Annotated in this window: 61 protein-coding genes and 4 tRNA genes (1 of these 65 only partly in view); 57 read left to right on the top strand and 8 right to left on the bottom strand. The window is 57.2% G+C overall.

Features of this window, described 5'->3' with window-relative positions; genetic code table 11:
* The first annotated feature begins 253 nt into the window (after positions 1–253).
* The 49 genes from birA to bfr all read left to right on the top strand — a co-directional run bounded on the left by birA (position 254) and on the right by bfr (position 35662).
* Positions 254–1213 (top strand): bifunctional biotin--[acetyl-CoA-carboxylase] ligase/biotin operon repressor BirA, encoded by a 960-nt coding sequence (gene birA, locus HBR94_RS00005; RefSeq protein WP_170043975.1) that lies wholly within the window; start codon positions 254–256, stop codon positions 1211–1213.
* Positions 1203–1952, top strand: coding sequence for a pantothenate kinase (locus tag HBR94_RS00010; protein WP_170043976.1), 750 nt, complete (start codon positions 1203–1205; stop codon positions 1950–1952). The genes birA and HBR94_RS00010 overlap by 11 nt, the downstream gene beginning before the upstream one ends.
* Positions 1953–1959: 7 nt before the next feature.
* Positions 1960–2406 carry a hypothetical protein gene (locus HBR94_RS00015; protein ID WP_115129114.1) on the top strand — a complete coding sequence of 149 codons (447 nt, stop codon included), beginning with the start codon at positions 1960–1962 and terminating at the stop codon, positions 2404–2406.
* 142 nt (positions 2407–2548) lie between these two features.
* A tRNA-Tyr gene (locus HBR94_RS00020) sits at positions 2549–2633 on the top strand.
* A 24-nt stretch (positions 2634–2657) separates the two neighbouring features.
* A tRNA-Gly gene (locus HBR94_RS00025) sits at positions 2658–2731 on the top strand.
* A gap of 26 nt (positions 2732–2757) precedes the next feature.
* Positions 2758–2833, top strand: a tRNA-Thr gene (locus HBR94_RS00030).
* A gap of 158 nt (positions 2834–2991) precedes the next feature.
* Positions 2992–3067: transfer RNA gene (locus tag HBR94_RS00035), tRNA-Trp, on the top strand.
* Between the two features lie 45 nt (positions 3068–3112).
* On the top strand, positions 3113–3481 hold the full coding sequence (secE, locus tag HBR94_RS00040; protein ID WP_029299242.1) for a preprotein translocase subunit SecE: 369 nt from the start codon (positions 3113–3115) through the stop codon (positions 3479–3481).
* Positions 3482–3490: 9 nt separating this feature from the next.
* Complete coding sequence (nusG, locus tag HBR94_RS00045) at positions 3491–4024, top strand: transcription termination/antitermination protein NusG (RefSeq protein WP_003176436.1); 534 nt, start codon at positions 3491–3493, stop codon at positions 4022–4024.
* Positions 4025–4141: 117 nt separating this feature from the next.
* The gene (gene rplK, locus HBR94_RS00050; RefSeq protein WP_003210097.1) at positions 4142–4573 is read left to right on the top strand and encodes a 50S ribosomal protein L11; all 432 of its coding nucleotides are present in this window, start codon (positions 4142–4144) and stop codon (positions 4571–4573) included.
* Positions 4573–5268, top strand: a complete 696-nt coding sequence (gene rplA, locus HBR94_RS00055) for a 50S ribosomal protein L1 (RefSeq protein WP_003176434.1) — start codon at positions 4573–4575, stop codon at positions 5266–5268. The genes rplK and rplA overlap by 1 nt, the downstream gene beginning before the upstream one ends.
* Positions 5269–5467: 199 nt before the next feature.
* Entirely contained in the window at positions 5468–5968 is a 501-nt protein-coding gene (gene rplJ / locus HBR94_RS00060; protein ID WP_003176433.1) for a 50S ribosomal protein L10, read from the top strand.
* A 78-nt stretch (positions 5969–6046) separates the two neighbouring features.
* Positions 6047–6412, top strand: a complete 366-nt coding sequence (gene rplL, locus HBR94_RS00065; protein WP_003210093.1) for a 50S ribosomal protein L7/L12 — start codon at positions 6047–6049, stop codon at positions 6410–6412.
* 219 nt (positions 6413–6631) lie between these two features.
* The gene (gene rpoB, locus HBR94_RS00070; RefSeq protein WP_053138310.1) at positions 6632–10705 is read left to right on the top strand and encodes a DNA-directed RNA polymerase subunit beta; all 4074 of its coding nucleotides are present in this window, start codon (positions 6632–6634) and stop codon (positions 10703–10705) included.
* Positions 10706–10769: 64 nt separating this feature from the next.
* Positions 10770–14969: a DNA-directed RNA polymerase subunit beta' gene (rpoC, locus tag HBR94_RS00075; RefSeq protein ID WP_057960765.1), complete on the top strand. Its 4200-nt coding sequence runs from the start codon at positions 10770–10772 to the stop codon at positions 14967–14969.
* Positions 14970–15185: 216 nt separating this feature from the next.
* Positions 15186–15557 (top strand): 30S ribosomal protein S12, encoded by a 372-nt coding sequence (gene rpsL, locus HBR94_RS00080; RefSeq protein ID WP_002555494.1) that lies wholly within the window; start codon positions 15186–15188, stop codon positions 15555–15557.
* 117 nt (positions 15558–15674) lie between these two features.
* The gene (gene rpsG / locus HBR94_RS00085) at positions 15675–16145 is read left to right on the top strand and encodes a 30S ribosomal protein S7 (protein WP_002555493.1); all 471 of its coding nucleotides are present in this window, start codon (positions 15675–15677) and stop codon (positions 16143–16145) included.
* 30 nt (positions 16146–16175) lie between these two features.
* The gene (gene fusA, locus HBR94_RS00090; protein ID WP_029299268.1) at positions 16176–18281 is read left to right on the top strand and encodes an elongation factor G; all 2106 of its coding nucleotides are present in this window, start codon (positions 16176–16178) and stop codon (positions 18279–18281) included.
* Positions 18282–18311: 30 nt separating this feature from the next.
* Complete coding sequence (tuf, locus tag HBR94_RS00095) at positions 18312–19505, top strand: elongation factor Tu (RefSeq protein WP_003176426.1); 1194 nt, start codon at positions 18312–18314, stop codon at positions 19503–19505.
* A 157-nt stretch (positions 19506–19662) separates the two neighbouring features.
* Positions 19663–19974 carry a 30S ribosomal protein S10 gene (gene rpsJ / locus HBR94_RS00100; protein ID WP_003186070.1) on the top strand — a complete coding sequence of 104 codons (312 nt, stop codon included), beginning with the start codon at positions 19663–19665 and terminating at the stop codon, positions 19972–19974.
* 81 nt (positions 19975–20055) lie between these two features.
* Complete coding sequence (gene rplC / locus HBR94_RS00105; RefSeq protein WP_003194649.1) at positions 20056–20691, top strand: 50S ribosomal protein L3; 636 nt, start codon at positions 20056–20058, stop codon at positions 20689–20691.
* 12 nt (positions 20692–20703) lie between these two features.
* Positions 20704–21306: a 50S ribosomal protein L4 gene (gene rplD / locus HBR94_RS00110; protein ID WP_057438746.1), complete on the top strand. Its 603-nt coding sequence runs from the start codon at positions 20704–20706 to the stop codon at positions 21304–21306.
* Positions 21303–21602, top strand: coding sequence for a 50S ribosomal protein L23 (gene rplW, locus HBR94_RS00115; RefSeq protein ID WP_002555488.1), 300 nt, complete (start codon positions 21303–21305; stop codon positions 21600–21602). Before rplD ends, rplW begins: the two co-directional genes overlap by 4 nt.
* A gap of 14 nt (positions 21603–21616) precedes the next feature.
* Positions 21617–22441, top strand: coding sequence for a 50S ribosomal protein L2 (rplB, locus tag HBR94_RS00120; RefSeq protein WP_003176423.1), 825 nt, complete (start codon positions 21617–21619; stop codon positions 22439–22441).
* A 16-nt stretch (positions 22442–22457) separates the two neighbouring features.
* Positions 22458–22733 carry a 30S ribosomal protein S19 gene (gene rpsS / locus HBR94_RS00125; RefSeq protein WP_002555486.1) on the top strand — a complete coding sequence of 92 codons (276 nt, stop codon included), beginning with the start codon at positions 22458–22460 and terminating at the stop codon, positions 22731–22733.
* Positions 22734–22744: 11 nt separating this feature from the next.
* On the top strand, positions 22745–23077 hold the full coding sequence (rplV, locus tag HBR94_RS00130) for a 50S ribosomal protein L22 (RefSeq protein WP_003103908.1): 333 nt from the start codon (positions 22745–22747) through the stop codon (positions 23075–23077).
* 13 nt (positions 23078–23090) lie between these two features.
* Positions 23091–23777 (top strand): 30S ribosomal protein S3, encoded by a 687-nt coding sequence (gene rpsC, locus HBR94_RS00135; RefSeq protein WP_003176422.1) that lies wholly within the window; start codon positions 23091–23093, stop codon positions 23775–23777.
* A 12-nt stretch (positions 23778–23789) separates the two neighbouring features.
* On the top strand, positions 23790–24203 hold the full coding sequence (gene rplP, locus HBR94_RS00140) for a 50S ribosomal protein L16 (RefSeq protein WP_003232424.1): 414 nt from the start codon (positions 23790–23792) through the stop codon (positions 24201–24203).
* On the top strand, positions 24203–24394 hold the full coding sequence (gene rpmC, locus HBR94_RS00145; RefSeq protein WP_002555481.1) for a 50S ribosomal protein L29: 192 nt from the start codon (positions 24203–24205) through the stop codon (positions 24392–24394). Before rplP ends, rpmC begins: the two co-directional genes overlap by 1 nt.
* A 2-nt stretch (positions 24395–24396) precedes the next feature.
* Positions 24397–24663, top strand: coding sequence for a 30S ribosomal protein S17 (gene rpsQ, locus HBR94_RS00150; RefSeq protein WP_003176419.1), 267 nt, complete (start codon positions 24397–24399; stop codon positions 24661–24663).
* A gap of 23 nt (positions 24664–24686) precedes the next feature.
* Positions 24687–25055, top strand: a complete 369-nt coding sequence (rplN, locus tag HBR94_RS00155; protein ID WP_002555479.1) for a 50S ribosomal protein L14 — start codon at positions 24687–24689, stop codon at positions 25053–25055.
* A gap of 11 nt (positions 25056–25066) precedes the next feature.
* Entirely contained in the window at positions 25067–25381 is a 315-nt protein-coding gene (gene rplX / locus HBR94_RS00160) for a 50S ribosomal protein L24 (protein ID WP_029299388.1), read from the top strand.
* Between the two features lie 22 nt (positions 25382–25403).
* Positions 25404–25943, top strand: coding sequence for a 50S ribosomal protein L5 (gene rplE, locus HBR94_RS00165; protein WP_003210069.1), 540 nt, complete (start codon positions 25404–25406; stop codon positions 25941–25943).
* Between the two features lie 13 nt (positions 25944–25956).
* Positions 25957–26262, top strand: a complete 306-nt coding sequence (rpsN, locus tag HBR94_RS00170; protein ID WP_003176414.1) for a 30S ribosomal protein S14 — start codon at positions 25957–25959, stop codon at positions 26260–26262.
* 208 nt (positions 26263–26470) lie between these two features.
* Entirely contained in the window at positions 26471–26863 is a 393-nt protein-coding gene (gene rpsH / locus HBR94_RS00175; protein WP_017848802.1) for a 30S ribosomal protein S8, read from the top strand.
* A gap of 12 nt (positions 26864–26875) precedes the next feature.
* On the top strand, positions 26876–27409 hold the full coding sequence (gene rplF, locus HBR94_RS00180) for a 50S ribosomal protein L6 (RefSeq protein ID WP_003176412.1): 534 nt from the start codon (positions 26876–26878) through the stop codon (positions 27407–27409).
* 10 nt (positions 27410–27419) lie between these two features.
* A complete protein-coding gene (rplR, locus tag HBR94_RS00185; protein WP_003186037.1) occupies positions 27420–27770 on the top strand; it encodes a 50S ribosomal protein L18 in 351 nt (116 codons plus the stop codon).
* Positions 27771–27773: 3 nt separating this feature from the next.
* Positions 27774–28274: a 30S ribosomal protein S5 gene (gene rpsE / locus HBR94_RS00190; protein WP_003186035.1), complete on the top strand. Its 501-nt coding sequence runs from the start codon at positions 27774–27776 to the stop codon at positions 28272–28274.
* Positions 28275–28276: 2 nt separating this feature from the next.
* Positions 28277–28453 (top strand): 50S ribosomal protein L30, encoded by a 177-nt coding sequence (gene rpmD / locus HBR94_RS00195; protein WP_003176408.1) that lies wholly within the window; start codon positions 28277–28279, stop codon positions 28451–28453.
* Positions 28454–28456: 3 nt separating this feature from the next.
* A complete protein-coding gene (rplO, locus tag HBR94_RS00200) occupies positions 28457–28894 on the top strand; it encodes a 50S ribosomal protein L15 (protein WP_003176407.1) in 438 nt (145 codons plus the stop codon).
* A complete protein-coding gene (secY, locus tag HBR94_RS00205) occupies positions 28895–30223 on the top strand; it encodes a preprotein translocase subunit SecY (RefSeq protein ID WP_038443739.1) in 1329 nt (442 codons plus the stop codon). It abuts the gene before it with no gap.
* A 28-nt stretch (positions 30224–30251) separates the two neighbouring features.
* The gene (rpmJ, locus tag HBR94_RS00210; protein WP_002555468.1) at positions 30252–30368 is read left to right on the top strand and encodes a 50S ribosomal protein L36; all 117 of its coding nucleotides are present in this window, start codon (positions 30252–30254) and stop codon (positions 30366–30368) included.
* A 129-nt stretch (positions 30369–30497) separates the two neighbouring features.
* Entirely contained in the window at positions 30498–30854 is a 357-nt protein-coding gene (gene rpsM / locus HBR94_RS00215; RefSeq protein ID WP_024077676.1) for a 30S ribosomal protein S13, read from the top strand.
* A gap of 30 nt (positions 30855–30884) precedes the next feature.
* Positions 30885–31274 (top strand): 30S ribosomal protein S11, encoded by a 390-nt coding sequence (gene rpsK / locus HBR94_RS00220; RefSeq protein ID WP_002555466.1) that lies wholly within the window; start codon positions 30885–30887, stop codon positions 31272–31274.
* Between the two features lie 18 nt (positions 31275–31292).
* Positions 31293–31913: a 30S ribosomal protein S4 gene (gene rpsD / locus HBR94_RS00225; protein WP_003210056.1), complete on the top strand. Its 621-nt coding sequence runs from the start codon at positions 31293–31295 to the stop codon at positions 31911–31913.
* Positions 31914–31935: 22 nt separating this feature from the next.
* Entirely contained in the window at positions 31936–32937 is a 1002-nt protein-coding gene (gene rpoA, locus HBR94_RS00230; RefSeq protein WP_003176403.1) for a DNA-directed RNA polymerase subunit alpha, read from the top strand.
* A gap of 41 nt (positions 32938–32978) precedes the next feature.
* Complete coding sequence (gene rplQ / locus HBR94_RS00235; protein ID WP_007918448.1) at positions 32979–33365, top strand: 50S ribosomal protein L17; 387 nt, start codon at positions 32979–32981, stop codon at positions 33363–33365.
* A gap of 228 nt (positions 33366–33593) precedes the next feature.
* Complete coding sequence (locus HBR94_RS00240; RefSeq protein ID WP_170043977.1) at positions 33594–35042, top strand: catalase; 1449 nt, start codon at positions 33594–33596, stop codon at positions 35040–35042.
* A 155-nt stretch (positions 35043–35197) separates the two neighbouring features.
* The gene (gene bfr / locus HBR94_RS00245) at positions 35198–35662 is read left to right on the top strand and encodes a bacterioferritin (protein ID WP_029299402.1); all 465 of its coding nucleotides are present in this window, start codon (positions 35198–35200) and stop codon (positions 35660–35662) included.
* Between the two features lie 67 nt (positions 35663–35729).
* On the opposite strand, the gene uvrA is transcribed toward bfr, so the two are convergent.
* The gene (uvrA, locus tag HBR94_RS00250; RefSeq protein WP_170043978.1) at positions 35730–38564 is read right to left on the bottom strand and encodes an excinuclease ABC subunit UvrA; all 2835 of its coding nucleotides are present in this window, start codon (positions 38562–38564) and stop codon (positions 35730–35732) included.
* A 180-nt stretch (positions 38565–38744) separates the two neighbouring features.
* On the opposite strand from uvrA, the gene HBR94_RS00255 reads away from it, so the two are divergent.
* The 3 genes from HBR94_RS00255 (at position 38745) to tam (ending at position 41591) form a co-directional block, all read left to right on the top strand.
* Positions 38745–40139, top strand: a complete 1395-nt coding sequence (locus tag HBR94_RS00255) for an MFS transporter (protein WP_057960763.1) — start codon at positions 38745–38747, stop codon at positions 40137–40139.
* 9 nt (positions 40140–40148) lie between these two features.
* Positions 40149–40664, top strand: a complete 516-nt coding sequence (locus HBR94_RS00260; protein WP_017849542.1) for a single-stranded DNA-binding protein — start codon at positions 40149–40151, stop codon at positions 40662–40664.
* Positions 40665–40829: 165 nt separating this feature from the next.
* On the top strand, positions 40830–41591 hold the full coding sequence (gene tam / locus HBR94_RS00265; RefSeq protein ID WP_170043979.1) for a trans-aconitate 2-methyltransferase: 762 nt from the start codon (positions 40830–40832) through the stop codon (positions 41589–41591).
* A 10-nt stretch (positions 41592–41601) separates the two neighbouring features.
* Here the strand turns inward: tam and HBR94_RS00270 are convergent, their stop codons facing one another.
* A complete protein-coding gene (locus tag HBR94_RS00270; RefSeq protein WP_170043980.1) occupies positions 41602–42150 on the bottom strand; it encodes a cysteine hydrolase family protein in 549 nt (182 codons plus the stop codon).
* Between the two features lie 96 nt (positions 42151–42246).
* On the opposite strand from HBR94_RS00270, the gene HBR94_RS00275 reads away from it, so the two are divergent.
* The 3 genes from HBR94_RS00275 to HBR94_RS00285 all read left to right on the top strand — a co-directional run bounded on the left by HBR94_RS00275 (position 42247) and on the right by HBR94_RS00285 (position 45577).
* Positions 42247–43230, top strand: a complete 984-nt coding sequence (locus HBR94_RS00275) for a GlxA family transcriptional regulator (protein ID WP_057960760.1) — start codon at positions 42247–42249, stop codon at positions 43228–43230.
* A 495-nt stretch (positions 43231–43725) separates the two neighbouring features.
* On the top strand, positions 43726–44835 hold the full coding sequence (locus HBR94_RS00280; RefSeq protein ID WP_170043981.1) for a DUF3182 family protein: 1110 nt from the start codon (positions 43726–43728) through the stop codon (positions 44833–44835).
* Entirely contained in the window at positions 44825–45577 is a 753-nt protein-coding gene (locus HBR94_RS00285; protein WP_057960758.1) for an alpha/beta fold hydrolase, read from the top strand. Before HBR94_RS00280 ends, HBR94_RS00285 begins: the two co-directional genes overlap by 11 nt.
* 9 nt (positions 45578–45586) lie before the next feature.
* Here HBR94_RS00285 and HBR94_RS00290 read toward each other — a convergent pair whose 3' ends face one another.
* From HBR94_RS00290 to HBR94_RS00300, 3 genes are read right to left on the bottom strand one after another with little or no spacing between them, the layout of a single operon-like run.
* Positions 45587–46555 carry a lysylphosphatidylglycerol synthase domain-containing protein gene (locus HBR94_RS00290; protein ID WP_120734223.1) on the bottom strand — a complete coding sequence of 323 codons (969 nt, stop codon included), beginning with the start codon at positions 46553–46555 and terminating at the stop codon, positions 45587–45589.
* Positions 46533–47810 carry a cardiolipin synthase ClsB gene (clsB, locus tag HBR94_RS00295; RefSeq protein ID WP_170043982.1) on the bottom strand — a complete coding sequence of 426 codons (1278 nt, stop codon included), beginning with the start codon at positions 47808–47810 and terminating at the stop codon, positions 46533–46535. Before clsB ends, HBR94_RS00290 begins: the two co-directional genes overlap by 23 nt.
* Positions 47807–48586 (bottom strand): endonuclease/exonuclease/phosphatase family protein, encoded by a 780-nt coding sequence (locus HBR94_RS00300; RefSeq protein WP_170043983.1) that lies wholly within the window; start codon positions 48584–48586, stop codon positions 47807–47809. The genes clsB and HBR94_RS00300 overlap by 4 nt, the downstream gene beginning before the upstream one ends.
* Before the next feature lie 226 nt (positions 48587–48812).
* Between HBR94_RS00300 and HBR94_RS00305 the strand changes: the two genes are divergently transcribed.
* Positions 48813–50888 carry a mechanosensitive ion channel domain-containing protein gene (locus tag HBR94_RS00305; protein ID WP_170043984.1) on the top strand — a complete coding sequence of 692 codons (2076 nt, stop codon included), beginning with the start codon at positions 48813–48815 and terminating at the stop codon, positions 50886–50888.
* 119 nt (positions 50889–51007) lie between these two features.
* Positions 51008–51892 carry a sugar nucleotide-binding protein gene (locus tag HBR94_RS00310; RefSeq protein WP_081044312.1) on the top strand — a complete coding sequence of 295 codons (885 nt, stop codon included), beginning with the start codon at positions 51008–51010 and terminating at the stop codon, positions 51890–51892.
* A gap of 167 nt (positions 51893–52059) precedes the next feature.
* Here the strand turns inward: HBR94_RS00310 and HBR94_RS00315 are convergent, their stop codons facing one another.
* From HBR94_RS00315 to HBR94_RS00325, 3 genes are all read right to left on the bottom strand, one after another.
* The gene (locus HBR94_RS00315; RefSeq protein ID WP_169959831.1) at positions 52060–52758 is read right to left on the bottom strand and encodes an OmpW family outer membrane protein; all 699 of its coding nucleotides are present in this window, start codon (positions 52756–52758) and stop codon (positions 52060–52062) included.
* A gap of 144 nt (positions 52759–52902) precedes the next feature.
* Complete coding sequence (locus HBR94_RS00320; RefSeq protein ID WP_057438962.1) at positions 52903–53421, bottom strand: DUF3299 domain-containing protein; 519 nt, start codon at positions 53419–53421, stop codon at positions 52903–52905.
* An 11-nt stretch (positions 53422–53432) separates the two neighbouring features.
* Positions 53433–54333, bottom strand: the 3' portion of a protein-coding gene (locus HBR94_RS00325) for an ABC transporter permease (protein WP_057960753.1). The gene runs 365 nt beyond the window's last position; only the last 901 of its 1266 coding nucleotides appear in the window; its start codon lies beyond the right edge, outside the window; its stop codon occupies positions 53433–53435.

The following is a 54333-nucleotide window of genomic DNA, read 5'->3' on the forward strand; positions in this document are numbered from 1 at the left end:
TGAAACGATGCATCGCCGATGGTAGTGTGGGGTTTCCCCATGTGAGAGTAGGTCATCGTCAAGATTAAATTCCAGAACCCCTGTTTGCTAACGCAAACAGGGGTTTTGTTTTGGGCGGTCGAAAAGGTTCTGGCCTATCGCCATTGCATAGAAAGCAAGCTGTCCCTGCGCTCTCGCCATAAGCCAGCTTGCTTTCTATGCAATGGCTCTGCGCATGGCTATCATGCGTGCCTCATTGTGAGGCGAGACTTGCATGCTGACGTTGTTAAAACTTCTGAAAGATGGCCGATTCCACTCGGGTGAAGCGCTAGGCGCCGCCCTGGGCGTCAGTCGTAGTGCTGTGTGGAAGCAACTCCAGCATCTGGAGATCGAGCTGGATCTGACAATTCACAAGGTCAGGGGGAGGGGCTATCAATTGGCGTCCCCGCTGGTTCTATTGAGCGCTGATGAGATCGCCCTCAAGTCGCAGGTCTGCGCAGGTTCAGTTTTTATATCCGAGACCATCGGCTCCACTAATGCCGAGGCTTTGCGCCGTATTGAGGCGGGGCAGGTGGCGCCGTTCCTTGTTCTCTCAGAACAGCAGACCGCAGGAAGGGGGCGTCGAGGGCGTAAATGGGTCAGTCCATTTGCACAGAATGTTTACTACAGCCTTGTGCTTCGTATCGATGGCGGTTTACGACAGCTAGAAGGGCTGAGTCTCGTCGTGGGCTTGGCGGTGATGCAAACGTTGCGCGACTTTGGTGTCCACGGTTCGGGTTTGAAGTGGCCTAATGACGTGCTCGTTGGTTCGAAGAAGATAGCTGGCATCCTTCTTGAATTGGTAGGGGACCCTGCTGACGTATGCCATGTAGTGCTCGGTATTGGTATCAATGCGAACATGCAGAGCGCCGCGGAAGTGGATCAGCAGTGGACATCAATACAGCTCGAAACAGGTCGTGCGGTAGACCGAAATCATCTGGTCGCACACCTGAGTCAGGCGTTACAAGGTTATCTCGATCATCATAGAGATTCCGGCTTTTCAGTAATTCGCCAGGAGTGGGAGCAAAATCATCTATGGCAGGGAAAGGCGGTGTCATTGATCGCAGGTGTTAACCAGGTGGACGGGGTTGTGCTGGGTATTGATGATCAAGGCGCTCTACGTCTCGAAGTAAACGGTGTTGAGAAAATATACAGTGGTGGTGAGCTAAGCCTGAGGTTGCGTGATGATTCTTGAGCTCGACTGTGGGAATAGTTTCATCAAATGGCGAGTACTCAAGGCAAGTCACTCAGCCGTTTTTGCTGAAGGGGTTGTTGATTCCGATGTGGCGTTGCTGGGTAGCCTTCATTCGTTGACTGGACTGTCGCTGCAGCATTGCAGATTGGTCAGCGTTCGCGCGCAGGAAGAGACGAACCGCCTGGCGGGTGTGTTGGTTGCGGCCTTTGGTGTTTCTATCAGCTGTGCTGCGCCGTCGCGTGAAATGGCCGGCGTGCGCAATGGGTATGAAGACTACGCCCGTCTAGGGCTGGATCGTTGGCTGGCGATGCTTGGAGGCTTCCAGCTAGCCTCGGGAGCATGTCTGGTGCTTGATTTTGGTACGGCGGCCACTGCCGATTTCATCACGGCTGATGGCGAGCATCTTGGAGGATTTATCTGCCCGGGCATGCCCCTGATGCGCAATCAGCTGCGAACCCATACCCGTAAAATACGGTATGACGATGTTGCTGCTGAGCGTGCGTTGGAAAGCCTGGTGCCTGGCCGTACCACTGCCCAAGCCGTTGAACGAGGTTGTACGCTCATGCTCCGCGGTTTTGCTCAGTCACAGCTGGAGCTGGCTCGCAGTTATTGGGGGGAGGACTTCTCGGTGTTTCTTACGGGGGGGGATGCGGAGTTGGTCGCTGACGCCTTGCCGGGCGCTCGCTTCGTTCCGGACCTGGTATTTGTTGGCTTGGCGATGGCGTGCCCTTTGTCCTGAGGTTTTTATGCGTTGGTTGTTTCTGTTGCTGCTGGTCCTCAATGTTTTTTATTACGTCTGGCACCAGCAAGAGGCTCCGCTGCGTGCGAAGGATGTCACTCCGTTGGCGCTGTACCGGGGCTCCCAGCAGGATATTCAGCTGCTGAGCGAGTCGGCGGACTCTGTGTCGCGGCGTGACAAGGCCAGGGCTCCGGAGGCGCCTGCTGGCTGCTTGTATATCGGAGGGTTTTCGAGTCATGAGCAAGCGCAGTTCCTGGAGCAGCGGCTTATCAGTCTGGATATCAGGGTCCGGATCCAGTCGTTGGTCTCAGCGGGTGCGCCTTCTTTCTGGTTGCGTGTAGCGCCTGAAAGCCGCCGTCTGGCTGACGATCTGCCTTTTGAAAGCCTTGCTAATGAATTCAATGAGTTAAAACATAAAATAATGCCGTGCGAAGGCATTGCAACTGTCGAATAGTTTGCATAGAATGGCGCCCGCTCCACAGTGATGACCCTCTTGGGAAGTTGGTGTGAAGCGATCGTCACGCAGCTAACCTCATATTTTTAATGAGAAAATGCTTGACAGAAGGTCGGCGTAATGTAAAATGCCGGCTCGCTTAGGAGGGGTTCCCGAGCGGCCAAAGGGATCAGACTGTAAATCTGACGTCTACGACTTCGAAGGTTCGAATCCTTCCCCCTCCACCATTTTTAGCGTGAGCTGCAAGCTCCGCGGGTATAGTTTAGTGGTAGAACCTCAGCCTTCCAAGCTGATGATGCGGGTTCGATTCCCGCTACCCGCTCCAAGTTTGCAGGTTGTGCAAGGTGTTTCGCTCTTGTAGCTCAGTTGGTAGAGCACACCCTTGGTAAGGGTGAGGTCAGCGGTTCAAATCCGCTCAAGAGCTCCATATAACAAGGCAGATATGAAAATATCTGCCTTTGTTTTAACAGCTGCCTCGGCTTGATCTTGTTTTGCCTGGTGTTATCGGGTTGTTTCAAGTCTATTGGGGTTGGTTGTTGTAAAGTCTTTTTCAGGCCTGCATAATGGTCGGCCTGATTTTGTTTTAGGTCAGTAGCTCAATTGGCAGAGCGACGGTCTCCAAAACCGTAGGTTGGGGGTTCGATTCCCTCCTGACCTGCCAGATTCACGTGGTGTATCTGGCTTTCTTTTCACAGGATCTTCATAGATGACTCCTAAGGCTGAAGCTCAAAGCTCTCGTTTCGATCTGGTTAAGTGGCTCGCTGTCGTCGCTTTGGTGGTCGTAGGCGTTGTTGGCAATCAGTATTATTCTGCTTCGCCGATCCTGTACCGCGTACTCGTATTGCTTGCTCTTGCTGCTGTGGCCGTTTTCATTGGTCTGCAGACAGTAAAGGGTAAGTCTTTCGCTGTGCTGGTAAAGGAAGCTCGCACCGAAATACGTAAAGTCGTTTGGCCAACTCGCCAAGAAACCACGCAGACCACGCTGATTGTTGTGGCTGTTGTTCTGGTTATGGCGTTGCTGTTGTGGGGTCTTGATTCCCTGCTCGGCTGGCTTGTTTCCTTGATTGTTGGCTAAGGGTGTCCCGTGGCTAAGCGTTGGTACGTTGTGCATGCTTACTCGGGTTACGAGAAGCATGTTATGCGCTCTTTGCTAGAGCGCGTAAAGCTGGCAGGCATGGAAGATGGCTTCGGCGAAATTCTGGTTCCCACTGAAGAAGTGGTTGAAATGCGTAATGGCCAGAAACGCAAAAGCGAGCGCAAGTTCTTCCCTGGCTATGTGCTGGTACAGATGGACATGAATGAGGGTACTTGGCACTTGGTCAAGGACACTCCTCGCGTCATGGGCTTCATTGGCGGTACCGCTGATAAGCCTGCACCGATCACTGACAAAGAAGCAGAAGCGATTCTGCGTCGTGTTGCTGACGGTAGCGATAAGCCGAAGCCGAAGACGTTGTTCGAGCCGGGTGAGGTTGTTCGTGTCACTGATGGTCCGTTTGCTGATTTCAACGGTACTGTCGAAGAAGTTAACTACGAAAAGAGCCGGATCCAAGTGGCGGTGCTCATTTTCGGTCGCTCTACTCCGGTAGAGTTGGAGTTCAGCCAGGTCGAAAAGGTCTAGCTGACAAAGCATCCCAACCCCGCAGCCTTAGGCTGTGGGGTTTTGTCGTCACTGGGATAAACGCGCAAGTAACCGGGGAGCCTTTCGAGGCGCTTGAACCCGTAATTGGAGTGCCTCATGGCCAAGAAGATTACCGCTTACATCAAGCTGCAAGTGAAGGCCGCTCAGGCCAACCCTAGCCCACCCGTCGGTCCAGCTCTGGGTCAGCACGGCGTGAACATCATGGAATTCTGCAAGGCCTTCAACGCCCGTACCCAGGGTATTGAGCCAGGTCTGCCGACTCCAGTGATCATCACTGTATACAGCGACCGTAGCTTCACTTTCGAAACCAAGTCGACCCCGGCTTCGGTTCTGTTGAAGAAAGCTGCTGGTCTGACTAGCGGTTCCGCTCGTCCGAACACCGTTAAGGTTGGCACCGTAACTCGTGCTCAGCTGGAAGAAATCGCGAAAACCAAAAACGCGGATCTGACTGCAGCTGATATGGATGCAGCCGTGCGTACCATCGCCGGTTCTGCTCGTAGCATGGGCCTTAACGTGGAGGGTGTGTAATGGCTAAGCTGACCAAGCGCCAAAAGGCTATCGCCGGCAAAATCGAAGCGGGCAAGTCCTACAACTTTGTAGACGCTGCTGCTCTGCTGACCGAGCTGTCGACTGTCAAGTTCAGCGAGTCCGTTGACGTTGCTGTAAACCTGGGTGTTGACCCACGTAAATCCGACCAGGTCGTTCGTAGCGCTACTGTGCTGCCACACGGTACTGGCAAGACTGTACGTGTTGCTGTCTTCACCCAAGGCCCGGCAGCTGAAGCTGCTCTGGCTGCTGGCGCTGATCGCGTTGGCATGGACGACCTGGCTGCCGAAATGAAAGGCGGCGACCTGAACTACGACGTAGTTATTGCCTCCCCGGATGCAATGCGCGTTGTAGGTCAGTTGGGTCAGATCCTGGGTCCACGTGGTCTGATGCCTAACCCGAAAGTCGGTACCGTAACTCCAGACGTAGCTACCGCGGTTAAAAACGCCAAGGCTGGTCAGGTTCGTTATCGCACCGACAAAAACGGCATCATTCACACTTCCGTTGGCAAGGTCGGCTTCGACGCCGTCAAGCTGAAGGAAAACGTTGAAGCCCTGATCGCTGATCTGAAGCGTATCAAGCCAGCTTCTTCGAAAGGTATCTACGTCAAGCGCGTTACCCTGAGCACCACTATGGGCCCAGGTCTGGTCATCGACCAGGGTTCGCTGGACGTATAAGACACAGGTTGGCGCAAGTGATTGCGCCAATTGAAAAATTGGGGTCCCTGCCTGGCGGGGGCTATCCAAGACCGTAGGCGACGCAAGTCTTAAACCATCAAGCCTACGCAGATGGTGCTCCCGGTTCCTTACCGAATCAGACACCAAAACGACATCCGGCCTAGGCCAGATGAAACGGTAACAAGCAGGAGTTAAACCCGTGGCAATTAATCTCGAAGACAAGAAGGCCATCGTCGCTGAAGTCAACGAGGCTGCCAAAGCTGCTCTGTCCGCTGTCGTGGCTGATGCCCGTGGTGTGACAGTAGGCGCTATGACCGGACTCCGTAAAGAGGCTCGTGAAGCTGGCGTATACGTACGTGTTGTACGTAACACCCTGCTCAAGCGCGCTGTTGCTGACACTGAATACAGTGTCCTCAACGACGTGTTCACCGGCCCGACTCTGATCGCGTTTTCCAAGGACCATCCAGGCGCTGCTGCCCGTTTGTTCAAGGAATTCGCCAAGAGTCAGGATAAGTTCGAGATCAAGGCAGCTGCGTTCGAGGGCAAGTTCCTCGCAGCTAACCAAATCGACGTACTGGCAACACTGCCGACCCGTAACGAAGCTATTTCGCAGCTGATGAGCGTGATTCAAGGCGCTACCAGCAAGCTGGCTCGTACTCTGGCCGCAGTTCGCGAGCAAAAAGAAGCTGCAGCAGCCTAAGGCTGAGCAACGTCTCTCGCGTTTTTTTGTTTATTTCGATGGCCGCGTAGGCCGTCCCCCAATTCAGGAAATACAGCAATGTCTATCTCCCAAGACGATATCCTCAACGCCGTAGCTGAAATGTCGGTTCTGCAGGTTGTTGAGCTGATCAAAGCTTTCGAAGAAAAATTCGGCGTTTCCGCTGCCGCTGCTTCCGCTGGCCCAGCTGTTGCTGCTGTTGCTGCTGAAGAGCAAACCGAATTCAACGTCATGCTGCTGGAAGCTGGCGAGAAGAAAGTAAACGTGATCAAGGCAGTACGTGAACTGACCGGTCTGGGCCTGAAAGAAGCCAAGGCTGTAGTTGACGGCGCTCCTGCCCAGGTTCTGGAAGCTGTGTCCAAAGACGCTGCTGACAAAGCCAAAGCAGTACTGGAAGAAGCAGGCGCTAAAGTCGAGCTGAAGTAAGCATCGACCTTGCGTTTCCAGCCCAAGCGTTAAGCTGAAGGCTGATGGCTGGTGGCTCTTGCCACCGGCCTTTTTCCGTTCTTGGCTGTCGACTCGGTCGCCGCCACTAACGCGCTGTAGCCACCCGATGCGGTGGTGCAAACCAAGGGGTTTGCAAGATTTTCTGGCTGCTCCCGTCGGGGGGGCCAAACAAGCAGGTGACCAAGCTGGGGAACGCTGATGGCTTACTCATATACTGAGAAAAAACGTATCCGCAAGGACTTTAGCAAGTTGCCGGACGTCATGGATGTCCCGTACCTTCTGGCTATCCAGCTGGATTCGTATCGTGAATTCTTGCAGGCGGGAGCGACCAAAGATCAGTTCCGCGACGTGGGCCTGCATGCGGCCTTCAAATCCGTTTTCCCGATCATCAGCTACTCCGGCAATGCTGCGCTGGAGTACGTCGGTTATCGCCTGGGCGAACCGGCATTTGATGTCAAAGAATGCGTGTTGCGCGGTGTTACGTACGCCGTACCTTTGCGGGTAAAAGTTCGTCTGATCATTTTCGACAAAGAATCGTCGAACAAAGCGATCAAGGACATCAAAGAGCAAGAAGTCTACATGGGCGAAATCCCATTGATGACTGAGAACGGTACCTTCGTTATCAACGGTACCGAGCGTGTAATCGTTTCCCAGCTGCACCGTTCCCCGGGCGTGTTCTTCGACCACGACCGCGGCAAGACGCACAGCTCCGGTAAGCTCCTGTACTCCGCGCGGATCATTCCGTACCGTGGTTCGTGGTTGGACTTCGAGTTCGACCCTAAAGACTGCGTGTTCGTGCGTATCGACCGTCGTCGCAAGCTGCCGGCCTCGGTACTGCTGCGCGCGCTCGGCTATACCACTGAGCAAGTGCTGGACGCTTTCTACACCACCAACGTATTCAGCCTGAAGGATGAAACCCTCAGCCTGGAACTGATTGCTTCGCGTCTGCGTGGTGAAATTGCCGTCCTGGACATCCAGGATGAGAAGGGCAAGGTCATTGTTGAGGCTGGCCGTCGTATTACTGCGCGCCACATCAACCAGATCGAAAAAGCCGGTATCAAGTCGCTGGACGTGCCTCTGGACTACGTCCTGGGCCGCACTACCGCCAAGGTTATCGTTCACCCGGCGACAGGCGAGATCCTGGCTGAGTGCAACACCGAGCTGAACACCGAGATCCTGGCAAAAATCGCCAAGGCCCAGGTTGTTCGCATCGAGACCCTGTACACCAACGATATCGACTGCGGTCCGTTCGTCTCCGACACCCTGAAGATCGACTCCACCAGCAACCAATTGGAAGCGCTGGTCGAAATCTATCGCATGATGCGTCCAGGCGAGCCACCAACCAAAGACGCTGCCGAAACCCTGTTCAACAACCTGTTCTTCAGCCCTGAGCGCTATGACCTGTCTGCGGTCGGCCGGATGAAGTTCAACCGTCGTATCGGTCGTACCGAGATCGAAGGTTCGGGCGTGCTGTGCAAGGAAGACATCGTTGCGGTCCTGAAGACTCTGGTCGACATCCGTAATGGTAAAGGCATCGTCGATGACATCGACCACCTGGGTAACCGTCGTGTTCGCTGCGTAGGCGAAATGGCCGAGAACCAGTTCCGCGTTGGCCTGGTACGTGTTGAGCGTGCGGTCAAAGAGCGTCTGTCGATGGCCGAAAGCGAAGGCCTGATGCCGCAAGACCTGATCAACGCCAAGCCAGTGGCTGCGGCGGTGAAAGAGTTCTTCGGCTCCAGCCAGCTTTCGCAGTTCATGGACCAGAACAACCCGCTCTCCGAGATCACCCACAAGCGCCGTGTTTCTGCACTGGGCCCGGGCGGTCTGACCCGTGAGCGTGCTGGCTTTGAAGTTCGTGACGTACACCCGACGCACTACGGTCGTGTTTGCCCGATCGAAACGCCGGAAGGTCCGAACATCGGTCTGATCAACTCCCTGGCTGCCTATGCGCGCACCAACCAGTACGGCTTCCTCGAGAGCCCGTACCGCGTGGTGAAAGACGCCCTGGTCACCGACGAGATCGTCTTCCTGTCCGCCATCGAAGAAGCTGATCACGTGATCGCTCAGGCTTCGGCCACGATGAACGACAAGAAAGTCCTGATCGACGAGCTGGTAGCTGTTCGTCACTTGAACGAGTTCACCGTCAAGGCGCCGGAAGACGTCACCTTGATGGACGTATCGCCCAAGCAGGTAGTTTCGGTTGCAGCATCGCTGATCCCGTTCCTGGAACACGATGACGCCAACCGTGCGTTGATGGGTTCCAACATGCAGCGTCAAGCTGTACCGACCCTGCGCGCTGACAAGCCGCTGGTAGGTACCGGCATGGAGCGTAACGTAGCCCGTGACTCCGGCGTTTGCGTCGTGGCTCGTCGTGGCGGCGTGATCGACTCTGTTGATGCCAGCCGTATCGTGGTTCGTGTTGCCGATGACGAAGTTGAAACTGGCGAAGCCGGTGTCGACATCTACAACCTGACCAAATACACCCGCTCGAACCAGAACACCTGCATCAACCAGCGTCCGCTGGTGCGTAAGGGTGATCGCGTTCAGCGTAGCGACATCATGGCCGACGGTCCGTCCACCGATATGGGTGAGTTGGCTCTGGGTCAGAACATGCGCATCGCGTTCATGGCGTGGAACGGCTTCAACTTCGAAGACTCCATCTGCCTGTCCGAGCGTGTTGTTCAAGAAGACCGTTTCACCACGATCCACATCCAGGAACTGACCTGTGTGGCACGTGACACCAAGCTTGGGCCAGAGGAAATCACTGCAGACATCCCGAACGTGGGTGAAGCTGCGCTGAACAAGCTGGACGAAGCCGGTATCGTTTACGTAGGTGCTGAAGTTGGCGCTGGCGACATCCTGGTCGGTAAGGTCACTCCGAAAGGCGAGACCCAACTGACTCCGGAAGAGAAGCTGCTGCGTGCCATCTTCGGCGAAAAAGCCAGCGACGTTAAAGACACCTCCCTGCGCGTACCTACTGGTACCAAGGGTACTGTCATCGACGTACAGGTCTTCACCCGTGACGGCGTCGAGCGTGATGCTCGTGCACTGTCCATCGAGAAGACTCAACTCGACGAAATCCGCAAGGATTTGAACGAAGAGTTCCGTATCGTTGAAGGCGCGACCTTCGAACGTCTGCGTTCTGCCCTGGTAGGCCACAAGGCTGAAGGCGGCGCAGGTCTGAAGAAAGGTCAGGATATCACCGACGAAATCCTCGACGGTCTTGAGCACGGCCAGTGGTTCAAACTGCGCATGGCTGAAGATGCTCTGAACGAGCAGCTCGAGAAGGCCCAGGCCTACATCGTTGATCGCCGCCGTCTGCTGGACGACAAGTTCGAAGACAAGAAGCGCAAACTGCAGCAGGGCGATGACCTGGCTCCAGGCGTGCTGAAAATCGTCAAGGTTTACCTGGCAATCCGTCGTCGCATTCAGCCGGGCGACAAGATGGCCGGTCGTCACGGTAACAAAGGTGTGGTCTCCGTGATCATGCCGGTTGAAGACATGCCGCACGATGCCAATGGCACCCCGGTCGACGTCGTCCTCAACCCGTTGGGCGTACCTTCGCGTATGAACGTTGGTCAGATCCTTGAAACCCACCTGGGCCTCGCGGCTAAAGGTCTGGGCGAGAAGATCAACCGTATGATCGAAGAGCAGCGCAAGGTCGCAGACCTGCGTAAGTTCCTGCACGAGATCTACAACGAGATCGGCGGCCGCAAAGAAGAGCTGGACACTTTCTCCGACCAGGAAATCCTGGATCTGGCGAAAAACCTGCGCGGCGGCGTTCCAATGGCTACCCCGGTGTTCGACGGTGCCAAGGAAAGCGAAATCAAGGCCATGCTGAAACTGGCAGACCTGCCAGAAAGCGGCCAGATGCAGCTGTTCGACGGCCGTACCGGCAACAAGTTCGAGCGCCCGGTTACTGTTGGCTACATGTACATGCTGAAGCTGAACCACTTGGTAGACGACAAGATGCACGCTCGTTCTACCGGTTCGTACAGCCTGGTTACCCAGCAGCCGCTGGGTGGTAAGGCTCAGTTCGGTGGTCAGCGTTTCGGGGAGATGGAGGTCTGGGCACTGGAAGCATACGGTGCTGCATACACTCTGCAAGAAATGCTCACAGTGAAGTCGGACGATGTGAACGGTCGTACCAAGATGTACAAAAACATCGTGGACGGCGATCACCGTATGGAGCCGGGCATGCCCGAGTCTTTCAACGTGTTGATCAAAGAAATTCGTTCCCTCGGCATCGATATCGATCTGGAAACCGAATAACACGTGACGCGAATCGAGAGCGGGGCAGTGATGCCCGCTCTCTGCTCCGCCAGGAGGAAAGGCCTTGAAAGACCTACTGAATTTGCTGAAAAACCAGGGTCAAGTCGAAGAGTTCGACGCCATCCGTATTGGATTGGCATCGCCTGAGATGATCCGTTCGTGGTCGTTCGGTGAAGTTAAAAAGCCGGAAACCATCAACTACCGTACGTTCAAACCTGAGCGTGACGGCCTGTTCTGCGCCAAGATCTTTGGCCCGGTAAAGGATTACGAGTGCCTGTGCGGTAAGTACAAGCGCTTGAAGCACCGTGGTGTGATCTGCGAGAAGTGCGGCGTTGAAGTTGCACTGGCCAAGGTTCGTCGTGAGCGCATGGCGCACATCGAGCTGGCTTCGCCGGTTGCCCACATCTGGTTCCTGAAATCGCTGCCGTCCCGTATCGGCTTGCTGATGGACATGACCCTGCGTGATATCGAGCGCGTTCTCTACTTCGAGAGCTATGTCGTTATCGACCCAGGCATGACCACCCTTGAAAAAGGTCAGCTGCTCAACGACGAGCAGTACTTCGAAGCGCTGGAAGAGTTCGGCGACGATTTCGATGCCCGCATGGGTGCCGAAGCTGTCCGCGAACTGCTGCACGCTATCGACCTGGAGCACGAGATTGGCCGCCTGCGTGAAGAAATTCCGCAAACCAACTCCGAAACCAAGATCAAGAAGCTGTCCAAGCGTCTGAAGTTGATGGAAGCCTTCCAGGGTTCCGGCAACCTGCCAGAGTGGATGGTGCTGACTGTTCTGCCGGTTCTGCCGCCAGACCTGCGTCCGCTGGTACCGTTGGACGGTGGTCGTTTCGCGACGTCCGACCTCAACGACCTGTACCGCCGCGTGATCAACCGTAACAACCGCTTGAAGCGCCTGCTTGATCTGTCCGCTCCGGACATCATCGTGCGCAACGAAAAGCGTATGTTGCAAGAAGCGGTCGACGCCTTGCTCGACAACGGTCGTCGTGGCCGCGCTATTACCGGTTCCAACAAGCGTCCTCTGAAATCCCTGGCTGACATGATCAAGGGTAAGCAAGGTCGTTTCCGTCAGAACTTGCTCGGTAAGCGTGTTGACTACTCCGGTCGTTCGGTAATTACCGTAGGCCCGACCCTGCGTCTGCACCAGTGCGGTCTGCCTAAGAAGATGGCGCTTGAGCTGTTCAAGCCTTTCATCTTCGGCAAGCTGGAAATGCGCGGTCTCGCGACCACGATCAAAGCGGCCAAGAAAATGGTCGAGCGCGAACTGCCAGAGGTTTGGGACGTTCTCGCTGAAGTGATTCGCGAACACCCGGTCCTCCTCAACCGTGCACCGACCCTTCACCGTCTGGGTATCCAGGCGTTTGAACCGGTACTGATCGAAGGTAAGGCTATCCAGCTGCACCCTCTGGTCTGTGCTGCGTACAACGCCGACTTCGACGGCGACCAAATGGCCGTGCACGTACCGCTGACACTGGAAGCCCAGTTGGAAGCGCGTGCGTTGATGATGTCGACCAACAACATTCTGTCGCCAGCCAACGGTGAGCCAATCATCGTTCCGTCGCAGGACGTTGTATTGGGTCTGTACTACATGACCCGTGAAGCGATCAACGCCAAGGGCGAAGGTCGTGTGTTCGCTGACCTGCAAGAAGTTGACCGTGTGTTCCGTGCCGGCGAAGCCGCACTGCACGCCAAGGTCAAAGTGCGCATTCACGAAACCGTCAACGACCGTGACGGCGGCAGCGTGAGCAACACCCGTATCGTCGACACCACTGTCGGCCGTGCGCTGTTGTACCAGGTTGTGCCAAAAGGTCTGTCGTACGACGTCGTCAACCTGCCGATGAAGAAAAAGGCGATCTCCAAGCTGATCAACCAGTGCTACCGCGTGGTTGGTCTGAAAGAGACCGTGATCTTCGCTGACCAGTTGATGTACACCGGTTTTGCTTATTCGACCATTTCCGGCGTTTCCATCGGTGTTAACGACTTCGTTATCCCGGATGAAAAAGCCCGCATCATCAGTGCTGCTACTGACGAAGTGAAAGAGATCGAGAGCCAGTACGCCTCCGGCCTGGTAACCCAGGGCGAGAAGTACAACAAAGTGATCGACCTTTGGTCCAAGGCCAACGACGAAGTGTCCAAGGCAATGATGGCCAACCTCTCGAAAGAGAAGGTTATCGACCGTCATGGCGTGGAAGTCGATCAAGAGTCTTTCAACTCGATGTACATGATGGCCGACTCGGGCGCACGGGGTTCTGCTGCGCAGATCCGTCAGCTCGCCGGTATGCGTGGCCTGATGGCCAAGCCGGACGGTTCCATCATCGAAACGCCGATTACTGCGAACTTCCGTGAAGGTTTGAGCGTACTTCAGTACTTCATCTCTACTCACGGTGCTCGTAAAGGTCTGGCGGATACCGCGTTGAAAACCGCTAACTCCGGTTACCTGACTCGTCGTCTGGTAGACGTTGCACAAGATCTGGTTGTAACCGAGATCGATTGCGGCACCGAGCACGGCCTGCTGATGACTCCGCACATTGAAGGCGGTGACGTTGTAGAGCCGCTGGGTGAGCGCGTATTGGGTCGTGTTATTGCCCGTGACGTGTTCAAGCCAGGTACCGAGGAAGTTATCGTTCCTGCCGGCACCCTGGTGGATGAGAAGTGGGTCGAGTTCATCGAACTCAACAGCATCGACGAAGTGATTGTTCGCTCGCCGATCAGCTGCGAAACCCGCTACGGTATCTGCGCCAAGTGCTACGGCCGTGACTTGGCTCGTGGCCACCAGGTGAACATCGGTGAAGCGGTCGGCGTTATCGCTGCCCAGTCCATCGGTGAGCCGGGTACCCAGCTGACCATGCGTACGTTCCACATCGGTGGTGCGGCAAGCCGGACCTCCGCAGCCGACAGCGTTCAGGTGAAGAATGGCGGTACTGTCCGTCTGCACAACCTGAAACACGTTGAGCGAGTGGATGGCCACCTGGTTGCTGTGTCCCGTTCCGGTGAGCTGGCGATTGCTGATGACTTCGGTCGTGAGCGTGAGCGTTACAAGCTGCCGTACGGTGCTGTGATTTCGGTTAAAGAAGGTGACAAGGTCGACGCTGGCGCAATCGTGGCCAAGTGGGATCCGCACACTCACCCAATCGTTACCGAAATGAAAGGTACCGTGACCTACGTGGGCATGGAAGAAGGCATCACGATCAAGCGTCAGACTGACGAATTGACCGGTATGACCAACATTGAAGTACTCGACGCCAAAGATCGTCCAGCTGCCGGTAAAGACATCCGTCCTGCCGTGAAGATGGTCGATGACAACGGCAAGGATCTGTTGCTGCCAGGCACTGACGTTATCGCTCAGTACTTCCTGCCAGCCAACGCCCTGGTCGGTGTAGCGGATGGTGCGAAGATCGCGATCGGTGATGTTATCGCGCGTATCCCGCAAGAAACTTCGAAGACCCGTGACATCACTGGTGGTCTGCCGCGTGTTGCCGACTTGTTCGAAGCTCGTCGTCCGAAAGAAGCGTCGATCCTGGCTGAAGTCAGCGGCACCATCGCGTTCGGTAAAGAGACCAAGGGCAAGCGCCGTCTGGTCATTACCCCGAACGACGGTAGCGATCCGTATGAAGAGCTGATTCCGAAGTGGCGTCACCTGAACGTGTTCGAAGGCGAACAGGTAAACCGCGGCGAAGTTATCTCCGACGGTCCGAGCGATCCACACGACATCCTGCGTCTGCTGGGTGTGAGTGCGCTGGCCAAGTACATCGTTAACGAGATCCAGGACGTTTACCGTCTGCAAGGCGTGAAGATCAACGATAAGCACATCGAGACCATCCTGCGTCAGATGCTGCGTAAAGTTGAAATCGCTGAGTCCGGCGATTCGAGTTTCATCAAGGGCGACCAGATGGAACTGACTCACGTACTGGTAGAAAACGAGCGTCTGGCAACCGAAGAGAAATTTGTTTCCAAGTTCACTCGCGTGTTGCTGGGTATCACCAAGGCGTCGTTGTCCACTGAGTCGTTCATCTCGGCGGCCTCCTTCCAGGAGACCACTCGCGTACTGACCGAAGCAGCGGTAACCGGCAAGCGCGATTACCTGCGCGGCCTGAAAGAAAACGTGGTTGTGGGTCGACTGATCCCGGCCGGTACCGGCTTGGCCTACCACAGCGAGCGTAAGCGTCGCCGTGAACTCGACAAGCCGCTGCGCGTAAGCGCCAGTGAAGTGGAAGCTGCACTGACCGAAGCGCTGAACTCTAGCGGTAACTGAGTTCTGCGATAAATAAGTCCGGGCCCTGGCAGCCCCGTTCGTCGGAACAAGACAGTTTTGTCGGGTTTCGATGGAGGGGGAGGTCGGGGCCTTGCCTTGACTGGGGGCAAGATCCTCTTTAGACTCTTGTACCCCTAAATTTGGCGGGAATTCGTTCCTGCCATTTTGCTTTTCTTGCAAGACAATAGCGTCGCAAGACAACAGTGGAGCTAGTAGATGGCAACTATCAACCAGCTGGTACGTCAGCCGCGTAAGCGTATCGTCGAGAAATCCGACGTACCTGCGCTGCAGAACTGCCCGCAACGTCGTGGCGTATGCACTCGCGTGTATACCACTACGCCGAAAAAACCTAACTCGGCACTGCGTAAAGTATGCCGTGTGCGCCTGACCAACGGTTTCGAGGTTTCCTCGTACATCGGTGGTGAAGGTCACAACCTGCAAGAGCACAGCGTGGTACTGATCCGCGGCGGTCGTGTAAAAGACTTGCCAGGTGTTCGTTACCACACCGTACGCGGCTCCTTGGATACTTCCGGCGTTAAAGGTCGTAACCAGGGTCGTTCGAAGTACGGTACCAAGAAGCCTAAGTAGTAGCGGCTTTTTGTAAACTGAATCATCTTATTTTCTGAGTCGATAAGAGTAAGGTCGGAGGCGTCCCGCAAGGGCACCGATTCCGAACGAACCTGAAGACCGTTTGAGGGCTTATCCATGCCAAGAAGACGCGTAGCAGCCAAGCGCGAAGTGCTTGACGATCCAAAATACGGAAGCCAAATTCTGGCCAAGTTCATGAACCACGTGATGGAAAGCGGCAAGAAAGCCGTTGCCGAGCGTATCGTTTATGGCGCGCTGGAAAAGGTTAAAGAACGCAAGAACAGCGACCCCCTGGAAATCTTCGAGAAAGCTCTCGACGCCATCGCTCCGCTGGTCGAAGTGAAGTCGCGCCGTGTAGGCGGTGCTACTTACCAGGTTCCGGTCGAAGTTCGTCCGTCCCGTCGTAACGCCCTGGCAATGCGCTGGTTGGTAGACTTCGCCCGTAAGCGCGGCGAGAAGTCTATGGCTCTGCGTTTGGCCGGCGAGCTGTTGGACGCTGCTGAAGGTAAAGGTGCTGCTGTTAAGAAGCGTGAAGACGTGCACCGTATGGCTGAAGCTAACAAAGCTTTCTCGCACTACCGCTTCTAATCTTAGCTTCACTAATTTTGCGAGGGCTTTATGGCTCGTACTACTCCGATTAGCCGCTACCGTAACATCGGTATCGTTGCTCACGTGGATGCTGGTAAAACCACCACCACCGAGCGCGTACTGTTTTACACCGGCAAAAGTCACAAAATGGGCGAGGTGCATGATGGCGCCGCGACCACAGACTGGATGGTTCAGGAGCAGGAGCGTGGTATTACCATTACTTCTGCTGCTATTACCGCCTTCTGGAAAGGTTCTGCCAAGCAGTACAAGGACGAGCACCGCTTCAACGTAATCGATACCCCGGGCCACGTAGACTTCACCATTGAAGTTGAGCGTTCCCTGCGTGTACTCGACGGCGCGGTCGTTGTGTTCTGCGGTACTTCGGGCGTTGAGCCTCAGTCGGAAACCGTATGGCGTCAAGCCAACAAGTACGGTGTTCCGCGTCTTGTTTACGTAAACAAGATGGACCGTGCTGGTGCGAACTTCCTGCGCGTGATCGGTCAGATCAAGCAGCGTCTGGGTCACACTCCGGTGCCAATCCAATTGGCTATCGGTTCCGAAGACAACTTCCAGGGCCAGATCGATCTGATCACCATGGAAGCCGTCTACTGGAATGACGCCGACAAAGGTATGGTTCCTGTTCGTAAGCCTATCCCTGCAGAATTGCAGGAGCTGGCTGACGAGTGGCGCAATAACCTGGTTGAGGCTGCTGCCGAAGCCAGTGAAGAGCTGATGAACAAGTACCTCGAAGGTGAAGAACTCACCAACGTGGAAATCAAGGCTGCTCTGCGTCAGCGTACTATCGCTGGTGAGATCGTCTTGGCTGTTTGCGGTTCTTCCTTCAAGAACAAGGGTGTTCCCCTGGTTCTCGACGCCGTTATCGACTATCTGCCTGCTCCAACTGACATTCCTGCTATCAAGGGTACTAACCCTGATAACGAGGAAGAAGAGATGGAGCGTCACGCTGACGACAGCGAGCCGTTCTCGGCTCTGGCGTTCAAGATCGCTACCGACCCATTCGTGGGTACCCTGACTTTCGTCCGCGTTTACTCGGGCGTGTTGGCCTCCGGCGACGGCGTGATCAACTCGGTCAAGGGCAAGAAAGAGCGTGTGGGTCGTATGGTGCAAATGCACGCAAACGCCCGTGAAGAGATCAAGGAAGTACGCGCTGGTGACATCGCGGCCTTGATCGGCATGAAGGATGTCACCACTGGTGAGACCTTGTGCGACGCTGCTAAGCCAATCATCCTGGTTCGCATGGACTTCCCGGAGCCGGTTATCTCGGTTGCCGTAGAGCCTAAGACCAAGGATGACCAGGAAAAAATGGGTATTGCACTGGGCAAACTTGCTCAGGAAGATCCATCTTTCCGCGTCAAGACTGATGAAGAGACTGGTCAAACGATCATCTCCGGCATGGGCGAGTTGCACCTGGACATCCTGGTTGACCGGATGCGCCGTGAGTTCAACGTCGAAGCCAACATCGGTAAGCCTCAGGTTTCCTATCGTGAGCGCATCACGAAGAACTGTGAAATCGAAGGCAAGTTCGTTCGTCAGTCCGGCGGTCGTGGTCAGTTCGGTCACTGCTGGATCCGTTTTGCTCCTGCTGACGAAGGTCAGGAAGGTCTGCAATTCGTGAACGAAGTAGTAGGTGGTGTTGTTCCTAAGGAATACATCCCTGCTATCCAGAAGGGTATCGAAGAGCAGATGAAGAACGGTGTTGTTGCCGGCTATCCGCTGATCGGCCTGAAAGCAACCGTTTTTGACGGTTCTTACCACGACGTCGACTCCAACGAGATGGCGTTTAAGGTGGCTGCTTCCATGGCAACCAAGCAACTGGCCCAGAAGGGCGGTGGTGAGTTGCTTGAGCCAATCATGGCGGTAGAAGTTGTTACACCTGAAGACTATATGGGTGATGTCATGGGCGACCTTAACCGTCGTCGCGGCATGATCTTGGGTATGGAAGACACGGTTTCCGGCAAAGTGATTCGCGCCGAGGTTCCGTTGGGTGAGATGTTCGGTTACGCGACCGACGTTCGCTCCATGTCCCAGGGTCGCGCAAGCTACTCTATGGAATTCAAAAAATACAACACAGCTCCGGCGCACATCGCTGAAACTGTATCCAAAAAACAAGGCTGATTCAGTCCTTTAGGCAAGGAGTTAATTGTCGTGGCTAAAGAAAAATTTGATCGTTCCCTACCGCACGTCAACGTTGGCACTATCGGTCACGTTGACCATGGTAAAACCACTCTGACTGCTGCTCTGACTCGCGTTTGCTCCGAAGTATTCGGTTCCGCAATCGTTGATTTCGATAAAATCGACAGCGCGCCAGAAGAAAAAGCTCGTGGTATCACCATCAACACCGCGCACGTTGAATACAACTCGCTGATCCGTCACTACGCTCACGTTGACTGCCCAGGTCACGCTGACTATGTGAAGAACATGATCACCGGTGCTGCCCAGATGGACGGCGCAATCCTGGTTTGCTCGGCCGCTGATGGTCCGATGCCACAAACCCGTGAGCACATCCTGCTGTCCCGTCAGGTAGGCGTTCCGTACATCGTGGTTTACCTGAACAAGGCCGACCTGGTAGACGACGCTGAGCTGCTGGAACTGGTTGAGATGGAAGTGCGCGATCTGCTGAGCACTTACGACTTCCCAGGCGACGACACTCCGATCATCATCGGTTCTGCTCGTATGGCTCTGGAAGGCAAAGACGATAACGAAATGGGCACCACGTCCGTTCGTAAACTGGTTGAGACTCTGGACAGCTACATCCCAGATCCAGTTCGTGTTATCGACAAGCCGTTCCTGATGCCAATCGAAGACGTATTCTCGATCTCCGGTCGCGGTACTGTTGTAACTGGTCGTATCGAGCGCGGTATCGTCAAGGTTCAGGATCCACTGGAAATCGTTGGTCTGCGTGACACTACCGTCACCACCTGCACCGGTGTTGAAATGTTCCGTAAGCTGCTCGACGAAGGTCGTGCTGGCGAGAACTGCGGCGTTCTGCTGCGTGGTACCAAGCGTGACGACGTTGAGCGTGGCCAGGTTCTGGTTAAGCCAGGTTCGGTTAAGCCGCACACCAAGTTCGAAGCTGAAGTGTACGTGCTGAGCAAAGAAGAAGGCGGTCGTCACACTCCGTTCTTCAAAGGCTACCGTCCACAGTTCTACTTCCGTACTACTGACGTGACTGGTAACTGCGAACTGCCGGAAGGCGTTGAAATGGTAATGCCAGGCGACAACATCAAAATGGTTGTCACCCTGATCAAAACCATCGCAATGGAAGACGGTCTGCGCTTCGCAATCCGTGAAGGCGGCCGTACCGTTGGTGCTGGCGTTGTAGCTAAAATCATCGAGTAAGTATCTCTTCTGAGATAGCTTCGATGCTTTGAAAAGCCCCCGCTCAGCGGGGGCTTTTTTATTGGGTTGACACCTATCTGGGGCGTCTATAGAATTGCGCCTCCTTTTAACGGGCGCAGTGCGCTCGGTGGGAATAGCAGCCGGAGTCTGAAATCCAATGCAAAATCAGCAAATCCGTATCAGGTTGAAGGCTTTTGACCATCGCCTGATCGACCAATCCACCCAGGAAATCGTGGAAACCGCGAAACGTACTGGGGCACAAGTGCGTGGTCCTATTCCACTGCCTACCCGCAAAGAGCGGTTCACCGTTCTGGTCTCCCCGCACGTCAACAAAGACGCGCGTGACCAGTACGAGATCCGTACTCATAAGCGCGTTCTGGACATCGTCCAGCCAACGGATAAAACCGTTGATGCACTTATGAAGCTTGATCTGGCGGCCGGTGTGGAAGTACAGATCAGCCTCGGCTAAGACTCGGGTCTTAGTCGTGTAACGCTCTGAAATGGGCGGCCATAGCGGGTGAAAGCCCCGTACACTCATGAGGTTTACAACATGACTATTGGTGTAGTCGGTCGTAAATGCGGTATGACCCGTATTTTCACCGAAGAAGGTGTCTCCATTCCGGTCACGGTCATTGAGATCGAGCCGAATCGCGTCACCCAGTTCAAAACTGAAGAAACCGATGGCTATCGTGCAGTGCAAGTCACTGTCGGCGAGCGTCGTGCTTCGCGCGTGACTGCTGCTCAAGCAGGTCACTTCGCTAAAGCAAACGTTGCAGCTGGTCGTACTGTTATGGAGTTCCGTCTTGAAGATGGTGACTACCAGGCTGGCGATCTGATCAACGCTGAAATCTTCGCCGCTGGTCAACTGGTTGATGTAACCGGTCAGTCCAAGGGTAAAGGCTTCCAGGGTACGATCAAGCGTTGGAATTTCCGTGGCCAAGACAACACTCACGGTAACTCCGTTTCCCACCGCGTCCCGGGCTCTATTGGCCAGTGCCAGACTCCTGGTCGTGTATTCAAGGGCAAAAAAATGTCCGGTCATATGGGCGCTGAGCGCGTGACCGTGCAGTCCCTCGAAGTAGTGCGCGTCGACGCTGAACGCAATCTGTTGTTGGTCAAGGGTGCTGTTCCTGGCGCTACTGGCGGCAACCTGGTTGTACGTCCAGCGGCCAAGGCTCGCGGTTAAGGGGAAGCTGACATGCAATTAAATGTAAATGACGCTCAAGCGATCGAAGTTTCCGAACTGACATTTGGCGGCGAATTCAACGAGACGCTCGTTCACCAAGCAGTCGTGGCCTACATGGCCGGCGGCCGTCAAGGTAGCAAGCAGCAAAAGACCCGTTCCGACGTTCGTGGTGGCGGTAAGCGCCCTTGGCGTCAGAAAGGTACTGGCCGTGCTCGTGCCGGTACTATCCGTAGCCCAATCTGGCGTGGCGGCGGTACCACTTTCGCAGCTCGTCCACAGGATCACTCTCAGAAGCTCAACAAGAAGATGTATCGCGCAGCACTGCGCTCCATCCTTGCTGAACTCGTGCGTACTGATCGTCTGGTCGTGGTTCAGGACTTCGCTGTTGAAGCGCCGAAAACCAAAGATCTGCTGAACAAGCTGAACGGCATGGGTCTGACTGATGTCCTGATCGTGTCTGAAGCTGTTGATCAGAACCTGTACCTGGCTGCTCGCAACCTGCCACACGTTGATGTACGTGACGTGCAAGGTTCCGATCCAGTTAGTCTGATCGCATACGACAAGGTGTTGATCACCGTGTCGGCCGTGAAGAAATTCGAGGAGCTGCTGGGATGAACCAGGAACGCGTATTTAAAGTTCTGCTTGGCCCGCACGTTTCCGAAAAGGCTACGGTTCTGGCTGACAAGAAAGGCCAGTTCGTTTTCAAGGTTGCAACTGACGCAACCAAGCTGGAAATCAAGAAGGCCGTCGAAAGCCTGTTCAGCGTGAAAGTAGAGCGTGTTACTACCCTGAATGTTCTGGGTAAGAGCAAGCGCACTGCTCGCGGTCTGGGCAAGCGTAATGACTGGAAGAAGGCAGTTATCTCCCTTCAGCCAGGCCAAGATCTCGATTTCAGCAGCAGTGCTGAGTAAGGAAGGGGTGCATCATGGCAATCGTTAAATGCAAACCGACTTCCCCTGGCCGCCGTTTTGTGGTCAAGGTGGTCAACCAGGAGCTGCATAAAGGCGCTCCTCACGCACCGCTGCTCGAGAAGAAATCGAAGACTGGTGGTCGTAACAACAATGGTCGCATTACCACTCGTCACATCGGTGGTGGCCATAAGCAGCATTATCGTCTGGTCGATTTCCGTCGCAACGACAAAGATGGCATCTCTGCCACTGTCGAGCGTATCGAATACGATCCAAACCGTACTGCTCACATCGCTCTGCTGCTGTACGCAGATGGCGAGCGTCGCTACATCATCGCGCCTAAAGGCGTGAGTGCTGGCGACCAGCTGATCGCAGGTGCCCTGGCACCGATCAAGCCGGGCAACGCTCTGCAACTGCGTAACATTCCAGTTGGTAGCACCGTACACGGCATCGAATTGAAGCCAGGTAAAGGCGCACAGATCGCTCGTTCCGCTGGTGCTTCGGCTCAGCTGATCGCTCGTGAAGGTGTCTACGTGACCCTGCGTCTGCGTTCTGGTGAGATGCGTAAAGTACTGGCTGAATGCCGTGCGACCCTGGGCGAAGTCTCGAACTCCGAGCACAGCCTGCGTTCGCTGGGTAAAGCTGGTGCCAAACGCTGGCGTGGCGTTCGCCCAACCGTTCGTGGTGTTGCCATGAACCCGGTTGACCACCCACACGGTGGTGGTGAAGGTCGTACCTCTGGTGGTCGTCATCCGGTATCGCCATGGGGCTTCCCGACTAAGGGCGCGAAGACTCGTGGTAATAAGCGTACCGACAAAATGATCGTCCGTCGTCGCAAGTAAATAGAGGGATACGACAGTGCCACGTTCTCTGAAAAAAGGTCCTTTTATTGATCTTCACCTACTGAAGAAGATCGAAGTGGCGGCGGAAAAGAACGATCGCAAACCAGTTAAGACCTGGTCGCGCCGTTCTATGATCCTGCCACAAATGGTCGGTTTGACCATCGCAGTACACAACGGTCGTCAGCACGTCCCAGTTCTCGTTAACGAAGACATGGTCGGCCACAAACTGGGCGAGTTTGCCGGTACCCGCACTTATCGTGGGCACGTGGCAGACAAGAAAGCCAAGCGTTAAGGGGTTAGGAAATGGAAGTAGCCGCTAAGTTGTCGGGCGCTCGAATCTCCGCCCAGAAAGCCCGCTTGGTCGCCGACCAGATCCGCGGGAAGAAGGTGGGCGAAGCGCTCAACCTGTTGGCTTTCAGCAGTAAGAAAGCCGCCGAGATCATGAAGAAAGTGCTGGAGTCGGCCGTAGCCAACGCCGAGCATAACGAAGGCGCAGACGTTGATGACCTGAAGGTCAGCACCGTTTTCGTCAACGAAGGGCGTTCGCTGAAGCGTATCATGCCGCGTGCCAAAGGCCGTGCTGATCGCATCGTCAAGCGGTCTTGCCATATCACTGTCAAGGTTGCTGACAAGTAACGGAGTCGAAGAGATGGGTCAGAAAGTACATCCCATTGGCATTCGCCTGGGAATCGTCAAGGAGCACACCTCCGTCTGGTACGCAGACGGTCGGACTTATGCGGACTATTTGTTCGCTGATCTGAAGGTGCGTGAGTATCTCCAAGACAAACTAAAAAGCGCGTCCGTAAGCCGTATCGATATCCATCGTCCGGCGCAAACTGCACGTATCACCATCCACACCGCTCGTCCAGGTATCGTTATCGGGAAGAAAGGTGAAGATGTTGAGAAACTGCGTCAGGACCTGACCAAGCAAATGGGTGTGCCTGTGCACATCAATATCGAAGAGATCCGCAAGCCGGAGCTCGACGGTATGCTGGTTGCGCAGAGCGTAGCTCAGCAGCTGGAGCGCCGCGTAATGTTCCGTCGTGCTATGAAGCGCGCTGTACAGAACGCCATGCGCATTGGTGCCAAAGGCATCAAAATCCAAGTGAGCGGTCGTCTCGGCGGTGCTGAAATCGCACGTACTGAATGGTATCGCGAAGGTCGTGTGCCATTGCACACCCTGCGTGCCGACATCGACTATGCCAACTACGAAGCTCACACCACTTACGGTGTGATCGGTGTAAAGGTTTGGATCTTCAAGGGCGAAGTAATTGGTGGTCGCCAAGAAGAACTGAAACCACAAGCACCAGCGCCTCGTAAAAAAGCTGCTAAGTAAGGGGTACGCCAAATGTTGCAACCTAAGCGTACGAAGTTCCGCAAGCAGATGACAGGCCACAACCGTGGTCTGGCTCAGCGCGGTAGCAAAGTCAGCTTCGGCGAGTTCGCGCTGAAGTCTGTAGCTCGTGGTCGTCTCACCGCTCGTCAGATCGAGTCAGCGCGTCGTGCTCTGACCCGTCACGTTAAACGTGGCGGCAAGATCTGGATCCGTGTATTCCCGGACAAGCCGATCTCCAAAAAGCCTCTCGAGGTTCGGATGGGTAAAGGTAAGGGTAACGTGGAATACTGGGTAGCCCAGATTCAGCCAGGCAAAGTCCTGTATGAAATCGAGGGTGTAACTGAAGAGCTGGCGCGTGAGGCTTTTGCCCTGGCTGCTGCAAAGCTGCCGCTCGCCACCGCCTTTGTTAAACGGACGGTGATGTGATGAAAGCGAATGAACTTCGTGAAAAATCCGCACAGCAGCTGAACGAGCAACTGCTCGGCCTGCTGCGCGACCAGTTCAATCTGCGTATGCAGAAAGCAACTGGCCAGTTGGGGCAGTCTCATCTGCTCTCGCAAGTTAAGCGTGACATCGCTCGCGTGAAGACTGTGCTCAACCAGCAGGCAGGTAAGTGATCATGGCTGAAGCCGAAAAGACTGTCCGTACGCTGACTGGCCGTGTTGTCAGCGACAAGATGGACAAAACCATCACCGTTTTGATCGAGCGTCGCGTTAAGCACCCGATCTACGGTAAATATGTTAAGCGTTCGACTAAGCTGCACGCGCACGACGAAACCAATCAGTGCCACATCGGCGACAAAGTCACTATTCGTGAAACTCGTCCGCTGGCCAAGACCAAGTCTTGGGCACTGGTTGATGTTCTCGAACGCGCTGTGGAAGTCTAAGGACTAGGGGTCGGAGAAATTATATGATTCAGACTCAATCCATGCTCGATGTGGCCGATAACAGCGGCGCTCGCCGTGTTATGTGCATCAAGGTGCTGGGTGGCTCCCATCGTCGTTACGCTGGTATCGGTGACATCATCAAAGTTACCGTGAAGGAAGCAATTCCTCGCGGTAAAGTGAAAAAAGGCCAAGTGATGACTGCTGTTGTAGTCCGCACTCGTCACGGCGTACGTCGTGCTGATGGCTCCATTATCCGCTTTGATGGCAACGCTGCTGTTCTTCTGAACAACAAGCAAGAGCCGATCGGCACCCGTATCTTTGGGCCAGTGACCCGTGAACTTCGTACTGAGAAGTTCATGAAGATCGTCTCGCTCGCCCCAGAAGTGCTGTAAGGAGATCCGACATGCAAAAGATTCGTCGTGACGACGAGATCATCGTGATCGCCGGCAAAGACAAAGGTAAGCGCGGTAAGGTGCTGAAGGTTCTTGCTGATGACCGTCTGGTCATTGGTGGTCTGAACCTGGTCAAGCGTCATACCAAGCCTAACCCCGCGTCGGGCGTACAGGGCGGTATCGTCGAGAAAGAAGCGCCATTGCACGCTTCTAACGTCGCCATCTTCAACGGCGAAACCAACAAGGCTGACCGCGTTGGTTTCAAAGTAGAAGACGGTAAGAAAATTCGTGTCTTCAAGTCGACCCAAAAAGCGGTTGATGCTTGAACACTGCTAGGTAGATAAGACCATGGCACGACTAAAAGAGATTTACCGGAAGGAAATCGCTCCGAAGCTTAAGGAAGAACTTAAGCTTTCGAACGTGATGGAAGTTCCGCGCGTTACCAAAATCACCCTGAACATGGGTCTGGGCGAGGCGATCGGTGACAAAAAAGTCATCGAGCACGCTGTTGCTGACCTGGAAAAGATCACCGGTCAAAAAGTCGTTGTGACTTACGCTCGGAAATCCATCGCTGGCTTTAAAGTCCGTGAAGGTTGGCCGATCGGTGTCAAAGTGACTCTGCGCCGTGAGCGTATGTACGAGTTCCTGGATCGTCTGCTGTCGATCTCCCTGCCTCGGGTTCGCGACTTCCGCGGCCTGAATGCCAAGTCCTTCGATGGTCGTGGTAACTACAGCATGGGCGTGAAAGAGCAGATCATCTTCCCGGAAATCGACTACGACAAGATCGATGCTCTCCGCGGTCTGGACATCACCCTGACCACCACTGCCAAGAACGATGATGAAGGCCGCGCTCTGCTGCGTGCGTTCAAATTCCCGTTCCGCAACTGATTGGAGTAGGACCATGGCCAAGATGAGCATGAAAAACCGCGAGCTGAAGCGTCAGCTCACGGTTGCCAAGTACGCCAAGAAGCGTGCAGCACTGAAAGCTATCATCGTTGATCTGAACGCAAGTCCAGAAGCGCGTTGGGAAGCTACAGTAGCTCTGCAGAAGCAGCCACGTGACGCAAGCGCTTCGCGCATGCGTAACCGCTGCCGCCTGACCGGTCGTCCACACGGCGTTTACCGCAAGTTCGGCCTCGGCCGTAACAAACTGCGTGAAGCGGCAATGCGTGGTGACGTACCTGGTCTGGTTAAAGCCAGCTGGTAAGTACTTTCGAAGTCTCGGTGGCCAGGATCGCAAGATACTGACCGCCGGTGGCCTAGAATCTGGAACAAGCCCCTTTTGGGGCTTGTTTCATTTCCGGAGTGTGTCTAAAATACGCGGCTCGCCTGAGCCCGTGTGTTTTATGCCCGGAGATTCTCGGTGACATATGTAGCCGCAAGGCTAATTTTTTTGTATTAGGAGCGTCTAGCCCATGAGTATGCAGGACCCGTTAGCGGACATGCTAACTCGTATCCGTAATGCCCAGATGGCTGAAAAGTCCGTCGTAAGCATGCCATCTTCCACGTTGAAGGTAGCTGTTGCCAAAGTCCTGAAAGACGAAGGCTACATTGCGGGTTATCAGATCAGCAGCGAAATCAAGCCACTGCTGTCCATCGAGCTGAAGTACTTCGAAGGCCGTCCGGTCATCGAGGAAGTGAAGCGCGTTAGCCGTCCAGGCCTGCGTCAGTACAAGTCCGTTGAAGATCTGCCGAAAGTTCGTGGCGGTCTTGGCGTGTCTATCGTCTCCACCAACAAAGGTGTGATGACGGATCGTGCTGCGCGCGCTGCCGGTGTCGGCGGCGAAGTTCTTTGCACTGTGTTCTAAGGGGGGATAAGCATGTCTCGCGTCGCTAAGAACCCCGTTAAGCTGCCAGCCGGTGTCGAAGTAAAATTCGCAGGCCAACAGCTTTCGGTGAAGGGTGCCAAGGGTACTCTTGAACTGAACATCCATTCGTCCGTTGAGATCGTTGAAGAAGCTGGTGAGCTGCGTTTCGCTGCTCGCAATGGCGATCAACAAACTCGCGCAATGGCCGGTACCACGCGTGCGTTGGTAAACAACATGGTCCAAGGCGTAAGCCAAGGCTTCGAGCGTAAGCTCCAGCTGGTCGGTGTTGGTTACAAAGCGCAAGCAAAAGGCACGGTTTTGAACCTGGCCCTTGGCTTCTCGCACCCAGTGGATTACGAACTGCCGGAAGGCATCACCGCTGAAACTCCTAGCCAGACCGATATCCTGATCAAGGGCATCGACAAGCAGCTGGTAGGTCAAGTGGCTGCCGAGATCCGCGACTTCCGTCCACCAGAGCCGTACAAAGGCAAAGGTGTGCGCTACGCGGACGAAGTCGTCCGTCGTAAAGAAGCCAAGAAGAAGTAGGGCATAGCAAATGACCGACAAAAAAGTTACTCGACTGCGTCGCGCTCGCAAAGCACGCCTGAAAATGCACGAACTCGAAGTCGTGCGTCTCTGCGTGTTCCGCTCGTCGCAGCACATCTACGCCCAGGTCATCTCGGCCGACGGCAACAAAGTCCTGGCAAGCGCCTCGACTTTGGATAAAGAACTGCGTGATGGTGCCACTGGCAACATCGACGCGGCCACTAAGGTTGGCCAGCTGGTCGCTACGCGTGCTAAGGCCGCTGGCGTCTCGCAAGTGGCTTTCGACCGCTCTGGCTTCAAGTACCACGGCCGCGTTAAAGCGCTGGCTGATGCTGCTCGTGAAGCTGGGCTGGAGTTCTAAGTTATGTCAAATAACGACCAAAAGCGCGACGAAGGCTACATTGAGAAGCTGGTTCAAGTTAACCGCGTAGCCAAAACCGTTAAAGGCGGCCGTATCTTCACCTTCACCGCGTTGACCGTGGTTGGTGATGGTAAGGGCCGTGTTGGCTTCGGCCGTGGCAAGTCGCGTGAAGTGCCTGCTGCGATCCAGAAGGCAATGGAAGCTGCTCGTCGCAACATGATCCAAGTTGACCTGAACGGCACCACTCTGCAGTACGCAATGAAGTCCGCTCACGGCGCTTCGAAGGTGTACATGCAGCCTGCTTCTGAAGGTACCGGTATCATCGCTGGCGGCGCTATGCGTGCTGTCCTCGAGGTTGCTGGTGTTCAGAACGTTCTGGCCAAGTGCTACGGCTCGACTAACCCGGTAAACGTGGTTCACGCCACTTTCAAAGGTTTGAAAGCTATGCAATCTCCTGAATCCATTGCCGCCAAGCGTGGCAAAAGCGTCAAGGAGATCTTCTGATCATGGCTACCGTTAAAGTAACGCTGATCAAAAGCATGACCGGCCGCATCCCTAACCACAAATTGTGCGTTAAGGGTTTGGGTCTGCGTCGCATCGGTCACACTGTAGAAGTCCAGGATACTCCCGAGAATCGCGGGATGATCAACAAGGCTTACTACATGCTGCGTGTCGAGGGTTAATCGATGAAACTCAATGATCTGAGTCCAGCGCCGGGTTCCCGTCGCGAAAAGCATCGTCCGGGCCGTGGTATCGGTAGCGGTTTGGGTAAGACTGGTGGCCGTGGCCACAAAGGTCAAACCTCCCGCTCCGGTGGCACCATCGCTCCAGGCTTTGAAGGCGGTCAACAGCCGCTGCATCGTCGCCTGCCGAAGTTCGGTTTCGTTTCCCTGAAGGCCATGGACCGCGCAGAAGTGCGTCTGTCCGAGCTGGCTAAAGTGGAAGGCGACATCGTTACCGTGCAGACCCTGAAAGATGCCAACGTGATCAACGTCAACGTACAGCGTGTGAAAATCATGCTGTCCGGTGAAGTGACTCGCGCTGTCACTATCGGCAAGGGAATCGGCGCCACCAAAGGTGCGCGTTCGGCTATCGAAGCAGCTGGCGGCAAGTTCGAGGAATAAATGGCTAAGCAAGGTGCTCTCTCAGCGCTCGGCAAAGGCGGTATGTCTGAACTTTGGGCTCGTCTGCGTTTTCTGTTCCTGGCGATTATCGTCTACCGAATAGGCGCACACATCCCGGTTCCAGGTATCAACCCGGACCGACTCGCAGACCTGTTTCGACAGAATGAGGGGACCATTCTTAGCTTGTTCAACATGTTTTCCGGCGGCGCGCTGGAGCGGATGAGCATCTTTGCACTGGGGATCATGCCGTACATTTCGGCATCGATCATCATGCAGTTGATGAGCGCCGTCAGCCCGCAGCTGGAGCAGTTGAAGAAGGAAGGTGAAGCTGGTCGTCGCAAGATAAGCCAGTACACCCGCTACCTCACTGTCGCTCTTGCTCTTGTCCAGGCTATTGGCATGTCCATTGGTCTGGCAGGGCAGGGCGTAGCGTTCACTGGTGACTTTGGCTTCCATTTCGTCGCGGTAACCACATTTGTGGCTGGTGCGATGTTCATGATGTGGCTGGGTGAGCAGATTACTGAGCGTGGTGTTGGCAACGGTATCTCGATGTTGATTTTCGCAGGTATCGTCGCCGGTCTTCCGAGGGCAATCGGGCAGTCTTTCGAGTCTGCACGTCAGGGTGATATCAATATCTTCGCCTTGGTTGCCATCGGTTTGCTGGCAGTAGCGATTATCGGTTTTGTGGTGTTCATTGAGCGTGGCCAGCGTCGTATTGCTGTTCACTACGCCAAGCGTCAGCAGGGCCGTAAGGTCTTCGCTGCGCAGACCAGCCACTTGCCGCTGAAAGTGAATATGGCCGGTGTTATTCCTGCTATCTTCGCGAGCAGCATTTTGCTGTTCCCGGCTTCGCTGGGTGCCTGGTTCGGTCAGTCTGAAGGTATGGGCTGGTTGCAGGACATCTCGCAGTCGATCGCTCCTGGTCAGCCGTTGAATATTCTGCTGTTTAGTGCAGGGATTATTTTCTTCTGCTTCTTCTATACGGCGTTGATGTTCAATCCGAAAGACGTAGCGGAAAACCTGAAGAAGTCCGGTGCCTTTATTCCGGGTATTCGTCCAGGCGAGCAGTCGGCGCGCTACATTGATGGCGTTCTGACCCGTTTGACCCTGTTCGGTGCTCTATATATGACGGCCGTGTGCTTGTTGCCCCAGTTCCTGGTGGTTGCAGCAAACGTTCCGTTCTACCTTGGCGGGACCTCGTTGCTGATCGTGGTCGTGGTTGTGATGGACTTCATGTCCCAAGTACAATCGCACCTCGTTTCGCACCAGTACGAATCCCTGATGAAGAAAGCCAACCTGAAGGGCTACGGCAGCGGCATGTTGCGCTGAGTACCCCATAAGGTTCGAGGAGTTGGTGATGAAAGTTCGTGCATCGGTGAAAAAGCTGTGCCGTAACTGCAAGATTATTCGCCGCGAAGGTGTTGTTCGAGTAATTTGCAGCGCGGAACCGCGTCACAAACAGCGCCAAGGCTGAGTGTGATCCGCTTGAAGCCCGGCAGCTAGTGCGCTGCCGGGTTGATTATTTGTTATTACAGCGATATTATCTCGCGCCCTATTTCTTGGCTTCCGGGGCGTAGGTAGCTGTCAATTGGAGTCCCACTGAATGGCCCGTATTGCAGGCGTTAACATTCCAGATAACAAGCACACTGTTATCTCGCTGACCTACATCTATGGTGTTGGTCGCACTACTGCGCAGAAAATTTGCGCAGTTGCTGGGGTAAACCCAGCCGCTAAGATCAAGGATCTGAGCGACGAGCAGATTGAATTGCTGCGTGGCGAAGTGGCGAAGTTCACCACTGAAGGTGACCTGCGTCGCGAAATCAACATGAAAATCAAGCGTTTGATGGACCTCGGTTGCTATCGCGGTCTGCGTCATCGTCGTGGTCTTCCAGTGCGCGGTCAGCGTACCAAGACTAACGCGCGTACCCGTAAAGGTCCGCGTAAGCCGATCCGCAAGTAATCGCCCCAGCGAATCGACAGGAAAATTATCATGGCAAAACCTGCTGCTCGTCCTCGTAAAAAAGTTAAAAAGACAGTGGTTGATGGCATCGCCCACATCCATGCATCTTTTAACAACACCATCGTGACCATCACCGACCGTCAAGGTAACGCGCTTTCTTGGGCTACCTCCGGTGGTTCGGGTTTCCGCGGTTCCCGCAAGTCCACCCCGTTTGCTGCTCAAGTAGCTGCTGAACGTGCTGGTCAAGCTGCGCTGGAATATGGCCTGAAAAACCTCGACGTTAACGTCAAGGGTCCAGGTCCAGGTCGTGAGTCTGCTGTCCGTGCTTTGAACGGCTGTGGCTATAAGATCGCCAGCATCACCGACGTGACGCCAATCCCGCACAACGGGTGCCGTCCGCCGAAGAAGCGCCGCGTGTAATCCAGGAGATTGTAAAGAATGGCTCGTTACATTGGTCCAAAATGCAAACTCGCTCGTCGCGAAGGCACCGATCTCTTCCTGAAGAGCGGCGTGCGCGCGATCGAATCGAAGTGCAACATTGAAGCAGCACCTGGTATCCACGGCCAACGCCGCGGTCGCCAGTCCGATTACGGCACCCAACTGCGTGAAAAGCAGAAGGTCCGTCGTATCTACGGCGTTCTCGAGCGTCAGTTCAGCGGCTACTACAAAGAAGCTGCTGGCAAGAAAGGTGCAACCGGTGAAAACCTGCTGCAACTGCTCGAATGCCGTCTGGACAACGTTGTATACCGTATGGGCTTTGGTTCGACTCGTGCCGAATCCCGTCAGCTGGTATCGCACAAATCCGTCAGCGTAAACGGCCAAACCGTTAACGTTCCGTCCTACCAGGTTCGTGCTGGTGACGTGGTCGCGATTCGCGAGAAAGCAAAAAACCAACTTCGCATTGTCCAAGCTCTCGATCTGTGTGCCCAACGTGGCCGCGTAGAATGGGTAGAAGTAGACACTGAGAAGAAGTCGGGCGTTTTCAAGAACGTTCCTGCTCGCAGTGATCTGTCCGCCGACATCAACGAAAGCCTGATTGTCGAGCTCTACTCCAAGTAAGGGCTAGAAAATAGGTGCATCCATGCAGATTTCGGTAAATGAGTTCCTGACACCCCGCCACATTGATGTGCAGGTTGTCAGTCCAACCCGCGCCAAGATCACTCTCGAGCCTCTCGAGCGTGGTTTTGGCCACACCCTGGGCAACGCGCTGCGCCGCATCCTGTTGTCCTCAATGCCCGGCTGTGCAGTAGTCGAGGCCGAGATTGACGGTGTGCTCCACGAGTACAGCGCCATCGAAGGTGTACAGGAAGACGTAATTGAAATCCTGTTGAACCTTAAAGGTCTGGCTATCAAGCTGCACGGCCGTGACGAAGTTACGCTGACCTTGTCGAAGAAGGGTTCGGGGGTGGTTACCGCTGCCGATATTCAGCTGGATCATGATGTCGAGATCGTTAACCCCGATCACGTAATCGCTAACCTGGCGTCTAACGGCGCTTTGAACATGAAGCTCACCGTAGCTCGTGGTCGTGGTTATGAACCGGCCGACTCGCGTCAGAGCGATGAAGACGAAAGCCGCAGCATTGGTCGCTTGCAGCTTGACTCTTCGTTCAGCCCGGTTCGCCGTATCGCATACGTGGTGGAAAACGCCCGTGTCGAGCAGCGTACTAACCTGGACAAGCTGGTTATTGATCTGGAAACCAACGGTACTCTGGATCCTGAAGAGGCTATTCGCCGCGCTGCAACCATTCTGCAACAGCAGTTGGCTGCGTTCGTCGACCTCAAAGGTGACAGCGAACCAGTGGTAATCGAGCAGGAAGACGAGATCGATCCGATCCTGCTTCGCCCGGTTGACGATCTGGAACTGACTGTACGTTCGGCTAACTGCCTTAAGGCGGAAAACATTTACTACATCGGTGACCTGATTCAGCGTACCGAAGTAGAACTGTTGAAGACTCCGAACCTGGGCAAGAAATCCTTGACTGAAATCAAGGACGTTCTGGCCTCCCGCGGTCTGTCCCTCGGCATGCGCCTCGACAACTGGCCGCCTGCAAGTCTTAAGAAGGACGACAAGGCGACTGCCTGATCGTCGTAATCACCGAACGTGAGTTTGGTAAGGAATGAACCATGCGTCATCGTAAAAGTGGTCGTCACCTGAGCCGTACCAGCTCGCACCGCAAGGCCATGTTTCAAAACATGGCGGTGTCGCTGTTCGAGCACGAGCTGATTAAAACTACACTGCCGAAAGCCAAAGAACTGCGTCGCGTTGCTGAGCCGCTGATCACTTTGGCCAAGACAGACAGCCTGGCTAACCGCCGTCTGGCTTTCGACCGTACTCGTTCGAAAGCTATCGTTGGTAAGCTCTTCAACGACCTGGGCAAGCGTTATGCTACCCGTGAGGGTGGCTACCTGCGCATCCTCAAGTGCGGTTTCCGCACTGGCGACAACGCGCCTATGGCGTACGTCGAGTTGGTTGATCGTGCTACTGCTGGCGAAGCTGTATCCGCCGAGTAAGACGACAGTCTGCTACGAAAAACCGGGCCTTGTGCCCGGTTTTTTGTGGGCGATTGAAAAGCAACGTGATGTTCACTCATTGCCCTTTGGCTATGCGGGTCGATTGGTTGTTAGTAAAAATCTATTGAGTGGCATGATTTAATACATTTGAAGGTGTCATCTTCCTGGTCAATACTGCCTCCAAGCCGATTAGCCGGCAGTTCCAAGACTGACCTGAGGAGATTGAGCATGAGCCAGAATAAAACCCTTACAACCGCCAGCGGTGCTCCCGTTGCGGATAACCAGAATTCCCGTTCCGCAGGCCCGCGTGGCCCGTTGTTGCTCGACGACTTTCACCTGATCGAGAAGCTTGCCCACTTCAACCGTGAAAACATCCCAGAGCGCCGCGTACACGCCAAAGGCTCGGGAGCGTATGGCACCTTCACGGTTACCAAAGACATCACCCAATACACCAGTGCCAAACTGTTTGACGCTGTCGGTAAGCAGACTCCGACCTTTCTGCGCTTCTCTACCGTAGGCGGTGAACGCGGCTCGGCAGACACCGAGCGCGACCCACGTGGCTTCGCGCTGAAGTTCTACACCGAAGAAGGCAACTGGGACATCGTTGGTAACAACACCCCGGTGTTCTTTATCCGTGACCCGCTGAAGTTCCCCGACTTTATCCACACTCAAAAGCGCCTGCCGCAAAGCAACCTGAAAAGTGCACAGATGATGTGGGACTTCTGGTCGCACTCGCCTGAGGCGCTGCACCAGGTCACCATCCTGTTTTCGGACCGTGGCATCCCTGACGGCTACCGTCATATGCATGGCTTTGGTAGCCACACCTACAGCTTGATCAACGCCAATGGCGAGCGTCATTGGGTGAAGTGGCACTACAAGACCAAGCAAGGCATCAAGAACCTGGCGCCTGCCGATGCAGCGCGTCTGGCTGGTACCGATCCGGATTACGCCCAGCGCGATCTGTTTGGGGCCATTGAGCGTGGTGACTTCCCTAAATGGCGTGTGTGCATCCAGATCATGACTGAGGCCCAGGCCAACGCTCACTACGAGAACCCCTTCGACGTAACCAAAACCTGGTCGCAGAAAGAGTTCCCGTTGATTGAAGTGGGTGAGCTGGAGTTGAACCGCAACCCGCAGAACTACTTCGCCGAAGTGGAGCAGGCCGCGTTCGGCCCAAGCAACATGGTGCCAGGCGTCGCTTTGTCGCCGGATCGCATGCTGCAGGGCCGTGTATTCGCTTACGCCGATGCGCACCGCTACCGTATCGGCACTAACCATCAGCATCTGCCAGTGAATGCTCCACGCAGTCCGGTCAACACCTATCAGCGTGACGGGTCCATGGCGTTCGGCACCAACGGCGGTGCGGCTCCCAACTACGAGCCAAACAGTTACGCCGATGCGCCAAAACAGGCACCGCAGTACGCAGAACCAGCCTTGGCGCTCAGTGGTGCGGCCGATCGTTACGACCACCGCGAAGACACTGATTACTACAGCCATGCCGGTGCGCTGTTCCGCCTGATGAACGCTGAGCAAAAAGCGCTGTTGATTAACAACATCGCCGGCGCGATGGCCGGGGTTTCCAGTGATGTGGTTCAGCGTCAACTGCAGCACTTCTTCAAAGCTGATCCCGCTTATGGAGAAGGAATCGCAACAGCGCTGGGTGTATCGCTTAACTGACTCTAAGTGATAAGCAGAACCGCCCTCATTTGGGCGGTTTTTGCGTTATTTCAGCTACTTTTCTCTGAAAATCTTCACTTTTCTGCCGTTCGTCTCGTGACCTGCAGGTCAGCATGGTTCAAACTAGGGCCTTTCAAGCAGGGAGATGTAGGGCGATGCAAGGTCACCCCGACGTAATCGATTACCTCAACACGTTGCTGACGGGCGAACTGGCAGCTCGTGACCAATATTTCATTCACTCGCGGATGTACGAAGACTGGGGCTTTACCGAGCTCTACGAGCGTATCAATCACGAAATGGAAGAAGAGGCACAGCACGCCGACGCGCTGATGCGCCGTATCCTGATGCTCGAAGGAACGCCGCGTATGCGTCCTGACGACCTGGATACCGGTACCACCGTGCCTGAGATGCTCGCCAGCGACTTGCGCCTGGAATACAAGGTCCGCGCGGCGCTGTGCAAAGGCATCGAGCTTTGCGAGAAGCACAACGACTACGTGACCCGGGAAATCCTGCGCGTACAGTTGAACGACACTGAAGAAGATCACACCTACTGGCTGGAAAAGCAGCTGGGTCTGATCAAGTTGATCGGTCTGGAAAACTACCTGCAATCGCAGTTCTGATTTTGCCGGCATAAAAAAGCCCCTGTCACCGTAGCGGTGACAGGGGCTTTTTGTTGGGCCCGAAAACTCAGGCCCGGTCGCGCGCCAGCAACGGCTTCAGATAGTAGCCAGTGTGGGACTGCGGCATCTCGGAAACCTGCTCCGGCGTACCCACCGCAATAATCTGCCCACCCTTGGAGCCGCCTTCCGGCCCCAGGTCCACCAGCCAGTCGGCCGTCTTGATTACATCCAGGTTGTGCTCAATCACGACTACCGTGTTGCCGTGGTCGCGCAGGCGGTGCAGCACGTCGAGCAACTGCTGAATATCCGCAAAGTGCAAGCCGGTGGTCGGCTCATCGAGGATGTACAAGGTCTTGCCGGTATCGCGCTTGGACAGCTCGCGAGACAGCTTCACCCGCTGCGCCTCACCACCGGACAGCGTAGTCGCCGACTGCCCTAGCTTGATATACGACAAGCCCACGTCCATCAGGGTCTGGAGTTTGCGTGCCAGGGCCGGCACTGCGTCAAAGAACACCCGCGCCTCCTCGATGGTCATCTCGAGGGTTTCATGGATGTTCTTGCCCTTGTACTTGATCTCCAGGGTTTCGCGGTTGTAACGCTTGCTCTTGCACACATCGCACGGCACGTAGATGTCCGGGAGGAAGTGCATCTCGACCTTGATCAGGCCATCGCCCTGGCACGCCTCGCAGCGCCCGCCCTTGACGTTGAAGGAGAAGCGCCCTGGCCCATAACCCCGCGAGCGGGACTCCGGCACACCGGCGAACAGTTCGCGAATCGGCGTGAACAGCCCGGTATAGGTTGCAGGGTTGGAGCGGGGCGTGCGACCGATCGGGCTCTGGTCGATATCCACCACTTTATCCAGCAGCTCCAGGCCCTTGATGCTGTCATGGGCGGCAGCTTCCAGGGTGGTGGCACCGTTCAGTGCCGTGGCACTGAGGGGGAACAGCGTGTTGTTGATCAGCGTCGACTTGCCAGAGCCGGATACACCGGTCACGCAGGTCAGCAGGCCCAGGGGGATTTCCAGGTCGACATTGCGCAGGTTGTTGCCGCGCGCGCCCTTGAGGTGCAGCGCCTGTTTTTTGTTGCGTGGCGTACGTTTGGCCGGCACTTCGATTTTTACCCGGCCAGACAGGTATTTCCCTGTCAATGAGTCCGGATGGGCCATGACTTCCGCGGGAGTGCCCTGGGCCACAATATGGCCGCCATGCACGCCGGCACCAGGGCCGATATCGACCACATAGTCCGCCAGGCGAATGGCATCCTCATCGTGTTCGACCACGATCACCGTGTTGCCGATGTCCCGCAGGTGCTTGAGCGTGCCCAGCAGACGATCGTTGTCACGCTGGTGCAGGCCGATGGACGGCTCGTCGAGAATGTACAGCACGCCCACCAGGCCGGCGCCGATCTGGCTGGCCAGGCGTATGCGCTGTGCCTCGCCGCCAGACAGGGTGTCGGCACTGCGATCCAGGGACAGGTAATCCAACCCCACATTGACCAGGAACTGCAGACGCTCGCGGATTTCCTTGAGGATCTTGTCGGCAATTTCGCCGCGTCGCCCGGTCAACTTCAATACGCCGAAGTATTCGCAGGCATCGCCGATGGGCAGGTTGCTCACTGCCGGCAGGGTTTTCTCGCCGACCCAGACGTGGCGGGCCTCGCGACGCAAACGGGTGCCGCGGCAATCCGGGCAGGGCTGGGTGCTGAGGAACTTGGCCAGCTCCTCGCGCACACTGGCTGACTCGGTTTCCCGGTAGCGCCGTTCCAGGTTAGGCACGATGCCTTCGAACGGGTGGGAGCGCTTGACGATGTCGCCACGATCATTCAGGTACTTGAAGTCGACGTTCTGCGAGCCGCTGCCGTGCAGGATGACTTTTTGTTGCTCGGCCGGCAGCTCGTTGAAAGGCACTTCCAGGCTGAATTTATAGTGGGCAGCCAACGACCCGAGCATCTGGAAGTAGTACACATTGCGCCGGTCCCAACCACGTATCGCGCCCTCCGCCAGCGTCAGGTCGCCATTGACCAGGCGCTTGATATCGAAGAACTGCTTGACCCCCAGCCCATCACAGGTCGGGCAGGCGCCAGCCGGGTTGTTGAAGGAGAACAGCTTGGGTTCCAGCTCACTGATGGCGTGGCCGCAGATCGGGCAGGCGAAGCGCGCGGAGAAGATGATTTCTTCGCCCGGCTCGTCGTCCATCGGCGCCACCAGGGCAATACCGTCTGCCAGCTTCAGCGCGGTCTCGAACGACTCCGCCAGGCGTTGCTGCAAATCGGCACGCACCTTGAAACGGTCGACCACCACATCAATGGTGTGCTTCTTCTGTTTATCCAGCTTCGGCGCTTCATCCAGCTCATACAGCTTGCCGTTGATCCGGGCGCGGACAAAGCCCTGGGCGCGCAGCTCTTCGAAGACCGACAGGTGCTCGCCCTTGCGCTCACGAATCACCGGCGCCAGCAGCATCAGCTTGGCGCCTTCCGGCTGGGCCAGCACCAGGTCGACCATCTGGCTGACGGTCTGGGCTTCCAGCGGGATATCGTGATCCGGGCAGCGCGGAATACCGACGCGTGCATACAGCAAGCGCAGGTAATCGTAGATTTCGGTAATGGTGCCCACGGTGGAACGCGGGTTGTGGGAGGTCGACTTCTGTTCGATGGAAATGGCTGGCGACAGGCCTTCGATGGTGTCGACATCAGGCTTTTCCATCATCGACAGGAACTGCCGGGCATAGGCCGACAGCGACTCCACATAACGACGCTGGCCTTCGGCATACAGCGTGTCGAACGCCAGCGATGATTTGCCGGACCCGGACAAGCCGGTGATGACAATCAGTTTGTCCCGGGGCAGGGTCAGGTCGATGTTCTTCAGGTTGTGGGTTCTAGCCCCACGAATCAGGATCTTGTCCAAGATGGCCTCGCACGGCGGGCGTATAAATAATGCAGGAGTATACGGTTAAAGACTGGATGAATATACACTGTCAGTTTGCCCATTTCAGCCTTACATGAAAGCTGCGCGGCAAAGCGCCGCATATACCCTCTCAAACGATGGGACTGGTAGAATCGCCGCCGGTTCACACGAGGTTTTTCCATGCACGATCCCCACAGCGAACGCATGAGTAGCGGCGAGACCCGAGCAGCAAGCGGTCTGGCCCTGGTGTTCGCCTTCCGTATGCTGGGCATGTTTATGGTGTTGCCGGTACTGGCGACCTATGGCATGGACCTCGCAGGCGCGACCCCGGCCCTGATCGGCCTGGCGATTGGCGCCTATGGCCTGACCCAGGCGATTTTCCAGATCCCGTTCGGGATCATTTCCGACCGCATTGGCCGCCGACCGGTGATCTACCTGGGGCTGATCATCTTTGCCCTGGGCAGTGTGCTGGCGGCCAATGCCGATTCGATCTGGGGCGTGATCGCCGGACGTATCCTGCAGGGCGCCGGGGCGATTTCTGCGGCGGTGATGGCGCTGCTGTCGGACCTGACCCGCGAACAACATCGCACCAAGGCCATGGCCATGATCGGCATGACCATCGGCCTGTCGTTTGCCGTGGCCATGGTGGTGGGCCCCTTGCTGACCCGCGCCTTTGGCTTGCACGGCCTGTTCCTGGCCACTGGCGGCATGGCCCTGTTGGGTATCGTGATCGTGGCCTTTATGGTGCCGCGCTCCACCGGGCCGCTGCAGCACCGTGAATCGGGCGTGGCGAAGCAGGCGCTGCTACCGACCCTCAAGCACCCGGATCTGCTGCGCCTGGATTTAGGTATCTTCGTATTGCACGCGATGTTGATGTGCAGCTTCGTCGCCTTGCCCCTGGCGCTGGTGGAAAAGGCCGGGTTGCCCAAGGAGGAGCACTGGTGGGTGTACCTGACCGCATTGCTGATTTCGTTCTTTGCCATGATCCCGTTCATCATCTATGGCGAGAAGAAACGCAAAATGAAACGAGTTTTGCTCGGCGCCGTCGCGACATTGATGCTCACTGAACTATTCTTCTGGCAGTTCGGCGACAGCCTACGGGCACTGGTAATCGGCACGGTGGTGTTTTTCACCGCGTTCAACCTGCTGGAGGCGTCACTGCCTTCGCTGATCAGTAAAGTGTCACCGGCAGGCGGCAAAGGCACGGCAATGGGGGTGTATTCCACCAGCCAGTTCCTCGGTTCGGCGCTGGGCGGCATCATGGGCGGCTGGATGTTCCAGCATGGCGGTTTGTCGGTTGTGTTCCTCGGATGCGCCGGGCTGGCTGCACTTTGGCTGGTCTTTGCTGTTACCATGCGCGAACCTCCCTACGTCACAAGTCTGCGTTTGCCGCTATCGCCCGAGGCGATCCGTGAAAGCGGTCTGGTAGAACGCCTGAAGGCCGTCGTAGGGGTAACAGATGCAGTCGTGGTCGCGGAAGAAGCGGCCATTTACATCAAATTGGACACCGAACTATTGGATCGCGCGACGCTCGAGCAACTGGTCAACCCAGTGCCGACAGCGCGCCCAGCCTAGGAGAACGTTATGGCCCGTGGGGTTAACAAAGTCATATTGGTCGGTACATGCGGCCAGGATCCCGAAGTTCGCTACTTGCCTAACGGTAACGCCGTGACCAACCTGAGTCTGGCGACCAGCGAACAGTGGACCGACAAGCAGACCGGCCAGAAGGTCGAGAAAACCGAATGGCACCGTGTGTCGATGTTCGGCAAGGTTGCAGAGATCGCCGGTGAATACCTGCGCAAGGGTTCGCAGGTCTACATCGAAGGCAAACTGCAGACCCGCGAGTGGGAAAAAGACGGCATCAAGCGTTACACCACAGAAATCGTGGTCGACATGCAAGGCACCATGCAACTGCTGGGCGGCCGTCCACAGGGCGACCAACAGGGCCAGGGCGGCATGTCCAACTCGGCACCGCGTCCACAGCAGTCCCGTCCGCAGCCAAGCCAGCAGCCACAGCGTGAGTCGCGTCCAGCGCCACAGCAGGCGGCACCACAGCCAGCCGCTGACTTCGACAGTTTTGATGACGATATTCCGTTCTAAGGCCACCTTGGCCCGGACTATCCCGTAACACCAGGAACCCCCGCTGGCATTTGCCTCGGGGGTTTCTTGTTTTTAGGTAGGGAAACTCCCCGGCTCTGGCATTTGTCCCTAGGCGTCACAAGATTTAGGCTGTAGCGCACTCCCTTACCCAAGAAGGAAGCCCCGATGACCTGGTCTGCCCAGCAGTATTCGATGTTTGAACAACAGCGCACCCGTCCCGTCCGGGATCTGGTTGCCGCCATTCCCGCAGGCGACGTACGAACTGCAGTCGACCTGGGGTGTGGCCCCGGCAACTCCACCGAGGTATTGGCCCAGCGTTTCCCCCAGGCGACGATTACTGGCTTGGACAGCTCGCAGGACATGCTGGTCAGCGCCCGTGAGCGGCTGCCGGCACTCAACTTTGAATTGGCCGATATCGGCGCCTGGAAGCCTGCGCGACAGTTTGATGTGATCCTCGCCAACGCCTCGCTGCAGTGGGTACCGGACCACGCCACCCTCTATCCGCACCTGGTGGCGCACTTGACGCCGGGCGGGACGCTGGCGGTGCAAACCCCGGACAACCTCAACGAGCCCGCCCACCGCCTGGCCCGTGAAGTGGCAGCGCAAGGGCCGTGGGCGGACAAGATCGGTGCGGTCAAGCACAACGAGCGCCACGGGGCACGTGATTACTACGAGATGCTGAACAAGCATTGCAGCACCGTCGATGTATGGCACACCACCTATTACCATCCGCTGAGCGGCCATGAGGCGGTGGTGGAATGGTTCAAGGGCACGGGTTTGCGGCCATTTCTGGCGCCGCTGGATGAGGCCGAGCAAGGTGCTTTTCTCGACGTCTATCTGGCGCGTATCCGCGAGGCTTACCCGGCCCTGGCCGATGGCACGGTGTTGCTGCCATTTCCACGGCTGTTCGTCCTCGCGACACGCTGACAGTCAGCCTTCAGGCCCTCAGGAACTCGTCCGCCGACACCACGCTGGCGTAGGCAAATGCCAGTGACGCCATGTAGGCATCATGCACCTGCGCCGCCGGAACGGTCTTGCCATTGAATTCCTGATCGCGGGTAGCACAGGCGTCGTGGATCACCGTCACGTTGTAGCCATAGTCCGCCGCTGCGCGAACCACGGCGTCGATGCACATGTGGCTCATGCTGCCGACGACCACCAGGTCGGTGATGCTGTGTTGTTCGAGCAACTCGCGCAGGTTGGTTTGGCGAAAAGCGTTTACGAAGTGCTTGAGCACCACCGGCTCGTCGTTTTCGTTCTGCACCTTGGCATGTATATGGGCGCCTTCAGAGCCTGGGGTGAAGAAGGGCGCATCTGCCGAGGTGAACTCATGGCGCACATGGATCACTGCATCGCCGGCCTGACGAAATGCGTGGAGCACCTGTTGCGCCTTGTCGGCCGCCGCTTCCACACCGGCTAATGGCCACTTGCCTTGGGGGAAGTAGTCGTTCTGGATATCAATTAGGATAAGTGCTTGCTTGGCCATGTGTGTTTTCTCGTGAGGGGTTGATGCGCCCAGTATCGTAGCTGGCGCATGGCGCGGGGATTGGCTCTACCGACAATAACAGGGGGAAAACTGACAATGGCTGTGGAACGCGCGATCGTCGAGCTCGGCGTGCTGATCTACCGTGGCGCGCAGATGGCGGCAGTACACGGTTTGACCGACCTGTTCGGCGTCGCCAATCGTATCGCCGCCGAGCATCAGAGCCAGCAGCTACCCTTGCTGCGTGTCAGCCACTGGCAGGTCAATGCCGAGGGTACGCCTGTTCGGGCATTTGACAGCCAGCCGGGTCCCGATCAACCGTTGATGGCTGTGCTGGTGCCGCCGTCGATTGGCGAGTTTTGCGAAGAACAGGCGCCGCCCGCGTTGTTGCACTGGCTGCGCCAGCAACATGCGGCCGGCACCGTGCTGGGAGGCGTGTGCATCGGTTCGATCATGCTGGCGCGCAGCGGCTTGCTCGATGGGCGTAGCGCCACTGCCCACTGGTCTTCGGCCAGCGCCTTCGCCAGTCGTTTTCCTGCGGTGCGCCTGGAGGCCGATAAGCCTATCGTCGACGATGGCGACCTGATTACCACTGCCGGGCTGATGGCCTGGTCCGAGCTGGGCTTGCGCCTGGTCGACCGCCTCATGGGCCCGAGCATCGCCGCCGACACCGCGCGCTTTCTGGTGATTGAGCACAGTGACAGCGCCAGCCAGTGCGGCAGCAATTTTGCGCCGATCCTCGGCCATGGCGACGCGGCCATTCTCAAGGTCCAGCACGCGTTACAGGCCAGTGGCGCGGTGGATGTCTCCCTCGCGGCGATGGCTCAGGCCGCCGGCCTGGAAGAGCGCACTTTCCTGCGCCGGTTTCGCACTGCCACCGGCCTGAAACCCACCGAGTACTGTCAGCACCTGCGGGTGGGCAAGGCGCGACAGATGCTGGAGTTCACCACTACCACCATTGATCAGATTGCCTGGACTGTGGGCTATCAGGACCCCAGCGCCTTTCGCGGGATCTTCAAAAAAATCACCGGCCTTGCGCCCAGTGATTACCGCAACCGATTCGGCGTCAGGGCCCCGACCTGAATCCCGAACACGCCAACCCCCTATGTGTGAGTGGGCTTGCCCTAATGCCGATCAGTTAAGCGAATGCAATGCTCAAAGCAGTGAGGATCAAATGTGGGAGCGGGCTTGTCGGATCGCCGCATCGCCGCGAAGACGTCGGCCCAGCCAACATTGATGTTGACTGACCCACTGCTTTCGCGAGCAAGCCCGCTCCCACAGGGGATCTGCGTTTAACTGACTGGCATTAGGGCTAGCCCGCGATAGCGGTGGACCAGTCAGAGCGGTACTCACTGATAGACCGCTATCGCGGACAAGCCCATATTTTTAATCGCCCCGCGCCCTGGATCGTGCAGAACGCCGGACCCTCCTCGGCCCGTCGTGCAGAATGATGCAGGCCAAATGCTACTGCTTGCCCCCTAACCACTTGATCCGCCAACCCTTTGCCCCGACTGCGCCTTGGCCTGATCCCTGCAACCCTTGCACTACACACCTGCAAGCCTTGCCCAAGGGGGACGCATGACCCCGACCAACCGCAAAAAAGCCGTGGTGGCGCACTCGGTCCGGCCCGATGCACCGTTGCACGAAGTGGAAACCAACCGCGCCCTGGCCCGTTGGCTGGCGCAGATCCTCGGGCTCGACTACGGCGCCAGCTACAGCGCCGACCTGCATGCCCCCGCCGATCTTTACCTGCTGCCAACCCAGACCCTGATAGGCGCGGCCCAGGCACTGAGCCTGGGCGTGAAGGGGCCGGAGGACTTGTGGGGTGGTTATGTGGACCACGATTTTATCTGCACCAAAGCCATCACCCATGGCCTGCACGCCCCTGATGCAGTGGCCCCCGAGGGCTGGTCGCCGCTGTTTGCCGAGCGGGTACGCGGGGTAGTTCTCGATGGCTTGAGCGTGTTTGCCATGGAGGATGCCCGCATCGCCGCCACACAGTTGCTGGACAGTGGGCCGATTCGCCTGAAGCCGGTGCATGCCTGTGCCGGTCGTGGTCAGGAGGTGATCGAAAGCCTCAAGCAATTGGAGCTGATCCTCGCCCGCCCGGACATGCCAGAGCTGTTCGCTCAAGGCGTAGTACTGGAGCAGGATCTACAGGAGGTCGTCACCCACAGTGTCGGCCAGAGCTTTATTGGCGGTCGTGTATTCAGTTACTGCGGCGAGCAATACCTGACCCAAGACGGGCGGGGCGAAGCGGTCTATGGCGGCTCCAACCTGCTGGTGGTACCGGGGTATTACGACGCGTTGCTGGCCCTGGCGCTGGACGATGACGTGCGCCTGGCCATCGAGCAGGCACAAGTGTTCGATAACGCCGCCGATGAAGCCTATCCTGGGTTTTATGCCTCGCGGCGCAATTACGATATCGCCCAGGGCCTGGACAGCCAAGGCACGCGCTGCAGCGGGGTGCTGGAGCAGTCCTGGCGCATGGGCGGTGCCAGTAGCGCCGAAGTCGCGGCGCTGCAGAGTTTTATCAATGATCCCGGCCTGCGCGCGATTCGTGTGTCGTCCGTCGAAACCTATATCGACCAGCCACTGCCCGCCCATGCGATCGAGATCTATCGCGGCCCGGCAGAGCAAGGCGACTTTCTTCTCAAGTACGTAACGGTCCAACCTTATGACGGCTAGAAGCGAAACCATCACCATTGATATCGACGACGAACAGATGAGCGGGACCTTCCTCAGCCCCAAATCAAAAGTGCCAGGTGTGTTGTTTGTGCATGGCTGGGGCGGTAGCCAGGAACGGGACCTGGAACGGGCCAAAGGTATCGCCGGCCTGGGCTGCGTGTGCCTGACCTTTGATCTGCGCGGGCACGCGGGCAACGGCATCCCCTTGTCGCGGGTCACCCGCGAAGACAACCTGCGGGACTTGCTGGCGGCCTATGATCGATTGCTGGCGCACCCGGCCATCGACACCTCGGCGGTAGCGGTGGTGGGCACCAGTTATGGCGGCTACCTGGCGGCGATCCTCACGTCATTGCGCCCGGTGCGCTGGCTGGCGCTGCGGGTACCGGCGCTGTACCGCGACCAGGAATGGCACACGCCCAAGCGCGACCTGGATAAAGTCGACTTGATGGATTACCGCAGCACCCTGGTACACGCCCAGAGCAATCGCGCATTGCATGCGTGTGCGGCGTTTACCGGTGATGTGTTGATTGTCGAATCGGAAACCGATGACCACGTGCCCCACGCCACCATCATGAGCTACCGGGCTGCATGCCAGCAGACCCATTCGCTGACCCACCGGATCATCGACGGTGGCGATCACTCCTTGAGCGACCCGGTGTCCCAGCAGGCCTACACCTCGATCCTGGTGGACTGGATCACCGAGATGGTGGTGGGCGAGCGCTTGAGCATCATCCAATCCTGATGACGGGTTTCACGCGGGTGTTTTCTTCACCCGCAAGGCCTTGGCCTTCGCCTCCACCGTGAGGTACATCAGCAGCGCTACCAGCAGCGGCAAAATAAAATAGATCGCCCGGTAGGCAATCAATCCGGCGAGCAGGCTGCCCCGTGACGCTTCATGTTGCAGCAGCGCGATAAACACCGCTTCCAGCACGCCAAGGCCGGCCGGAATATGCGTCAGCACGCCGGCGATCGCGCTGATCAGCAACACCCCCAGCACCAGCGGGTAGTCCAGCTTCGCCGGCAGCAAGGTGAAAATCACGGCCGCCATCAGCGACCAGTTCAACGCGCCGAGCGCCAGTTGCAGACACGCCATGCGCAGCGACGGCAGGTTGATCTCGATCCCGCGAATCGACCAGGCGCGCTTCTTCGAGAGCTGACACGCAGCCAGATAGCCGAGGCTCGCAACGATCAGCAACACGCCAACCCCTTGCAGCGCGCCACTACTGAGCTTCCAGCCCGGCGGCATCGTCACCAGGCCGCTGCTGAACACCACGCCGGCTAGGGCCATATAGCCAAACCAATTGGTGGCCAGGCTCAAGCCGAGGATTTTTGCGATGTTGCCGTTGCTCACCCCCAGCCGCGAATACAGCCGATAGCGCATGGCAATCCCGCCGACCCAGGCGCTGAGGTTGAGGTTGAACGCATAGCTGATGATGCCCACCGGCAGGATCTGCTTCCAGCGCAAGGGCTGGCGGATGTAGGTGCGGCCGATCAGGTCAAAGCACGCATACACCAGGAAACTGCACAAGGTCAGCCCGGCGGCGATCCACAAGGTGCGCAGCTTGAAGTCGCCGAGGGTGTCGAACACCTCGCTCCAGTCGATACGCCGGGCGAGCAGGGTGAAGAGCACGATCAGCAGCAGAAAGAACGCGATGGTCAGCGGTTTCTTCCAGCGCTTGAAACCGCGGGGGCTGGCATCAGCCGTGTGGGCTTGGCTCATGGTCCTGGCTCCGGTCATGGACAAAGGGTTTCAAGCGCGGTTTATGGGCAGGCAACCAGCCGGTCCAGGCCGGGAAATGCCGCAGCACATGGAACACCACAAACCCCACGGTCACCCGCCATAACCAGCCGCGTGGGGTACGGTTTTCCGGCATGGTTTTGCAGTGGTTGCGGCTCAAGTCTTCCAGGCGCTCGAACAACTGTTGATTGAACCCCCGATCATGAATCAGCACGTTGGCTTCCAGGTTCAACGACAGGCTCAACGGGTCGAGGTTGCTCGAGCCCACGGTGCTCCAGGCTTCGTCCACCAGGGCCACCTTGCCGTGCAACGGGCGCTGGCAATATTCGTGGATCACCACGCCTTCCTTGAGCAGGTAGTCGTAGAGCATGCGAGCCGCCAGCTTGGCCAGCAGTACATCGGGCTGGCCCTGCATGATCAGTTGCACCTGCACCCCACGCCGCGCGGCATTGCGCAGTTCGCGCAGCAGACGATAGCCGGGAAAGAAATAGGCATTGGCGATCACCACGCGCTGGCGGGCGTTGCGCAGGGCGTGCAGGTAGGCTTCTTCGATATCGGAGCGGTGTTGCAGGTTGTCGCGGTAGATCAGGCGTACCAGGCCATCACCTTCCTCTGTAGCCCAGGCAGGCCGTTGCTGACGTCGCCAGCCACGCCGCGTACGCACCGGGCGCCCGCTTTGTGCCAGGGCAAAGTGATGCAAGTCGGCCACGGCCGGCCCGATCACCTGCACCGCATAATCCTGCTTGGCCTCGGGCCCGAAGTCCGCCAGGTGGTCGGCGGAAAAATTGATCCCGCCGATAAACCCCACCGTGGCATCTACCACCACGATCTTGCGGTGCAAGCGGCGAAACCAGTTGGTGCGAAACCCCAGGGTCTTGGGCGCCGGGTCAAACATCTGCACCGTGACCCCGGCCTGGGCCAGTTCGCCGAGAAACCCCGGGCTCAGTTCGCCACAGCCAAAACCATCAAGGCTGACCACCACCTTCACCCCACGCTGCGCGGCCGCGATCAGAATCCCGTGCAGTTCATGACCGACCTTGTCCTCGAACAGAATAAAGGTCTCCAGGAGGATTTCCTGGCGGGCCTGGCGCAGGGCCTCGAACACCTTGGGGAAGTACGCCTCACCGTTTTCCAGCAACTCCACCTGGTTGCCGGGCTGCCAGGCGTAGTCCAGATCCCTAGCCCTGGTGTCATCTGGTGGCTGATCGGTGGCGATGTGTTCCACGGCGCCGTTCATAACTCAATCTCCACCGACAGCGGCGCGTGATCCGACAGGTGCGACCAGGGGCGAGTTGTCAGCACTTGCGGCTGATGGACCTTGAGGTTGCGCACATAAATGCGGTCCAGTGCCAGCAGTGGCAGGCGCGCCGGAAACGTACGGGCCGGTTTGCCGTGGGCTTGCACGAACACTTCTTGCAGGCCGCTGTGGCTCAGGTCGGCCTGCTGGCGCCAGTCATTGAAGTCGCCGGCGACGATCAACGGTGCTTCGCTGGGGATCTCGGCGATCCGCTGCGCCAGCAGTTTCAGCTGCTGTTGGCGGTGAACCTCGCGCAGTCCCAGGTGTACGCAAATGGCATGCACCTCCCGGCCGGTGCCGGGCAGGCGCAACACACAATGCAACAGCCCGCGGCTTTCGTGACCGCTCTGGGAGATGTCAAGGTTGTCATAGCGAATGATCTGGAATTTCGACAGCAATGCATTGCCGTGGTCGCCATGGGGGTACACCGCGTTGCGCCCGTAGGCGAACTGCGGCCAGATACTGTCGGCGAGAAACTCGTACTGCGGCATGCTTGGCCAGTTGCTGTAGCGCCGCGGGTGGTGCTCATGGGTGCCATGCACCTCCTGCAGGAACACCACATCGGCAGCCACGCCGCGCACCGCCTCGCGCAATTCCGGCAGGATGAAGCGTCGATTGAGGGCAGTGAAGCCCTTATGAGTATTGACCGTCAGCACCTTGAAGCGGGTGATGGCAGCGCTGGGCGTGACAGGCACCCATTCTGGAATCACAGCCATGGTGGCTCCCGTGGGTTGGCGAGGCAGTGGCCTCCGTTCGTTAATGGCTGACTGTGGTGTTCGAAGGAAAGTTTCGACGGTCCTACAAACGGCACATCCATGGCGTGAACGGCGCTGCGCAGGATTTTCATGGCCCACTGCGCAGGATTGGTTACAAGCCAAACCGAACTTGCCCGGCATATATCCGTCAGTTCCTTACAGACCCTTCTGAAAGGAGCCCGGAGTTTTGCTGAATTTTAAGACTGCACTGCTACTCGGCGCGCTGCTGATGGGTGGCAATGGCGCGCTATTGGCCGCCGATCCCGCCCCCGAGCCGCAAGCACCGGCCAAGCCGGAACTGCTGGTCGAGGGCGGCCTGTTGGGGGCGATCAGTTCCAGCATTGATGACGTCCAGGAAAAGCTCGACCTCAACCAGAACCTGGTGGCTGCCTGGCGCCTGCGGGCCGATCGGGCCGCCGCTGAGGTAGGGCGTCTGGTCGACCAGACGTCGGAACGCTCGCCGTGGAGCGTGGCCAGGGACTTCCTGATGTTGTCCGGCGTGTGGATCGGCGCCTTCGCCCTTCTGACCCTGGCAGGACGCTGGTTGGTCGCCCGCTTGAGTCGACAGCGCTTTATCCAGCCGCGTCAGCGCCTCCAGGCGTTATTGGGCTATGTGATTCCCTACACGGTTCCGGCGCTGATCTGTCTGCCGCTGACTCTGTACTTTAGTCATTTCCTGCAAGCTTCCGTGGGCCGCGCGCTGGCGCTGTGTTTTGCCTACGCCACCAGTAGCGGTATTTTCTCCACTTCCGTTTTGCTGTGCGTAATCGTCATGTTCAACGTCGGACACAAGCGCCCAGCGGTACGCATAATTCGTCAGTACTGCCCCGCGCCACTGTTTCTGATCGGCTTCCTGGCCGCCCTCAGCGATGCCCTGACCAGCCCGCAGATCGCCCGCCAGTTGGGCGGCAATATCACCAGCAGCATCGCGGTGTTTACCGGCTTGGTGGCGTCGGTGATTTTTGGCCTGATGGTGGTGCGCCTACGCAGGCCCGTGGCGCACCTGATCCGCAATCGGCCGTTGGCCCAGCGTTTGAAGCAACCGGCGTTGCAGGAGTCGCTGCGGATTTTTTCCGGGTTGTGGTTCTGGCCGATCCTGCTGATGGTGCTGGTCTCGGCGATCAATCTGATCGGCGCTGGTGAAGACAGCCAGAAAGCCCTGCGTTGCGCACTGTTCACCACTGTTTTGCTGATTGGCACAGTGTTTCTCAGCACCGTGTTGCAGCATTTGTTCAAGTCCCGCAGCGCGACGACGATCCAGCGCAGCAGTGCCTACAAGGAACGCTTCCTCAGCTTGCTGCACGCACTGTTGCGCATGGTGATGGCCATCGCGTTTATCGAGATCCTCGGGCGCATCTGGGGCGTGTCGCTGTTCGAGTTTGCTCAACGCAACGCCGTGGGCCGGGCGATCAGCGACTCCCTGAGCAGCATCGGCCTGATCCTGTTGATGACCTGGTTGTTCTGGGTGGTGCTCGACACCGCTATCCAGGAAGCACTGAAGCCACCAGCCAGCAAACGCTCCAGCCGCCAACCGAGCACGCGGGTCAAGACCATCCTGCCGCTGTTGCGCAATGCGGTGAAGATCATCCTGGTGGTGATTTGCGCCATCACCACCATGGCCAACCTGGGGATCAACGTCGCGCCCCTGCTGGCCGGTGCCGGAGTGGTCGGGCTGGCCATCGGTTTTGGCTCCCAGCAATTGGTGCAGGATGTGATCACCGGGTTGTTCATCATCATCGAAGACACCTTGTCCATCGGCGACTGGGTAGTGCTCGACTCCGGCCACGCCGGTACGGTGGAGGGCCTGACCATCCGCACCCTGCGCCTGCGCGACGGCAAGGGCTTTGTGCATTCGGTGCCGTTTGGCCAGATCAAGGCGGTCACCAACCAGTCGCGGCAATTTGCCTATGCGTTCTTCTCGGTGCAGTTCACCTATGACACCGACGTGGACGAGGCCGTGGAACTGATCCGCGAAGCCGGGCAGTCGATTCGCGACGATGTGTTCCTCAAGTACAACCTGCAAGGCCCGCTGGAAGTGTTTGGGGTCGATAAGATGGACCTCAATGGCGTGGTCCTGACGGCGCAGTTCCGTACGGTGTCCGGTGGGCAGTACGCGGTCAGTCGCGCTTTCAACCAGCGTCTGAAAAAGCTTGTGGATAACTGCCCCGCAGTACACTTCGCGCAAACTTATCCACAGCCGGTGCTTTTGCCGCAGCGTGTGGCGCAGATTGAGGAGGAGGGCGCGCTACCCAAAGCCACTTAGTAAGTGACGGTTGCGCTACAAACCCGCAAAATGCAACGATTCTGGCAAACACCTACGGCATGGCATCACCGCCTGTCGATACTAGCCATCGTTCCAAACAGACCGGGCCTGCTCAATCTATGCGAATGCGCCTTATGTTACTGGGCGGCGGGAATGCTCTCGGGCAAGCGCTGATTCGCCTCGGTGCGGAGGAAGATATCGGTTTCCTCGCCCCGCGCCCGCCCCAAGACGGCTGGGATGCCGCCAGCCTTACCCAGTTGCTCGACGACACCCGTCCCGATGCCTTGATCAACCTCGCCTACTATTTCGACTGGTTCCAGGCCGAGAGCGTGAACGAGGTTCGCCTGGCTGGGCAGGAATCCGCCGTCGAGCGCCTGGCGGAATTGTGCCAGCACCACAGCATCACGCTGCTGCAACCGTCCAGCTACCGGGTGTTTGATGGCTCGCGCGCCACCGCCTACAGCGAAAAAGACGAGCCGGTACCCCTGGGCCTGCGTGGCCAGGCGCTATGGCGCATTGAGCAGAGTGTGCGCGCTACCTGCCCGCAGCATGTGCTGCTGCGTTTTGGCTGGTTGCTCGATGACAGCGTCGACGGCACGCTGGGACGTTTTCTGGCGCGTGCCGAGAAAACCGAGGAATTGTTGCTGGCCGACGATCGACGGGGCAACCCGACACCGGTGGACGATGCGGCACGGGTGATCATCTCGGTGCTCAAGCAACTCGATTGTGCGGCACCGTTGTGGGGCACCTACCACTATGCGGGGCAAGAGGCGACCACGCCTGTGGCCCTCGGCCAGGCGATCCTCAGCGAAGCGCGTAACTTCCATGCGCTGGCGGTCGAAGCGCCGACGGCCCAAGCCCATGCCGCGCGGCCGGATGCCGCCGACGAACCGCAACATGCGGTTCTGGCCTGCAAGAAGATCCTGCATACATTCGGCATCAAACCACGGGCGTGGCGTGCGGGACTGCCGGCGTTGCTCGATCGCTTCTACCGGCATCACTAGCTGACTGAACACAAAAAAATGTGGGAGCCCGGCTTATGTAGGAGCTGGCTTGCCTGCGATGCAGACACCTCGGTCTATCAAAGACACTGAGGTGATGCTGTCGCAGGCAAGCCAGCTCCCACACAAGCCCGCTCCCACATTGTTGTGTGGCGTTTGTTACGTCGGGTTTAGAACTTGTAGCCGATACCGACCATGTAGACCATCGGATCCACGTCCACATTGACCTTGGCGCGGGTACCCGCTGGCAGAGCACTGTTCTCTACGGTGGCCTTGGTGCTGATGTCGATATAGCGCACCTGACCGTTGATCATCCACTTGTCGTTGATCATGTAGTCCATGCCGACCTGCGCGGCCCAACCCCAGGAGTTCTCGGCCTTGAAGTTGTTGAAACCTTGGCCCTGGGCGCTGCTGCCAACGTGTTCGTCATAGATCCAGGTGTAGTTGATGCCGGCACCGACGTAAGGCTGGAACGCCGACTTGCTGTCCAGCGGGTAGTACACCACGCTCAGGGTTGGTGGCAGGTGCTTGAGGGTACCGAGCTTGCCGTTGGCAGCGTCGAGGCCGGTGTTCTTGATCTTCACATCATGCTCGAACGGGGTGGCGGCCAGTAGCTCGATACCGACGTGGTTGGTCAGCATGTAGGCGAAGTTCAGACCCAACTGCGTGTCGCTGCTCATGGTCGCCTTGCCACCCAGGTTGGTGCCGGCCAATGGGCCCTGGTCAACCTTGACGCTGCCGCTGTCGGCCTTTGGGTTAACGGTGATAGCACCGGCGCGAACGAGGATGTCGCCAGCCTCGTGGGCGTGGGCGATAGGGGCGGCGAGTGCAAGCGCGAAGAGGGAAGCGCTGAGCAGTGACTTGTGCATGAGTGGCTCCAAAGGACGTTTTTAGTTGGCTGTGTCCAATGGTAAAGATCGTTGCGGCCGGGCCTTTGACTCAGCTCAATGAAACGGCGATCAGCCAAATACACCGCGCCCACATTGCAATAGCGGTGCTATTGAGGGCGGGGTTTAGTTCGGCAACTCGTAGATGTAGATCTTCTCGGCGTCCATCTGATAGCCAGCATCCGCCAGTTCGCTGGTAGACGGCTTGACCTGCATCTGGCCTTCGATCCAGTACGGCTGGTACAACTCCTCCAGCTTCACACCAATCTCACTGCGCACATGCACGATCTGGTTCGACGGCGGGGGCGGCACGTGGATGCAGGCGCCGAAGTACGGCACCAGCAGAAACTCAGTGGTGCGGCCTTCCTCGCTGACCTCCAGCGGCACGATGTAGCCCGGCAGGCGGATATGCTGGCCGTTGAGGGTGGCTACCACCGGCGCGTTGGGCAAATCCTGTTTGGCCGCTGGCGCAGCTTCCGCCGCCAGGGCGTCGGCCATGTTCGACAGGTTGTGCAGCGGTGTCATGTTCGGCACTTCCACCGGGGCATCCGGCGGAATCATTTCTTGCCATGACAAGTCTCGGGGCGCCTCGGCCCAGGCGGGCAGGGCCACCATCAGTAACAGCGCAAGCAGGGCACGGCGCATCAAAGCCTTCCTTATAAACGGATCGACAGACCATCGGCCAACGATTGGCGATAGGCGCGCCAGGCCGGCACGCTGCCCATCAGCAGGGCGGCGACCAGAATACCGGCGAGCAGCGTCCATTCATACGGGCTGGGCAGCGCGAGCGGCAGATCCAGGCCGTAATTGGCCTGCAAATAGCCACGGGACGCGGCGATGCACACATACAGCAGGCCAACCCCCGCGACCACTCCGGCCAGCGCCAGGGCGAAGGCCTCGAAAATCAGCAGGCTCGCAATGTGCCACGGTCGTGCGCCCACCGAGCGCAGGATCGCCATTTCCCGGCGGCGCTCATTGAGGCTGGTGAGGATCGCGGTGAGCATGCCTATCAATCCGGTCAGCACCACAAACAGCGAGATCACGAACAGCGCCTTTTCTGCGGTGCCCATCATGCTCCATAACTCTTGCAAGGCCACGCCGGGGAGGATCGCCAGCATCGGCTCGCCGCGAAATTCGTTGATCTGCCGTTGCAGGGCAAAGGTCGAGATCTTGTTATTCAAACCCAGCATAAACGCGGTAATGGCTTGCGGCGTGAGGTCCATATTGCGCGCCTGGTCGGCACTGATCCGGCCTTTGCCCTGGGCGGGCACGCCGTTGTGCCAGTCGATATGGATCGCTTCCATGCCGCCCAGGCTAATGTGCAGCGTGCGGTCCACCGGGGTGCCAGTGCGTTGTAGGATACCGACCACGGTGAAGGGTTTGTCATCGTGCTTGACCAGGCTGACCACCGCCACGCCGTGGGCCAGTACCAGCTTGTCGCCGAGCTTGTAATGCAGGGCGTCGGCCACTTCGGCGCCGAGCACCACTTCAAACGGGTCGGTATCAAACGCGCGGCCACTGGCCAGTTGCAGGTTCTGTTTGCGGCCGTACTGGTAG

The sequence above is a fragment of the Pseudomonas sp. WS 5412 genome (assembly GCF_012985615.1).
GTDB classification, from domain to species: Bacteria; Pseudomonadota; Gammaproteobacteria; order Pseudomonadales; family Pseudomonadaceae; genus Aquipseudomonas; species Aquipseudomonas shahriarae.

Excerpts from the sequence above, each read along its gene's own strand:
- rpsL (WP_002555494.1), top strand. The coding sequence starts at position 15,186 with ATGGCAACTATCAACCAGCTGGTACGTCAGCCGCGTAAGCGTATCGTC.
- HBR94_RS00300 (WP_170043983.1), bottom strand. The coding sequence starts at position 48,586 with ATGGCTGTGATTCCAGAATGGGTGCCTGTCACGCCCAGCGCTGCCATC.
- rplK (WP_003210097.1), top strand. The coding sequence starts at position 4,142 with ATGGCCAAGAAGATTACCGCTTACATCAAGCTGCAAGTGAAGGCCGCT.
- secY (WP_038443739.1), top strand. The coding sequence starts at position 28,895 with ATGGCTAAGCAAGGTGCTCTCTCAGCGCTCGGCAAAGGCGGTATGTCT.
- HBR94_RS00270 (WP_170043980.1), bottom strand. The coding sequence starts at position 42,150 with ATGGCCAAGCAAGCACTTATCCTAATTGATATCCAGAACGACTACTTC.
- rplN (WP_002555479.1), top strand. The coding sequence starts at position 24,687 with ATGATTCAGACTCAATCCATGCTCGATGTGGCCGATAACAGCGGCGCT.
- rpsM (WP_024077676.1), top strand. The coding sequence starts at position 30,498 with ATGGCCCGTATTGCAGGCGTTAACATTCCAGATAACAAGCACACTGTT.
- tam (WP_170043979.1), top strand. The coding sequence starts at position 40,830 with ATGACCTGGTCTGCCCAGCAGTATTCGATGTTTGAACAACAGCGCACC.
- rpoB (WP_053138310.1), top strand. The coding sequence starts at position 6,632 with ATGGCTTACTCATATACTGAGAAAAAACGTATCCGCAAGGACTTTAGC.
- rpsC (WP_003176422.1), top strand. The coding sequence starts at position 23,091 with ATGGGTCAGAAAGTACATCCCATTGGCATTCGCCTGGGAATCGTCAAG.
- birA (WP_170043975.1), top strand. The coding sequence starts at position 254 with ATGCTGACGTTGTTAAAACTTCTGAAAGATGGCCGATTCCACTCGGGT.
- rplB (WP_003176423.1), top strand. The coding sequence starts at position 21,617 with ATGGCAATCGTTAAATGCAAACCGACTTCCCCTGGCCGCCGTTTTGTG.
- rplL (WP_003210093.1), top strand. The coding sequence starts at position 6,047 with ATGTCTATCTCCCAAGACGATATCCTCAACGCCGTAGCTGAAATGTCG.
- HBR94_RS00275 (WP_057960760.1), top strand. The coding sequence starts at position 42,247 with ATGGCTGTGGAACGCGCGATCGTCGAGCTCGGCGTGCTGATCTACCGT.
- clsB (WP_170043982.1), bottom strand. The coding sequence starts at position 47,810 with ATGAACGGCGCCGTGGAACACATCGCCACCGATCAGCCACCAGATGAC.
- rplV (WP_003103908.1), top strand. The coding sequence starts at position 22,745 with ATGGAAGTAGCCGCTAAGTTGTCGGGCGCTCGAATCTCCGCCCAGAAA.
- fusA (WP_029299268.1), top strand. The coding sequence starts at position 16,176 with ATGGCTCGTACTACTCCGATTAGCCGCTACCGTAACATCGGTATCGTT.
- rpsH (WP_017848802.1), top strand. The coding sequence starts at position 26,471 with ATGAGTATGCAGGACCCGTTAGCGGACATGCTAACTCGTATCCGTAAT.
- rplA (WP_003176434.1), top strand. The coding sequence starts at position 4,573 with ATGGCTAAGCTGACCAAGCGCCAAAAGGCTATCGCCGGCAAAATCGAA.
- rplE (WP_003210069.1), top strand. The coding sequence starts at position 25,404 with ATGGCACGACTAAAAGAGATTTACCGGAAGGAAATCGCTCCGAAGCTT.
- HBR94_RS00280 (WP_170043981.1), top strand. The coding sequence starts at position 43,726 with ATGACCCCGACCAACCGCAAAAAAGCCGTGGTGGCGCACTCGGTCCGG.
- HBR94_RS00010 (WP_170043976.1), top strand. The coding sequence starts at position 1,203 with ATGATTCTTGAGCTCGACTGTGGGAATAGTTTCATCAAATGGCGAGTA.
- rplC (WP_003194649.1), top strand. The coding sequence starts at position 20,056 with ATGACTATTGGTGTAGTCGGTCGTAAATGCGGTATGACCCGTATTTTC.
- rplR (WP_003186037.1), top strand. The coding sequence starts at position 27,420 with ATGACCGACAAAAAAGTTACTCGACTGCGTCGCGCTCGCAAAGCACGC.
- rplW (WP_002555488.1), top strand. The coding sequence starts at position 21,303 with ATGAACCAGGAACGCGTATTTAAAGTTCTGCTTGGCCCGCACGTTTCC.
- rpoA (WP_003176403.1), top strand. The coding sequence starts at position 31,936 with ATGCAGATTTCGGTAAATGAGTTCCTGACACCCCGCCACATTGATGTG.
- HBR94_RS00260 (WP_017849542.1), top strand. The coding sequence starts at position 40,149 with ATGGCCCGTGGGGTTAACAAAGTCATATTGGTCGGTACATGCGGCCAG.
- HBR94_RS00255 (WP_057960763.1), top strand. The coding sequence starts at position 38,745 with ATGCACGATCCCCACAGCGAACGCATGAGTAGCGGCGAGACCCGAGCA.
- rpsQ (WP_003176419.1), top strand. The coding sequence starts at position 24,397 with ATGGCTGAAGCCGAAAAGACTGTCCGTACGCTGACTGGCCGTGTTGTC.
- rpmD (WP_003176408.1), top strand. The coding sequence starts at position 28,277 with ATGGCTACCGTTAAAGTAACGCTGATCAAAAGCATGACCGGCCGCATC.
- rplD (WP_057438746.1), top strand. The coding sequence starts at position 20,704 with ATGCAATTAAATGTAAATGACGCTCAAGCGATCGAAGTTTCCGAACTG.
- HBR94_RS00320 (WP_057438962.1), bottom strand. The coding sequence starts at position 53,421 with ATGCGCCGTGCCCTGCTTGCGCTGTTACTGATGGTGGCCCTGCCCGCC.
- HBR94_RS00310 (WP_081044312.1), top strand. The coding sequence starts at position 51,008 with ATGCGAATGCGCCTTATGTTACTGGGCGGCGGGAATGCTCTCGGGCAA.
- rpsD (WP_003210056.1), top strand. The coding sequence starts at position 31,293 with ATGGCTCGTTACATTGGTCCAAAATGCAAACTCGCTCGTCGCGAAGGC.
- secE (WP_029299242.1), top strand. The coding sequence starts at position 3,113 with ATGACTCCTAAGGCTGAAGCTCAAAGCTCTCGTTTCGATCTGGTTAAG.
- rplP (WP_003232424.1), top strand. The coding sequence starts at position 23,790 with ATGTTGCAACCTAAGCGTACGAAGTTCCGCAAGCAGATGACAGGCCAC.
- rpsJ (WP_003186070.1), top strand. The coding sequence starts at position 19,663 with ATGCAAAATCAGCAAATCCGTATCAGGTTGAAGGCTTTTGACCATCGC.
- rplQ (WP_007918448.1), top strand. The coding sequence starts at position 32,979 with ATGCGTCATCGTAAAAGTGGTCGTCACCTGAGCCGTACCAGCTCGCAC.
- HBR94_RS00285 (WP_057960758.1), top strand. The coding sequence starts at position 44,825 with ATGACGGCTAGAAGCGAAACCATCACCATTGATATCGACGACGAACAG.
- rpmC (WP_002555481.1), top strand. The coding sequence starts at position 24,203 with ATGAAAGCGAATGAACTTCGTGAAAAATCCGCACAGCAGCTGAACGAG.
- HBR94_RS00290 (WP_120734223.1), bottom strand. The coding sequence starts at position 46,555 with ATGAGCCAAGCCCACACGGCTGATGCCAGCCCCCGCGGTTTCAAGCGC.
- rplF (WP_003176412.1), top strand. The coding sequence starts at position 26,876 with ATGTCTCGCGTCGCTAAGAACCCCGTTAAGCTGCCAGCCGGTGTCGAA.
- rpsE (WP_003186035.1), top strand. The coding sequence starts at position 27,774 with ATGTCAAATAACGACCAAAAGCGCGACGAAGGCTACATTGAGAAGCTG.
- HBR94_RS00240 (WP_170043977.1), top strand. The coding sequence starts at position 33,594 with ATGAGCCAGAATAAAACCCTTACAACCGCCAGCGGTGCTCCCGTTGCG.
- HBR94_RS00315 (WP_169959831.1), bottom strand. The coding sequence starts at position 52,758 with ATGCACAAGTCACTGCTCAGCGCTTCCCTCTTCGCGCTTGCACTCGCC.
- rplX (WP_029299388.1), top strand. The coding sequence starts at position 25,067 with ATGCAAAAGATTCGTCGTGACGACGAGATCATCGTGATCGCCGGCAAA.
- HBR94_RS00015 (WP_115129114.1), top strand. The coding sequence starts at position 1,960 with ATGCGTTGGTTGTTTCTGTTGCTGCTGGTCCTCAATGTTTTTTATTAC.
- rpsG (WP_002555493.1), top strand. The coding sequence starts at position 15,675 with ATGCCAAGAAGACGCGTAGCAGCCAAGCGCGAAGTGCTTGACGATCCA.
- rplO (WP_003176407.1), top strand. The coding sequence starts at position 28,457 with ATGAAACTCAATGATCTGAGTCCAGCGCCGGGTTCCCGTCGCGAAAAG.
- rpsK (WP_002555466.1), top strand. The coding sequence starts at position 30,885 with ATGGCAAAACCTGCTGCTCGTCCTCGTAAAAAAGTTAAAAAGACAGTG.
- bfr (WP_029299402.1), top strand. The coding sequence starts at position 35,198 with ATGCAAGGTCACCCCGACGTAATCGATTACCTCAACACGTTGCTGACG.
- rpmJ (WP_002555468.1), top strand. The coding sequence starts at position 30,252 with ATGAAAGTTCGTGCATCGGTGAAAAAGCTGTGCCGTAACTGCAAGATT.
- rpsN (WP_003176414.1), top strand. The coding sequence starts at position 25,957 with ATGGCCAAGATGAGCATGAAAAACCGCGAGCTGAAGCGTCAGCTCACG.